The sequence below is a fragment of the Aquitalea aquatica genome (assembly GCF_013911085.1).
GTDB classification, from domain to species: Bacteria; Pseudomonadota; Gammaproteobacteria; order Burkholderiales; family Chromobacteriaceae; genus Aquitalea; species Aquitalea aquatica.
Map to the genome: position 1 here is coordinate 1 of NZ_JACERN010000047.1, position 57,671 is coordinate 57,671.

The window sequence follows — 57,671 nt, forward strand, 5'->3', positions numbered from 1 at the left end:
GGAGCCTGAATAACCGGCCGCGCAAATCACTCGGGTTTAAGAAGCCAAGCGAAGCATTCTGGGAATGTTGCTTCAATCTGGATATCAGAATTCCAAGCACCGTTGCACTTGGCCCTTGAAACCGCCGGTACTTTCTTTTGGCGAAGCAAAAGTAAAGTACCTCGACGGCGGGGCGAGACCCGCGAAGTTGTATTTGCCTTTGATGTTTAAGGGCTGCTGTTGATACACAAAGGGCAAGAATCCGCTCACACGGATGATGGTTTTGATGCCGCTTCCGCGCGGCGAACGGGAAGGAGCGCTTACCTAGCCAAGCCCTAACAGCCTCAGCCCAACCCCATTCCCTCAACAAAAAAGGCCCCTTCCGGAGCCTTTGCATGCTGAACCGCACCAACACTACTGCGTCTGGAATGGCAGGCTGTAAGCCTTGTCGCCCAGATGCAGGGTAGCCGTCCAGTGACGGCTACCGGTGGCGCACACCGGCAGGGTGATGCGCGCCTGCCAGTTCGAGCCATCGGCCACAAAGCGATAGCGGTTGAAACCCATGTCCATGTCGGCCATGGCAAACTCCACCGCAGGCTGCTCGACCTGTACCCCTTCCAATCGCAGCGTAAAGGGCTTGCCGTTTTCCGGCGTGCTGACAAAGTACAAGCTGCCGCCATCCGGTAGCGCGCAGCGCCCCTGGCCAATATTGCAGGCCAGCAGTTGCGGCAGCACCGGCTGATTCTTGTGCTGCAGATACCACCACACCAGCCCGCCCTTGATCGCCGCCAGCAGCAGCAAGGCGCTACCGATCAGCAGCAGTTTTTTCTGTTGGGCATTCATCGTCATTGCCAGGCTCCACGCATCAGTGCCACACCATGCGCGCCATGCTGGCGCGCGGTTTCCAGATCCTGAGCCTGCAACCCGCCCAGCGCATACACCGGCAGCGGAATGCCGCCGGCCAACACTGCCGCAAAGCCTTCCCAGCCCAATGGCGTGACACCGGGGTGGCTGGCCGTAGGCTGGACATGGCCGAGCAAGGCGTAATCCAGCGCCAGCTCACCAGCCAGTTGCAGCTCGGCAGCGCTATGCACCGATGCCCCGACCCAGGCAACATCCGGCCGCTGCTGCAAATGCCGCAAACGCGGACCACTCAGATGCACGCCGTCCACCGGCCAGCCCTGCAGCCAGTCCGGGTCGGCATTCACTACCACCTTGCCACCACGCTCATGCACGATGGCAGCAACTTCAGTGACGAATGCCTGTAGCTGCTGCTGGTTCATGTCCGGTTCGCGCACTTGCACCAGCCCGTATGCCGGGCCGTCGGCCAATGCTTGCAACTGGGCGGCCACGCCGATTTCGTGGGCGCAGGTGATGGCGTACACCGCGGGTAATTGTAGTGATTTCAGTATCGGGCCATTGGCCGGCAGCATGGGCTCGACACTGGTCTGGCCCGGCTGCTGCCAGGCAAACTGCTGGCTCTCTTGCGGCTGCGGCTGGCCCTGCCAGTCCCACACGCGGAAAAAGCGCAAATGAACCGAGGCATGCTCGTAGTGATGCACTCGAGTCAGCCAGGGTGTGGCCTGGGTCACAGTGATGGCCATTTCCTCCTGCAACTCGCGCGCCAGCGCCTGTAGCGCGCTTTCGCCCGGCTCCACCTTGCCGCCGGGAAACTCCCAATAACCGGCATAGGGCTTGCCCTGCGGCCGGCTGCCCAGCATGAAACTGCCATCCGGGCGCATCAGCACGCCGGCCACCACTTCGATGATCTTGTTGTCAGAATGCATGATTTGTCTTGTCAGCCCATGTCCTGGTCCGCGGTTAATGCTTCGCCCTGGCCACCACCACGCCGCTGGCGATAATCAAGGCCCCGCCCAGCCAGGTGCTCATACCCGGCATTTCGGCAAAGAAAAAATACCCCAGCGCCGCCGCCCACAGCAGGATGCTGTACTCCAGCGGTGCCACGGCCGATAGCGGCACATCGCGCAGCGACAGGGCATTGACGAAGTTGGCCAGACCGCCGCTCAAGCCCAGCAACAGCAGCACCAGCCAGTCGGTCAGCCCCGGCCACTGCCAGTCGCCGCCCATGCTGATAGCGCTGAACAGCAGCATGATCAGCGTACCCAGCATGGCAATGGTGGCCGGGCTGTCATGGGCCGACAGCTGACGGGTCAGCAGTGTGGCCAGGGCATAGGACAAGGCCGAGGCCACCGCCAGCAGGCTGTAGGCATTGAACTGCAGGCCGGACAGGCCGCACACCACCATGACCCCGATCAGCCCCAGGCCTACCGCCAGCCATTGCCGCCGCCCCACCTGCTCGCCCAGCCAGAACAGGCCCAGCAGCAGCATGAATATCGGGTTGGCCAGGGTGATCACCGTCACCGTGGCCAGCGGCAAATGCCGCAGCGCCATGAAGAAAGTCACGATGGTGACCATCACCACCACCCCGCGTAACAAATGCCGCCAGGGGTGGGCGGTAGCCAGCAGGCGCACTGGCGCACTGCTGTGGCGCAGCCCCAGCACCAGCAAAATGGGCAGGGCAAACAGCGAGCGGAAGAAGATGATCTCCCCCACCGGATAGCCATGGGTCAGCCATTTGGCGCTGGCATCCATCACGGCCAGCAGAAAAATGGCCAGGCTGTACAACAGGATGCCGCGTGTCCGGTGTGGCGACGAGGCCGCCACGCTGGCTACACTCACTTGCCCAGCTCCGCCTTGCGCTCGCGCGCGCTGCGGCCGGCCCAGTCATTGGCAAACTGCCAGGCCACGCGGCCGGAACGGCTGGCGCGCAGCTGGCTCCATTGCAGGGCGGCGCGCTCGGCCTCTTTATCCATGGGCAGGGCAAAATGCTCCAGCCAGGTTTTCACCGCAGCCAGATAGGCATCCTGATCGAAGGGATAAAACGATAGCCACAGGCCGAAACGGTCGGACAGCGACACCTTTTCCTCGATGGCTTCACCCGGATGAATTTCACCATCGCTCACCCAGCCCTCGCGGTTTTCGCTGTGTTTTTCCGGCATCAGGTGGCGGCGGTTGGAGGTGGCATACACCAGCATGTTTTCCGCCCGGCGGGCCAGGCCACCATCCAGCGCCGTCTTCAGTGCCTTGTAGGCATCATCGCCATCTTCGAAGGACAGATCATCGCAAAACAGGATATAGCGCTCCTTGCGCTCGGCCACCAGCGCCATGATCTCGGCCAGATCGGACAGATGATCCTTGTCCACCTCGATGATGCGCAGGCCCTTGTCGGCAAACTCCGGCAGCAAGGCCTTCACCAGCGAGGACTTGCCGGTGCCGCGCGCACCGGTCAGCAGCACATTGTTGGCAGGCTTGCCCTTGACGAACTGGCGGGTATTGCGCACCAGCAGCTTGAGCTGGTTGTCGATATGGGTCAGCCGTGCCAGCGGCAGGGTGTGCGGCTCGTTGACGCCCTCCAGCCAGCCGGCCATGCCCTGCCGCCGCCAGCGATAGGCTGGTGCGCTCCAGTCAGGCTCGGGCCGGGCCGGTGGCAACAAGGGTTCGAGACGGGCCAGCAGGGCTTCGGCGCGGGCCAGAAAGGCTTCAAGTTGCTGCATGTCGTTCTCCGGGCAAAAAAACAGGCTGGCACTGCGGCCAACCTGTGCGGACGGGATGATGGCAGGCTCAGCCGCGCAGGCTGATGATGGGCCAGCCCTGCTCCTTGGCATGCAGGCGCAGGGTATCGTCCGGGTCTACCGCTACCGGGTTGCTGACAATGGACAGCAGCGGCAGGTCGTTGTGCGAATCGCTGTAGAAGAAGCTGCGGCCATAGCTGGCCAGGGTCTGGCCACGCTCGGCCAGCCACATTTCCAGCCGGGTGATCTTGCCGGCCTGGAAGCTGGGCACGCCGGTGTGCTTGCCGGTGTAGCGGCCATCCGCGGTCTGTTCCAGCTCAATGGCAATCAGGTGTTCTGCATCCACGCCCAGCTCGGCCGCGATGGGGCCGGTAATGAAGCGGTTGGTGGCGGTGATGATCAGCACTTCATCGCCCTGCTGGCGGTGCAGATTGAGCAGATCGCGCGCGGCTTGCGGAATGATGGGGCGGATGTGCTCGTCCATATAAGCGGCATGCAGCGCGGCCAGCTCGGCATTGTCGTAACGGGTGAGCGGCTCCAGCGCGAATTCCAGGTACTCGCCGATATTCAGCGTGCCGGACTTGTACTGCTCGTAGAAATGATTGTTGCGGTGGTCGTAGTAGGCCTGGTCGACAATGCCGCGCTTGATCAGGAAACGCGGCCATTCGAAATCGGAGTCGCCGATCAGCAGGGTATTGTCCAGATCAAACAGGGCCAGATTGCGTGCTTGGGTCATGTGTCGGAAGAACTCGCGGTTTGCAAAACGTTTTTCACCAGCGGCACGGTGATGGGGCGGCGCAGCGCCAGCGAATAGCGGTCCAGCATGTCCAGCATGCCGATCAGGCTGGACAGGTCGCGCCGCCAGTGGGTAAGCAGGTAACGGAAGACATCGTCGGCAATCGCCAGCTGGCGGTTGGCCGCATGGGTACGCAGCGCGGCCAGCTTGTCGTCGTCCGACAGCGCTTTTACCTCCAGCACCAGTCCCCAGCCCAGCCGGGTGCGCAGGTCGTCACGCACGGCAGCGGCCATCGGCGGCTTGCGCCCGGCCATCAGCAGCCGGCCCTCGCCACTTTCCTTCAGCGAGTTATAAAAGGAGAACAGGGTGATCTGGTCGTCCGGGGCCAGGTCGTCAACATGGTCCACGGCGATGAAGCTGGCTTCGCGGGCGAAATCGGGCAGATGCTCGTTCTGGCCATCCAGATAGATGGAGGCGCGCCCCAGCCGCTCGGCGTGGGCAATCCAGGCTTGCAACAGGTGGGTTTTGCCGCTGCCCGGCTCGCCCCACAGATAGATGAAGCGCTCGCCATCCTCCGCCGTGAGGGCGGTAATCACCTCGCGGTTGCGCTGGGCCAGAAAATTATCGAAAGCCGGCAGCGGAGTGGGGGTCAGGTCTAGTACTAGCTGGTCCAAGAGTAAGGTCGTGTGGGCCGATTGAAGTCAGACGGTGATTTTACGCCGAGATGGCCTGTTGGCGAAACCGCTGCATGCCATTAGTTTGCCGATTCCAGGCGGATAAAAGCCTGTCACAGCAGCCCGGCACGGCATGGCAGGCCCTGCACAGGGGCGGGCCTGGGCAGCGGCGATGGCGCTTTCTGCGGTGCCATTGCAAATTAAGCGCGGCTTTCTGACAGAAATTCAGTTAAAATACAGTGCTTTCGCATCAGCGAAAGCTTGACGTGAAAATACTTCAAGTTAGCAGAAAGCGAGTTTACCTTGAGCACCCAGTCCCTCAGTTACCGTGATGCAGGCGTGGATATCGACGCCGGCGACGCGCTCGTCGAAAACATCAAGCCCTATGCCAAGCGCACCATGCGCCCGGAAGTTCTCGGTGGTATCGGCGGTTTCGGCGCACTGGTGGAAATTTCCAAAAAGTACAAAGAGCCCGTCCTGGTATCCGGCACCGATGGCGTGGGCACCAAGCTGAAACTCGCCTTTGACTGGAATCGCCACGACACCGTCGGTATCGATCTGGTGGCCATGAGCGTGAACGACATCCTGGTTCAGGGTGCCGAGCCGCTGTTCTTTCTGGATTACTTCGCCTGCGGCAAGCTGGACGTACCGCAAGCCACCGACGTCATCAAGGGCATTGCGGCTGGCTGCGAACAAGCCGGTTGTGCGCTGATCGGCGGCGAAACCGCCGAAATGCCGGGCATGTACCCGGTAGGCGAATACGATCTGGCCGGCTTTGCCGTCGGTGTGGTGGAAAAGAGCCAGGTGATCACCGGCCGTACCATTGTCCCGGGCGACGTGGTGCTGGGTCTGGGTTCCAACGGCGTGCATTCCAATGGCTACAGCCTGGTGCGCAAGATCATCGACCGCGCCCAGCCGGACCTGGACGCCGCCTTTGATGGCGACAAGAGCCTGCGCGATGCGGTGATTGCCCCCACCCGCATCTATGTGAAGCCCCTGCTCAAGCTGATGCAGACCCTGCCGGTTAAAGGCATGGCCCACATCACCGGCGGCGGCATCACCGAAAACACCCCGCGCGTACTGCCGGACAATGTTGTCGCCCAACTGGATGCAGGCAGCTGGGAGCTGCCCAAGCTGTTCCAGTGGCTGCAAAAGGAAGGCAATGTCGACAGCCAGGAAATGTACCGTACCTTCAACTGCGGCATCGGCATGGTGGTGATCGTGGCCGAAGAGCATGTGGCCGCCGCCACCGCCCTGCTGCAGCAGGAAGGCGAAACCGTACACCGCCTGGGCAGCGTACGCGCCCGCAACGGTGACGAACACCAGACCCAGATTTCCTGAGCCTGGCAGTGACAGCAAACGGCGCCGCTAGCACTGCTGGCGGCGCCTGTTTTTTTACCGGCAAGCAGCATCGCACCTGCTGTAAACATATGTACCCATGAAGAATATCGTCATCCTGATTTCCGGCCGTGGCTCCAATATGCAGGCCATCGTCGAGGCCAATATCCCGGCGGCACACATCGCAGCCGTGGTGTCCAATCGCCCCGACGCCGCTGGCCTCGCCTGGGCAGCAGAGCGGGGTATCGCCACCGCCGTGGTGGACCACAAGCAGTTTGCCAGCCGCGAAGCATTTGATGCACAGCTGGCGCAAGTGATAGACGGCTATCAGCCCGATCTGGTGGTGCTGGCCGGCTTCATGCGCATCCTGACGGCCGACTTCACCCGCCGCTACGAAGGCCGCATGCTGAATATCCATCCTTCGCTCTTGCCCGCCTTTCCCGGTTTGCATACCCATGCACGGGCGCTGGAGATGGGCTGCAAGGTAGCCGGCTGCACCGTGCACTTTGTCACCGCAGAACTGGACCACGGCCCCATCGTGGCGCAAGGCGTGGTGACACTACAGGACAACGACACTCCGGACAGCGTGGCCGGCCGGGTCTTGCAGCTGGAACACCAGCTCTACCCGGATGCCGTACGCCGCTTTGTGGCTGGCGAGCTGAAGATTGTCGATGGCAAGGTGGCCTCACCCGCCCAGCCGGCCGCCAGCCTGCTGGCACCTGCGCCCTGAGTTGTCGGTCACGGCATGAAATCATCGCTGTGGCTATTCGTCCTGGCCCTGCTGGCTTCCCTGCTACTGCATGTGGCCATGCTGGGTTCCGGCCTGCTGCCGGAAACCGCGATAGAATTGCCGCCCGATCAGGCCCTGCGCAAGATCGATGTAAAAATGCAGGCGCTGCAACTGGAGCAGCCCGCACCAGCAGCCACACCGACTGCCAGACTGCTATCCGGCGGGCCGGCAACGGCGGCAGCAAGGCACAAGACAAAGCGCAAACGCGATGCCTCGGCAGCTCACGTCAAAGCGGAGCAAGCACCACCCGCAGAGCAAGCGGCCGAGACGGAAGACGCCAGCCAGCCGCTGGCCGAACAGGCCAATAGCCACCAACAGGAAACAGCCAGTGCACCGGCTGCTGCTCATGCCGAGAAGACCGACAAGGCAGACCAGCATGAGCGTGTAGTGGAGGCCAGTGCCCCGGCTACCACCGTGGCGGAAAGGCCGGCCGGTTATCTGACACCGGCAAGCGCGCTGCATCGTTTCCCGACGCAAGCCCAGCTGGGCTACCAGACCTTCTATAACGGAGCGATGGTCGGCACCGGAAGCCTGAACTGGCAACATGGTCCGAACAGTTATACGCTGGAGATTCGCTTCAACCCGGTTATCGGCGGGAATCGGCGCTATCTTTCACAAGGGCAGTTAAACCAGCACGGCCTGCAGCCCGATAGCCTGCAAGCCTGGGTAGGTCATGAAGCCAAGGAGTCCGCCCGCTTTGACTGGGCAGGCGGCACACTGCACTTTGGTGATCAGGGCGACAAGGAAATCGCCCTGCGCACCGGTGCACAAGATGTATTCAGCCTGGCTTTCCAGCTGGGGCTGAAGGGCGGCCAGCTTGGCTCCGCCCCGTTACAGATCACCACCGGGAAAAAGGTCTACGACTATCCGATGACCCCCAGTGGAGAAACCGATTACGACACCGGCTCCGGCAAGATCCGGGTGATAGTGTTCCGCGCCAAGGGCGAGGATGACATCACCGAATTCTGGCTGGCTCCGGATTTCGCCAACCTGCCGGTGCGCATTTCGCGCACCGACAAGAGCAAGCGGGTAGAACTGCGCGCCGTGCTGATCAATATTGACGGCACCGAGCAATGGCGCCTGCCCGCTCGCCCCATGACCCGGAATAATCATTAATGAATATCAGCCATAGCCAACTGAAACATATCGAAAACGTCATCGGCCAGATGATCCGCTTTGACCGCCCGGCCGACGCCGTACTGTCGGCCTACTTCCGTGAAAACGTGAAGCTGGGTTCCAACGACCGCCACCTGATCGCCGAAACCGCCTTTGGCTGCCTGCGCCGCCTGATCCAGTTCCGCGCGCTGATCGCCCCGGAAAAAGCCAGCCCGCGCCGGCTGGCCATGGTGGCACTGATGCGCCTGCAAAAACTCAATATCAAGGAACTGGCCGACGCCACCAGCGCTGGCGAGCGTGAATGGCTGGGCAGCGTCAAGGGCAAGCAACTGGAAGACAACCTGTCCATCGCTGCCGAACTGCCGGAGTGGGTGATCGAACGCCTGGCAGAACAAGACCCCAAGGAAGTGCTGGCACTGGGCCTGGGCCTGATGGAACCGGCACCGCTGGATCTGCGCGTCAACACCATGAAGATGAAGCGCGACGAAGTGATGGACCGCCTGCGCGCCGACGGCATGCCGTGTGAGCCCACGCCCTACTCGCCCATCGGCATCCGCCTGCAAGACAAGCCGGCGCTGTCCAAGTACGAGCTGTTCAAGTCCGGGGTCATCGAAGTGCAGGATGAAGGCAGCCAGCTGCTGGGCCTGATCACCGGTGCCCGCCGTGGCGAAATGGTGGTGGATTTCTGTGCCGGTGCTGGTGGTAAGACCCTGCTGCTGGGTAACCAGATGGCCTCCAGCGGCCGTCTGTACGCCTTTGATGTATCGGAAAAGCGCTTGGCCAACCTCAAGCCGCGCCTGGCCCGCTCCGGCCTGTCCAATGTGCACCCGCAACTGCTGGCACATGAAAACGACAGCAAGGTAAAACGTCTGGCCGGCAAGGCCGACCGCGTACTGGTGGATGCACCGTGTTCCGGCCTGGGCACCTTGCGCCGCAACCCGGACCTGAAATTCCGCCAAAGTCCGGAAAGCGTGGCCGAGCTGAATGTGAAGCAGACTGCCATCCTCGCTTCCGCTGCCCGTCTGGTCAAAGTGGGCGGCCGTCTGGTGTACGCCACCTGCAGCCTGCTGCCGCAGGAAAACCGCGACATCGTCGAAGCCTTCCTGGCTGCCCACCCGGATTTTGTCCTGCTGCCGATGGATGAAGCGCTAGCCGAACAGAAGATCCCGCTGCAAATTGGCGACTATCTGGAATTGAAGCCGCACCTGCATAATTCCGATGGTTTCTTCGCTGCGGTTCTGGTCAGGAAAGGTAATTGACCTTATCATCGAGTATTAGCAAAGTCGAAAATACCGTTTCATCTCGAATGATTCGCAACACGGCTTTGCTGCTCTCTCGATAAACCGCCACGGAGTTCCCTCCCCCATGTCCGACACCAGAGTCGCCCGGCGCCTGGGCCAGCACGGCCTGCGCGCCAGCCGCCGCCTGAGATATCTGTACTTGTCCATGGCACTGTGGCGACGGCGGGCTCCGATCTGGATTGCCGCCATTCTGATCGGCCTGGTGGCGGCGGTGTTTGCCAATGGCAGCCATCTGTCGCACGAGCTGTTTTACCAAATATACGACCAGTCGCCCTTCTGGGCCCTGCTGATCACCCCGGCCGGGCTAGGCTTGTCGGTATGGCTGCTGCGCACCTTTTTCGATGGAGCCGGCGGCGGCGGCATCCCGCAAACCATCATCGCCATGCAGCCAGGCATGCACGCCTTGCGCGCGCGCATTCTCACCATGCGCGCCGCCGTGGGCAAGATGGTATTGACGCTGATCGGCGTGGGCTGCGGTTCCACCATGGGCTACGAAGGCCCTATCGTACAGGTGGGGGCGGCCATCAAGTATTCACTCAATCGCGAAGCCGCCTTGCGCCATGAGGGCGTGGCGCGCAGCTTTATCCTGGCGGGCGCGGCAGCCGGTGTGGCGGCGGCCTTCAATACTCCGCTGGCCGGTATCGTGTTCGCCATCGAGGAAATGGGCCGCACCTTCGACCAACGCGCCAGCTCCACCATCCTGCTGTCGGTGATTCTGGCCGGTATTACCGCCATTGCGGTACTGGGCGACTACAACTACTTCGGCGTGGTATCCGTAGCGCTGGATCTGCGCTCGGGCTGGATGGCCATTCCGGTGTGCGGCATCATCGGCGGCATCATTGGCGGACTGACCTCGCGCGCCATTCTGGCACTGGCGCATCACCTGCCCGGCCCACTGCACGGCTGGCGTATCAACTATCCCATTCTGTTTGCCATCGCCTGCGGCTTGCTGCTGGCCGTTATCGGCATCGCCAGCGATGGCATCACCTTTGGTACCGGCTATTTCCGCGCCAAAGAGATCATCGAGGGGGGCGGCAGCAGCATGCAGGAATACGGCATTCTCAAGCTGGTTTCGCTGATCATCACCTATATCAGCGGTGCCCCCGGCGGCATGTTCGCCCCCTCGCTGGCAGTGGGAGCCGGCTTTGGCCTGAACATCTCGTTGCTGCTGCCTTTCTTGCCGCAGGCGGCCATGGTGCTACTTGGCATGGTGGCCTTTTTCTCTGGCATGACACGTGCACCGATGACCGGCTTTGTCATCGTGATGGAAATGACGTCTTCTTCATCCACCATGATCATTCCGCTGATGGCTACCGCACTGATGGCGGCCAATGTGTCGCGCTTCATGAACCGCCATGCCTTGTACGACGGGCAGGCCGAAATATTCTTGCGTCAGCTACGCGCACGCAATCAGGCAAATTGACCGGCGCAGCCGGCTTACGTACAATAACCCATCATTTCAGTCAAGTATTGAGGGCAAACCCGCTGTTTGCCCGTTCACCGCAAGGAATTCCTCATGGATACCCAGGACATCATCAAGCAGACCGTTACCGAAAACCCGGTTGTGCTGTTCATGAAAGGCTCGGCCCAGTTCCCGCAGTGCGGCTTCTCCTCGCGCGCGGTCCAGATTCTGAAAGCCTGTGGCGTAGAAACCATCAAGACCGTCGACGTGCTGCAAGACGCCGAAATCCGTCAGGGCATCAAGGAATTCTCCAACTGGCCGACCATTCCGCAGCTCTACGTAAAAGGCGAGTTCATCGGTGGCTCGGACATCATGTACGAAATGTATCAGTCCGGCGAATTGCAGGAAGTACTGCAAGGGCTGTAAGCCTCGCCAGCCATGATAAAGAGAGTAAACCCGGCTCCAGCCGGGTTTTTCTTTGCCAACATAGTCAATCCCTACACGCATGAGCAGGTGTGATACCCGGAGTGGCTTACCGGCATGAAATCACTTGCCCAGCCGCCCCTTGCCCCGCCTTCGCCACAAACCCATACATGATCGGGTCGCGCAGGCCACATCGGCCAGGCCATCCACCCTGTTTTTTTAATGACACCACGACAAGTTGATACCCACTGTCGTCAGCCTGTCTTACAATTCAGCAATCAGCGCACTACTGGCAGCCCTCTGCCCTATCCCCACCGGATACCGCCATGACACCTTCGCAAGCTGCGGGCTTTCTTGCCCAAACAGAGCACCTCACCAGCCCTGCCACGGCCGACAACGGCGGCGCCATGCCCATCGATGAAATCTGGAAAGCGCTGGTAAACGACCAGCTGGTGCCGTATTTCCAGCCCATCGTCGACATTCGCAACCGCCGCGTCATCGGTGCCGAGGCACTGGCGCGCTGGCGCCATCCGGCACTGGGTGTGTTATCGCCCATTACTTTTGTGCCGGTGATGGAAGAGCGCGGCATGATGCGCGAGCTGACCGAGCTGATTCTGGAAAAATCGCTGTATGCCTGCCGCGACTGGCTGGACCAGGGGCAGGAATTGCAAGTATCGATCAACCTGTCCGCCCAGCTGCTGGCCGACCCGCAACTGGCGGCGCACCTGGCCCAGAAAACCAGGCTGGCCGGCCTGAGCCCGGCAAACCTCAGCCTGGAGTTTGCCGAAAGCACCCTGCGCCAGCACTGGGCTATGGCAGACACCCAGCTTCAGGCCTTGCGCCAGGCAGGTTTTGGCGTGATGGTGGATGAATTCGGTATTGGCACCGGCCTCACCGACAAACTGCTGACCAGCCATTTCAGCGGCCTGAAAATAGACCGCGCCTTTGTGCATGGCGCTGGCGACAACCAGCACCTGCGGGCGATTCTGGCCGAAGCGCTGGCACTGGCCCAGGCCGGCGGCCTGAGCACGGTAGGCATGGGGGTGGAGGATGCTGCCGATCTGTCGGTACTGAGCGAACTCGGTTGCCATGCGGTGCAAGGCTATATCTGTGCCGCACCATTGCCGGCCTCAGGGTTAATCCCGTGGATTTCCCAGTGGGAAAAGCGGTAGAATATCGCCCCATACCTCATTCAAAGACCGGCCATGGCAACAAGGCCGGTTTCGCATATCTGAAACAAGCTGCCTGTGCGCTCCACAAGATCGCCATCGGCAGCTTTTTCGCAAGGTTTGGGACCAAGCATGAACATCCACGTAGTCAACCATCCGCTGGTACAGCACAAACTCGGCCTGCTGCGCGAGGGCGATATCAGCACCATGAAATTCCGCCAGCTCACCCAGGAACTGGCGCGTCTCTTGGCTTATGAAGCCACCCGCGATTTCGAACTGGAAGCCACTACCATCGACGGCTGGTGCGGCCAGATCGACATCCAGCAGATCAAGGGTAAAAAAGTCACCGTGGTTCCCATTCTGCGCGCCGGCATCGGCATGCTGGACGGCGTGCTCGACCTGGTTCCGTCCGCCAAGATCAGCGTAGTGGGCCTGGCCCGCAACGAAGAAACGCTGGAGCCGGTGTCCTATTTCGAAAAATTTGTCGATAGCCTGGACGAGCGCATCGCCATCATCATCGACCCGATGCTGGCAACTGGTGGCTCAATGGTGGCCACCATCGAACTGCTCAAGCGCAAGGGCTGCAAGCAGATCAAGGCCGTGGTCATGGTAGCGGCACCAGAAGGCGTGAAAGTGGTGAACGATGCCCACCCGGACGTGCAGCTGTATGCTGCCTCGCTGGACAGCCACCTGAACGAAAATGGCTACATCATTCCGGGTCTGGGTGATGCCGGTGACAAGATCTTCGGCACCAAGCACGCCTGAGTTTGCCGGTGATACTTAGCACGCCGCTCATCCGTACCGGAAGGGCGGCGTTTTTGCAGCCAGCCGCCAAGGAAAAGCAGGGAAAAAGATGAATGCCCATCAACAGATCGATAACGACTTTCTGCTGCGCTTTCCCGATGGCCTGCAGGATGCCGCATGGCAGGCACTGGCCAAAAAACACCGCAGCGTGGATAGCGTCATCCAGTTGTGCCAGCAGGGCCTGACTGCCGAGCGGCTGCAACAGGCCATCACCAGTCAGCGCTATGCCGATATCACCGAAACCTGCCGCCAGATCATTGGCCGCAGCACCACGGTGAGCACCTTCGAAAAGATGGCCTTTCGCAATTACCTGGGCTTTCGCGATGTGCATGCGGCTTTTGTGCAGGCGCTCTATCGCTTGCTACACCAGTTTGGCCCGGACAGTTTTGCCGATTTTGTCGAAGTGCTGCAGCTGTGTCGCAACGATGGCAATGCCAATCCGGCCAAGTGGCCGGTGGTGACCTGCTTTCTGGCCTATAGCCGGCCGGATGAGCATGTGTGCATCAAGCCCACCACCATCAAGAAGGTGGCGGCGCGGCTAAACGTCGATATTGCCTACCGGCCGCTGCCCAATTACGACACCTATCAGCGGGTGCAGGCCATGGTGCAGGACTTCCGCCAGCACAGCCAGCTGGCACTGCAGCAGAACAACATCATTGCCCAGGCCATCATGTATTGCACGGTCTGAGTCAGCGTCAGGCCGTATTTGCTTTTAACAAAAACAGGGAAACCCCATTATGTTCCAACACGTGAAGGTGGCCATCTCCGGCGCCCAGATCCTGTTCGTCGCTTTCGGCGCACTGGTACTGGTACCGCTGTTGACCGGCCTCAACCCCGCCATGGCCCTGCTCGGTGCCGGCATCGGCACCCTGCTGTTCCAGCTGTGTACCGGCCGCCAGGTGCCCATTTTCCTGGGCAGCTCCTTTGCCTTTATCGGCCCCATCATTTACTCCATGCATACCTGGGGTCAGGCAGCCACCATGTTTGGCCTGTTTGCCGCCGGCTTCATGTACTTCGTGTTTGCCGCTATCGTGCGCTGGCGTGGCATGGCGCTGGTCAACAAGCTGCTGCCGCCGGTGGTGATCGGCCCGGTGATCATGATCATCGGCCTGTCCGTCGCCACCGCAGCGTCCGGCATGGCCATGGGCCAGGCCGGTGGCAAGCAGATCATGCCCTATGAAACCTCGATGCTGCTGGCGGCCATTTCACTGGCCACCACCGTCATCGTCTCCATCTACGCCCGTGGCATGTTCAAGCTGGTGCCGATTCTGGCCGGGGTGACTGTTGGTTACATCGCGGCAGCGTTCCTGGGCGTGGTGGACTTTGCCAAGCTGGCCAATGCACCGTGGTTTGCCGCGCCGGTATTCCACAGTCCGGAAGTGAACTGGTCTGCAGCCTTGTTCATGCTGCCGGTGGCTATTGCCCCGTCCATTGAGCATATCGGTGGCGTAATGGCTATCGGTGGCGTGACCGGCAAGGACTTCACCAAGACCCCAGGCCTGCACCGCACCCTGATGGGTGATGGCCTGGGCGTGTGCGTGGCTGGCCTGATTGGCGGCCCGCCGGTCACCACCTATGCCGAAGTGACCGGCGCGGTGATGATCACCCGCAACTTCAACCCGGTCACCATGACCTGGGCTGCCGTATTTGCCATCTGCATGGCCTTCTTTGGCAAGTTCAACGCGCTGCTGCAATCCATCCCGATGCCGGTGATGGGCGGCATCATGGTGCTGCTGTTTGGCACCATTGCCTCCATCGGTCTGAAAACCCTGATTGAAGCCAAGGTTGACCTGATGCAGCCGCGCAATCTGGTGATCATTTCGGTAGTACTGACCGCCGGTATTGGTGGCCTGACCCTGAAGCTGGGCGGCCTGGAACTGGCCGGCGTGGGCCTGTGTTCCATTCTGGCCATGGCACTGAACCTGATCCTGCCGAAATCCGCAGCGCATCACGATGGTATTGTCGAAGGCCAGGACATCTAAACACCTGACCAGGCTGCAATACAGACAAAAGCGCGGGCTTCCCGCGCTTTTTCTTTATATAAATCAGATACGTCGCAATATTACCGCTTCATGTCCGGATAATGAACGACCGCTGGCCGGCCATATTGGATAATGGCGACACTTTGTTGAAGTTTTTTCAGGGCTTGTTGTGCATCATCAGGCCTCTGCCGTCAGGGCAGACAGCAAACTCCTTTGTTGTGTTGTGATTGAAAACGCCATCTTGCGATGGCGTTATTTTTTTGCCCTCCATTCAAGCCGCACCGGCTGGTGGACAGGTGCGTAGTCTGGCCATCTTCAACACGTCCTCATAGCGGCCAGCGCGCAGCGCATAAGCGCGCAGGCGGGCTTCTTCGACAAAACCGTATTTGCGGTAGAGCGCCAGCGCCGCCGCATTATCGTCAAACACCGTCAACTCCACCCGATGCAGGCCCAGCCAGTTGTCGGCCAGATCCAGCATGGCCTGCAGCAAAGCCGAGCCCACGCCCTGCCCCTGCCATTCGCGCTGCACCGCCATGCCCAGGCTGGCACCATGCGCCAGTCTGGGTACACTTTCCCGCCATAGCGAACCATGGGCAATCACTTGTCCATCCGCGCTTTCCAGCAACAGGGCGTGATGCAGCGGATCGTTGCTGGCAAGACGTTGCTGCCACAGTTGCAGCGAGGGATAGGGTAACTGCAAGGTATTGCCATAGCAGAGTGGATCGCTCATCAGCGCCTGCAGTGCCGCTGCGTCAGCTGGCTCGGGCTTGCGAATGTGATACTTGCTCATGCCTGTCTTCCCTCCGGCCAATGCAGCCGTGCCATCACCACGCTGTCCACATAGCAGCCATCCTGCAGGATATCCTGGCGCACCACGCCCTCATGCCGAAAGCCAAAGCGCTCGTACAGCGCAATGGCGCGCTGGTTGTCCTGCTGCGCCATCAGCTCCAGTCGGATCAGCCCCAGCCAGTTATCGGATAGATCGAGCAGTGCTTGCAGCAGTGCCCGCCCCACGCCCTTGCCTTGCCATTCGTCACGCACCACCAGGAAAATGTCCGCCACATGGCGACAGCGCACCTGCGGCAGAATATTGAGCCCGGCGCTGGCCATGACCTCGCCGTCGGCCGTACAGGCCACCAGCCAGTGATTGTCCGCCGGCAGGTGCTGTAGCCGGTGCTGCCAGTCGGCAACCGACTGGTAAGGCTGTTGCGAGGTATGGCGCACCACGCCTGGAGCGGACTGCAGCTGTGCCATGGCAGCAGCGTCGTCCGGCTCGATACGGCGGATATGAAATGACATGCGGCAATGCTCCTGTAAGCAAGTCCTGACCAGATAGCATGACATCATTACAAATAGCACGACTGTTTAACAAGCAGATTCGCCAGACAACAGCCCCGTTTCATCGCTGAAAACGGCGCTGTCGCTGCTAGTGGCACCTAGCGCAACTAGCGGCTGCGGCAGGCGCGGTCCACCAGGTACATCAGGTTCTGGTAAGGAATGCCGGAGTTGGCCGACAGGCCGATCTCACAGGTAACGCTATTGGAGAAGCCGCTGCCGCAGTCCTTCACCTGGGCTTTCAAGCCGGTCAGGGCGCTGGTATTTAGCTCGGGATGGCTGAAGCCCTTGTCACCGGCAAAGCCGCAACAGGTAATGCCTTGCGGCTCGATTACCGTGCTGGCGCAGCGCTTGGCCAGGGCATTGAGCATGGCGGCCTGACCGGTCTTGCGCATCGAGCACACCACGTGCAAGGCCACCGACTCTGGCTGCGGGGTGAAGGCCAGATGCTCGGCGGCCACCTCCTGCACGAAGCGGGTGACGTCATACACTTGCAGCTGCTTGCCCTGCAGCCCTTCCAGCATGCTGGCGGTACACACGCCATTGTCGACAATCACCGGCCAGCGGCCATTGTCACTGGCCTGCATCAAGGCAGCTTCCAGTTCGGCCAGCTTACTGGCGGCCGCGTCCACTGCGCCCTTGGACTTGAACGGTGTGCCGCAGCACAGGCCATCCATTTGCTGCGGGTAAATCAGCTGGTAACCCGCCTTGCTCAGCACCGAGGCTACCACTTCATTCAGCGGGCGCTGGTCGGGCAGCGCGGCTGCCGGGGCAAAGGTGCGGGTGAGGCAGGATGGCAAATACACCACCTTGCGCTCGCCCTGTTTGCCACTATCCAGCCGCAGCTTGCTGGCTGCGCGCGGAAAGTATGGTGTCCAGTAGGGAATACGCCGCCCCACTACCTGGCGCAGGCTGCGCATCAGCACCCCGGTGGCGGCATTGCCGGCCACACTTTGCACGGTTTGCAGCGCACGCAAGCCCAGGCGCGCACCCGCAGTTGCTGCACCGTAATGGCCAGCCAGGGTATTGGCCAGTGCCTGGCCGCTATCACTCAGGTTTTGCTGGCGCAGCTGGCTGGTGAGTGCACCGGTATTGATACCCACCGGGCAGGCGCTCTCGCACAGACCACAGGTGGTACAGGTTTCATCACCGGCAAACTGGTAGCGCTCACGCAGCTCATCCAGCCGTGATTTGTCGCTGCCGCTGTGCTCCAGTGCTGCCATTTCGCGGTTGGCAACAATACGCTGGCGCGGGGTCAAGGTAATCGCGCGGCTGGGGCACATCACTTCGCAGAAACCACATTCAATGCACTTGTCGATCAGGCTATTGGCACTGGGAATCGGCTTCAGGTTGCGAATGTGCAGCAGCTTGTCGTGGGTGATGATCACATCCGGATTGAGAATGCCGGCCGGATCAAACAGCGCCTTGATCTCCTGCATGATGCGATAAGCCGCCGGGCCCCACTCCATTTCGACGAACGGTGCCATATTGCGGCCAGTACCGTGTTCGGCCTTGACCGCGCCTTCATACTCCACCGCCACCAGCTTGCACACGTCCTCGATAAAGGCTTCGTAGCGCTTGATTTCGGCCTCGCCAGAAAAATTGGGCGTGAATACAAAGTGCAGATTGCCCTCCAGCGCATGGCCGAAGATGATGGCTTCGTCGTAATGGTATTGGCGGAACAAGGCCTGCAGCTTGAGCGTGCCTTCAGCCAGGTGCTCGATAGGGAATACCACGTCTTCGATGATGACGGTGGTCTCCGCCGCCCGCATCGCGCCCACACTAGGGAACATGCCTTTGCGGATATTCCACAAGCGGGTGTACTGCTCGGCCACATCGGTGAAATGAATGCCGGACAGATTGGAAATGGCCGCGATATAGCCGCAGATGGCATTGATCTGCCCGGTCAGCGCCACCGCATCGCGGGCACGGGTTTCGATCAGGATGGCGGCCGCTTCATCGCCTAGCGTCTTGAGTTCGGCCGGCACCCCAGCCTTGTTTTCCACCGAGCGCAGGCTGGCGCGGTCCAGCAGCTCGGCCGAGGACACCACGTCCTTGTGCTGAGCCAGCAGCTGGATGGCATCGCAGGCATCCTTGATGGTGGGAAACAGCACCAATGCCGATGCCTTGTGCGGCAGCTCTTCCACCGTGTGGTAAGTCACTTCCGATACAAAAGCCAGCGTACCCTCGCTGCCCACGATCAGGTGCAACAGCATGTCCAGCGGGTCGGCAAAATCCACCAGCGCATTCAGGCTGTAGCCGGTGGTGTTTTTCATCTTGTACTTGCGGCGGATGCGCGCTTCCAGCTCGCCATCGGCGCGAATACGCGCCGCCAGCGCGGCGATGCCGTCCAGCAAGCCGGCATGCGATTGGCGGAAGGCCGCCACACTGCCCGCATCGCCGGTATCCAGCACCGCGCCATCAGCCAGCACCAGCCGCAGGCTCTTGATGGTCTGGTAGGTATTCTGCGCGGTTCCGCAGCACATGCCGCTGGAGTTGTTGCTGACAATGCCACCTATCATGGCGGAGTTGATGGTGGCCGGATCGGGACCGATCTTGCGTCCGAACGGCAGCAGGGCCGCATTGGCGGCGGCACCGATCACCCCCGGCTGCAAGCGGATGGCACGGCCATCATCCAGCACTTGCAGGGCTTTCCAGCCGTGGCTGGCCACCACCAGGATGGAATCGCTCACTGCCTGGCCGGATAGCGAAGTGCCGGCGGCACGGAAGGTCACCGGCAGCCTGTGTGCTGCAGCCTGGGCCAGTACGGCTTGCACCTCGGCTTCGTCATGGGTCTGGATGACGATCTTCGGCACCAGCCGGTAACAGGAAGCATCTGTCCCGTAAGCCAGGGTGGACAGCGGATCAGTGAACACCCGCTTGGGGTCGATCACTTCGACAATGGCTTGATGAAACAGCCGATAAGCACCTTGCAGCATGAAGTCTCTCCACGGCGCAGGCAGCGATTCTGTGTCGGCTTGCCACGCCAGTTTGCACCATCCCGGCCTGCGCTGAACTGCCGCCCCGCACGGGTGGTCCCAAGAATGTTGAAGCGGCATAGTGCCACATCTGGCTTTTTCGCCCATCAAGGGATTACCCTGTCAGCCAAAGAGCTTATGCCTTGTAAATAACAGAAAGGGAGACACAGACATGCTGATGCAGATCGATCAGGCCACCCTGCTGGTGGTGGATATCCAGGACAAGCTACTACCAGCGGTAGACCAGGCCGATGCCATGCTGGCGGCCAGCCTGTGGCTGGTGGGGGTGGCCCATGATACCGGCCTGCCGGTGGTGTTTTCCGAGCAGTACCCACGCGGACTGGGTCATACCGAAGCCAGCCTGCTGGCCACTGCGCCTCAGGCCACCGTGGTAGAGAAGCTGCACTTTTCCTGCGTGGCGGCAGAATGCCTGCCCGATAGCCTGCTGGCGCGCAAACAGGTGATTGTCTGCGGTATGGAAACCCATGTCTGCGTGTTGCAGACCGTGCTGCAACTGCTGGCCCTGGGCAAACAGGTATTCGTGGTAGCCGATGCGGTAGCCAGCCGCCGCAACAGCGACAAGAAGCTGGGGCTGCAGCGCATGCAGACTGCAGGCGCGGTATTGGTCAGCAGGGAAATGGTACTGTTCGAAATGCTGGGAGTGGCCGGCAGCGAACTGTTCAAGGCCATGAGCAAGAAATACTTGATGGGGGTGCAGCCAGCCTGATCACTGGTGACAACGAGATTGGTGGTCTGACCGCAGGGTGGTCCCAGCGGCCAGACCGGCCGGTGGCGGCTATGCCGCTCTGTTTTCTCCTTTGCAGACTGGCGCAGGACGGTGATGGTGGGTCGAAACAGCCATCACCCGTCGCCAGCTACTGCCATAGATATAGCAAACTGCGTGCCAGATATCCTAAGCAATTGATACAAAAGATATTACCCCATCTCCATCGTGCATAGACTCCGTCAGCAATGACCGGCAGCAGGAAAAACGCACCAATACAGTGCATTGCTGCACCAGCAGCAACCCACTGCAGGCAATGCGCGCCAACAGGCCGTGGCATCACTCCTGTGCTAGCATCTGCGGCTATCCTCCACCTTTTGCCAGTCCCATGCAGGAACACCAAACCATGACCACACCCACCTTCAAGGACATTCTGGACACCCTCCCCGCCGCCACCGGCATTGCCGCCATCGTGCTATTGGACGCTGCGGGTGAGCCTGTCACCCGCCTGGAAAACCAGCCGGGAACCGCCGGCTCGGTACGGGTCTATCACGCCCTGATCAAGCAGCATGGTCATCTGGACCGTGCTGCTGCAGTGGAAGGCCTGGCGCTCTATGCCGAACATACGGCGGATGCCCGCCAGCATCCGGGCAAACACCCCAATATCGACCGTCTGCTGGCCATTGCCGAAGCCGATGCTCCAGGCTTGCGCGCCCGCATCGTGTTGCAAGACTGAACCATCCCCACCGGATGGCAGACAGCCCGGCTCCGGGCTGCCTGCCACCCCTGCCTTACCAGCTTTCCGGCAACACACCAAACAGCGATACCACCGCATACACCCCACTCAGGAAGAAAGTGGCCATGATCAGCCACTGCACACCGCGGTGAGCATACCAGCCACAGACAAACTCGCTATTGGCATCACCGCGACGACGTGCCGCATTCAGCAGCAAGACCGGGATAATACCCATCAACACCCCACCGAAAGTACCGGCGAAATACAGTGCATTGACGAAGCTGGCAATGCCCGAGTAGGCCAGCAGAAAAGGCGGCAGCGCCACCACCACCAATACCAGTAACCGCTTTGATTTCTGGGTTTCGCTACCCAGACGGAAGTGATCGAAGATATTGGTGAACAGACAGCCACCCAGCCCCCAGTAAGAAGTCAGCATGGCCAGCAGGGCAAAGATATTGGCGGTGTAATAAGCCCACTGCCCCAACGCCCTGCCCCAGCTCAGTGTGGCCACCTGGGTGAGATTGTCCGTGCCTACCAGCGCAATCACCGAAGCGGGAATCAGCGCGACGAAGACAAAGGTCAGCGCCATGCCACACATGATCAACCGTGGCAGCTTGCGCGGGGCAGACAGATTGCCACGCACCAGTTCGGGTACCAGGAACTGCGCACCAAACACGAATACCGCCAGATTGAACACCGGCACCACATACTGCCAGCGACTGAGCCACAGATTGCTCAGGCGCGCATCCTGACTGACGATGGAAGCCATGATCAGCGCCAGAATGATGACAATCATGCTCATGCTGATGACCTTGTTACCCGCCCCCAGCACCTTCAGGCCCAGATACAACACCGCCACCGACGGCACGATGAACAGGATGCTACCCAGCTCCTTGCTCATGCCATACCCGCCCAGCAAATCCAGCAAGATACTGCCACTACCCGCCATATAGGCGGTCAGCGCGCCAAAACTATTCGCCGCAACCGCCAGAAACAACAGCCAGCCCCCCAGGCCGCCCAGATAGCGGCTGGCCAGGCCGCTGAGTTGGCGGTTGCCACGGGTACGCAGCGCCACCTCGGTCAGGTAGAGCATGGTGATGGTGCACAGCACACAGGTAATGGCCAGACACAGCAAGAGCGGGACATAGCCGGTCTTGCGCGCGGCAAAGGCCATGCCCAGTACACCGGCTCCGATATTGGTACCGAAAATGATGCCGATGGTTTCCAGCCCGCTGATGGGCTGGACCAGCAGGCCGGAATCTTCATGAGACGGCGCCGCTGGCGCAACTTCGCTTGAATGCATTGGCGTACTCCGGAAATTGGACAACAACGCTGTAGCAGCCGGCCGCCATGGCGGCACGGATGGCTAGAGATTTCACTGCGGATGTGAGTACAACTTGAAAGCGATGCGCCAACGGCCCTGACGCTTGAACAGCGAGACGTAATCGGTGAATACCCGACCGGCCAGTGGCGTTTGCAGCTCCGCCATGGCGGCATTGCCGCAGCAGCGGATTTCACTGATCTGCAGCCCATAGGGCGCACCCTGTGCATGTGGCGAGGGCCGGCTTTGCAGCAGGCTGCGGTATTGCGCCTGATCCAGCCGTGACTCGGCCCCTTCGACATCTCCCAGCAGCAGGGCATCGGGGCGGAAAGCCTCTTCCAGTTTCTCCGGTCGGCCGTAATACAGGGCCTCGTAATAGGCGGTTAGCGCCTGGCGGATCTGTTCCAGATCGGATGAGCAGGACATGCGGTTCTCCTGATGGGGTCTAGCGGGAATGGGGGGCAGCCGCCTTGGTGGGCGACAGGCCGGAAGGGGCCAGCTTGCACAGCTGCTGCATCAGCCAGGATGGCTGGCGGTTTTCATCGGCAGCCAGATCGACCTGCCCTACCGCATGGCGGACCAGCCGGCCACCCAGATAGCGGAAGGGCTCGGGTGGAAAATCGCGCTGCAGGCCATGTACCAGACCGCAGCGCGACCATTCGTTGTCCAGCTGCAGCGCCAGTGCGGCGAGAATCTTGCCTCCCAGCATGGAGGGGCCGACGCCATTGCCCGAATAGCCAATGGCATAGAAGACATTCGGCTGCTGTGGCAGCGCACCAAAATGCGGCAGGCCATTACGGGTACGGTCGATGGGTCCGGTCCAGTTACCGGCGATGTCTGCTGTCTGCACCCCTGGATAAGCACGGCGCAAATGGGCGGCCACCGTGGCGGCGATACCAGATGCGCCATCCAGCTTGCCGGCCAGCTTCGCGCCATATACCAGTTGCTCATTGCCACCGCCCTTGCCGAACACGATGCGGCCATCCGGCGTGGTGCGGTAGTAGTGCACCAGCATGCGGCTATCGGAAATGGTCATGCCATTGGTCCAGCCACTGGACTGCAGCAGCTCGGGCAGCGGGCGGGTAATGACGACATCGCTGGACACCACGACAAAGGCCTTGCGAATGTCGGCAAACTGCGCAGCCCAGGCATTCATCGCCAGAATCACCCTGTCGGCGCGTACGCTGCCATGAGTGCATTGCACCCGTGCTGGAGTACCACTTTCCAGCCTTTCCATCGGCGAAGACTCGTACACTTTGACCCCGAGCTTACGGGCGTGGCGCAACAGACCACGTGCCAGCATGGCCGGCTGAATGGAGGCCGATACCGGCTCGAACACCCCGTCCAGATGCAGGCTGGAACCACTCAGCTGCGCCGCCTGCCCTGCGGCCAGCCGTTGGTATGGCTGCTGGCCCAACAGTTCCAGCCGGCTGACCGTACTGTCCCAGGTGCCAAGCTGGGCAGTCGTCGTTGCCGCCCACAGCCAGCCATCCAGCCGCAACTGGGCATCGATGTCGTGTTGCTGGCAGAAGGCCTGCAAATCGACGATGGCTTGCGATGACTCCCGGCACAGGCGCAACGCTTCGGCCTCGCCGCACATTTTGGCCAGCGACTGAAACTTGGCCCACAGGCTGAGTACAAAGCCGCCATTGCGGCCACTGGCCCCGCTACCGCACAGTCTGGCCTCGACCATGACCACCTCGGCCTCCGGCTTGGCCCGCTTGATTTCGATGGCACTCCACAAACCGGTAAATCCGCCGCCCACAATGCAGACATCGGCGCGGATATCCTGCCGCAATGGCTCGGGGGAAGCGGGCCCCTCCGCCACCAGCGCTTCGGAAAGCCAGCTACTGAAAGCACTACAGCGGGATGCAGCGGAGGACATGCGGTAATACTCCTTGTATCAGGACAGGCGACTGCCATTGAAAGATGGCCAAGACGGTAGGGCCAACCTTCGGTGCAGGGCGGAGCTGTTGGAAAGATCAGCAGGGAGCTTATTTCAATTAGCCAGGCAGATTGATGGGAAAGGACTGAAACAGCAGCGGAAAGGAGTTGAGCCTTGCCGGTAAAATCTGCGGCAGGCACAAGCAGGAAAGTGCAGTGGACTACAGGAGGAGCGAGACATGAAAAAAGCCCGCCGAAGCGGGCTTTTTTCTTGAAGCAGGATTCCGGATCAGGAAATCAGGCTTGAGCGACCACAACAACCTTGATCGGGGATACTACGTCGTGGTGCAGAGCGATTTCGATGTCGTACTCACCGATGGCCTTGAACGGGCCGTTCGGCAGGCGAACTTCGAAACGCTTGATTTCCACGCCGAATGCGGTCACGGCTTCAGCCACGTCCACATTGGTCACGGAACCGAACAGACGGCCATCAACACCAGCTTTTTGAGCGATGGTGATTACAGCGTCAACCAGCTTTTCAGCACGAACCTTGGCATCGGCCAGGATCTCAGCTTGCTTGGCTTCCAGTTCGGCGCGACGAGCTTCGAACTCTTTCAGGTTGACTTCGGTAGCACGCTTGGCTTTGCCTTGCGGGATCAGGAAGTTACGGGCGTAGCCGTTCTTAACCTTTACCACGTCACCCAGTTGACCCAGGTTGGCAACTTTTTCGAGCAGAATGATTTGCATCTTAAGTCCTTTCCCGGCTTAGTGTTGATCGGTGTAAGGCAGGAAAGCCAGGAAGCGAGCACGCTTGATAGCAGTGGTCAGCTGACGCTGGTAGCGAGCCTTGGTACCGGTAATGCGAGCCGGGATGATTTTGCCGTTTTCGGCGATGAAGTCTTTCAGCAGATCAACGGATTTGTAATCGATATCCTTGATGCCTTCTGCCGTGAAGCGGCAGAACTTCTTGCGCTTGAAGAGTTGACGAGCCATTTTGACTAACCTTTTACAAATTCAACATATTCGATATTGAGTACCAACCGCGGATTTTTCAGACTGCGCTGGGACAGAAATCCGGTGAATGTCACCGCGTTTCCTGCCAGTTTCCCGGCATGTTTCCGGGCGTCTTCTCCAATCAGCACGGCCTGGATTTCACAGGCCACATCGCGTTCGAACCCGCCGGCAGTCTGTCTAGACTGGTGCCTGATCCACATTTCCACCACCGGAATACCGGCAGGGGTGTAACGCAGGGCTTCTTCGCGTTCGACCGTCGCGGTCAATACCAGACGGTTCTGCAAGTCCTTGTCTCCTGCCAATTAGGCAGCAGCTTCGGCCTCGGCTGCCGGCTGCTGGGAATCCAGCAGGTTCTTGGCCTTTTCGTCCTTCATCATCGGGGACGCTTCGGTAACGGCGCGATCCAGCTTGATGGTGAGGTGACGCAGAACAGCGTCGTTGAACTTGAAGGCGTGCTCGATCTCGGCCAGGGTTTCGGACTGGCACTCAACGTTCATCAGAACGTAGTGGGCTTTGTGCAGCTTCTGGATCGGGTAAGCCAGTTGACGACGGCCCCAATCTTCCAGACGGTGAATCTTGCCTTCAGCGGCCAGAACCATGCCCTTGTAGCGCTCGATCATGGCCGGAACCTGTTCGCTCTGGTCCGGATGGACGATGAACACGATTTCGTAATGACGCATGTTAACTCCTTATGGCTATTTAGCTTTTTGCCATGCGGTTGCAAAAAGCAAGGTAGTGAAACCGCAGCATTCTACGCACTTAATCCTGCTGCGGCAAACAAAATCGGCCAGAGGCTGCGGCACAATGCGGCAAGCGTGGCAAAAGCAGCAAGGCTGCTGGGGGCTTACAGCCGTTTTTCGCGCCGGACATCGCTGACCAGGCCGTTGTGCAGAATCACCAGCGTGGTGTAGGGCAGATCGGCATCGCCCAGCCAAAACAGCTGGCGATCGCCGCTGGCGGCGGGATCGGCACGCACGTAATCCGGCTTGCCGGCCGCTTGCAGCAGCTCGGCTTCACTCATGTCGCGGTGCAGGTGCATGAATTGTTCGAAAGGCAGCGGATCGGCCAGCGACCACGACGACAGCAGCAGGCCTGCCAGCACGGACAATACGGTTTTCATCTCGGTGATTTCCTGAAAAGGGCGGGAAACGGAATGCGGCAACGCCGAATGAAAGACTAAAGCAAGTGTTGCGCCTGCGCGCGACCGCTATTGTTAATAGCCGTTAACAGACCTCGCCCCCGCCTTGCGCCACCTGACCGTACAACGAGTACTGTCAGCGTCGGGGGGGGCTTGGCATCGGTGGGCTGCGAGCTGTAATTAGCGGTTCTAAAGCGTGATTAACGGTTAACGGACTTTCTTCACCACTTCGATCAGTTCGGTCACCATGCCGGTGGCGTCGCCCTCCTGCAAGGCCTTGCTGACACAACCTTTCATGTGGTTTTCCAGCAACTGCATCGATACTGCATCCAGCGCCGACTTCACCGCGGCCACCTGAGTCAGCACATCCACGCAATAGCGGTCGGCTTCCACCATGCCACTGATGCCGCGCACCTGCCCCTCGATGCGCGCCAGGCGCTTGAGCAGGGCCGACTTGTTCGGCTGCACCACGCTCTTGCCAGCGACCTCGGGCGGCGTATGGCAGCAGGCATCGGTTTTGGGGCTAAGGCTCATGCATACTCCGCTATCGGATAAAAACCAGGGCTGCCAGTGTAACACCGGCAGCCCCTGTCTTGCGTTGCAGTACCGCTCAGGCTTGTACATCCAGCGTAGCCATCATACCGGCGTCTTCATGCTCCAGAATGTGGCAGTGGAACATGCGCAAGCCGGGCAAGTGCTGGACAAAGCGCAGCCGCACCGTTTCGCCCGCCGGAATGTTGACGACATCGCGCCAGGCCAGGAAGGGTTCGTCCTGCCACACCCCGTCATCGGTACGGGCCAGCACCTGGAACTGGGTGCCGTGAATATGGAAGGGATGATCCATATGCGCCTGGCTGACGATATCCCACTCTTCGACCTGGCCCACCTTGCCGCTGAAATCCACCCGGTTCATGTCGAACTTCTTGCCATTGATCAGGAACATGGCGCTTGGGTCGGCCATGTTTTCGCTGAACTCGACTACCCGCTTGACGGCAGGCGCGCCCAGCCCCGCAATCGGGCGCAGCGTTGTTGGCAGCTCGGCCGTTGCCTTGCTACCAGTACGACTGATTGTGGCCAGGGTGAGGGTGGTGCTTTGTTCCGGGCCCATGGCCTTGCCGCGGTGGTAGGGCAAGGCCTGCAAGGCAGATGCTTTACCAGCGGCAAAACGTCCGGTGATGACGATTTCTGCCCGCTCACCAGGCGACAGCAGCAGCGTATCAATGCCACGTGGCGTCGCGATCAGCCCGCCATCTGTCCCCACCAGCTGCACGTCGTGTGCGGGCAAGGCCAGCTTGAGGATGCGCGCGCTGCAGGCATTCCAGATGCGCCAACGTTGCCGTTCTCCCTCAGCCAGCCCGATGACCGGTTGCCAGCCGCCATTGATCAGTACGAACTGGCCTTCACGCCCATCGTGTTGGTCAGCCGCGCCGTTCGCGGCGATCTGACCCTGCGCATCCAGCTTCAAATCAGACAACACCAGCCATTGCTCCGGCAAATGCGCCAACGGATCGTGACGGCTTTTCACCACGAATACCCCAGCCAGCCCCATGTAAGCCTGCTGACCGGTATAGCCGTGCGGGTGCGGGTGATACCAGTAGCTGGCGGCGCTATCTGCCGGTAGCCGGAACTGGTAGTCACGTGTCTGGCCGGGCAGGACCGGATCATGCGGATTGCCATCCTGCGTCGCAGGCACCGGCATGCCATGCCAGTGGATGGTGCTGGGCTGGCTTAGCTGATTGGTAAACTGCAAGCTGACGGCATCTCCCTCCCAGGCGACGATAGCCGGGCCGGGAATCTGGCCGTTATAGGCCCAGAAGGTGGTAGCCGGCTTGCCCGGCAGCAGCGGAAGCTTGACCGGTGCGGCGGCAAGCTGGCCTACCAAGCGGCCGGCACCGCCATGATTTTGCAGCCGGGACAGCGATGACAATGGCAGGCCACGCGGCAGGCCCAGACTGTCGGCAGCAGGCATGCTGGCTACGTCGCCAGCGCCATGCCCCATGGCAGCGTGATCCATGCCCGGCATGTCCGCCATGCCTTCGGCCCAGCTCTTGCGTACCAGCAGTGGTGTCAGCGCCAGTGCGCTGCTCCATTGCAGAAAATGTCTTCTGTCCATGCGTTGACTCCGTCGGTGGGGGGGCTGAGCCGATGACACGCATGACCCGGCAAGGTCACCGCAAATCATCCATACCCCCTAAGGGTATAAAACCAGTAGAGCAGAGTATAGCCAGCAAGGTTCCACCTGTGATCTGCGCAATGACAAAAAACTGTCCTGCATCAAAAAACCCCATGCCGGGGCATGGGGTTTTGTGTGGCGCGGCGGCGCTGATTCAACTGGTCTTTTCGGCTGCCAGCACCCGCTGACGGCGGCTTTCGGCCAGCACCATGCCGGAAGATACCGACACGTTCAGGCTTTCCACCGTGCCGAACATGGGAATGGACACCAGCACATCGCAGTGTTCGCGGGTCAGGCGGCGCATGCCCTCACCTTCCGAGCCCATCACCCAGGCCAGCGGGCCGGCGGCATCGACATGGAACAGATCGGTGTCGGCTTCCATGGTGGTACCGGCGATCCACACCCCGGCGTCTTTCAGGTCACGCAGGGTACGGGCCAGATTGGTGACGGTGATGTAGGGAATCACTTCCGCTGCGCCGCAAGCTACCTTGGATACGGTGGCATTCAGGCCGGCCGAGCGATCTTTGGGGGCGATGACCGCATGTGCGCCCATGGCATCGGCCACCCGCAGGCAGGCACCCAGATTATGCGGATCGGTGACACCGTCCAGAATCAGCAGCAGCGGCGGTTCGGCCAGATTTTCCAGCACGTCGTCCAGATCGACATGGTTACGGCTGGCATCGATCATGGCCACCACACCCTGGTGGCGGGCGTTGCCGCTCATGCTGTCCAGCCGCGCCTTGTCGACGATGTGCAGCTTGATGTTTTCTTCGCCAGCCTTTTCCAGCACCGCTTTGGCCCGTTCGTCGTGGCGGCCGCCGGCCAGCCAGATTTCGAGCAGGCTCTTCGGGTTCTGCCACAAGCGGGCGTTGATGGCATGAAAGCCGTGAATGAGTCGCTTGTTGCTCATGCGCTTGAAGCCTTGTAAACGGGGAATGGGCGCTATTGTAGCCGCAAAGCCGGCCAGGCTGCTGCCAAACTACGCGCCGCCCCGCTACAGACCACCCTGCCAGTCGGCCATGATCGCCAGCCGCGCCGACTGGCTGAGCTGTGCCGCCAGCGCCGGAAATTCGGTCGCAGGTACCGGCTTGCCAAAGTGATAGCCCTGCAACAGCGTGCAGCCTTTGAGTTCGAGAAAATCTGCCTGGGCGGCGTTTTCCACCCCTTCGGCCACCACGCTGAACTTGAGCTTCCTGGACATGGCGAGAATGGCTTCGGCAATGGCCACGCTGTCTTCATCATCGGGCAGGCCATCGACAAAGGAACGGTCGATTTTCAGCGTATCCAGTGGGAAGCGCTTCAGATGCGACAGCGAGGAATAGCCGGTGCCGAAGTCATCAATGGATAGCCAGACGCCCAACGCTTTCAGTTCGCCCAACTGGTGCACCGTTTCCACCGGGTTTTGCATGATCATGCTTTCGGTGATTTCCAGCTCCAACCGGCCAGCCTCCAACCCTGTGGTTTGCAAGGCGCGTGCCACATTGTCTACCAGCGTGCTCTGCTCGAACTGGCGGGCCGACAGATTGACCGCCACCCGTGGCACATACAGGCCGGCCTGTTCCCAGGCTTTCAGCTGGCGGCAGGCTTCCTGCAGCACCCAGTCGCCAATCGGCTTGATCAGACCGGTTTCTTCGGCCAGCGGAATGAAGCGCAAAGGCTGAATCAAGCCCAGCTGCGGGTGACGCCAGCGTATCAACACCTCGACTCCGGACATTTCGCGGCTGGCGGCATTGAGCTGCGGCTGGTAATGCAATTCGAACTCGCCCCGCTCCAGCGCCTGGCGCATGCCGTTTTCCAGCAGCAGCCGCTCGAAGGTCTGGGTATTCATCTCGGCATCAAAAAACTGATAAGTGTTCTTGCCGGCATCCTTGGCGCGGTACATGGCGACATCGGCATTTTTCAGCAGGCTGCGGGCATCTGTGCCGTCATTGGGAAATACGCTGATACCGATGCTGCCGGTGACACACACCTCGTGCTCTTCCAGCCGCAGGCCACGGCCGAGCACCGCCAGAATATCTTCGGCCAGCGCGGCCAGTTCGGCCTGGTCGGCAAATTCGGTCAGCAGCAGGGTGAACTCATCGCCGCCCTGGCGTGCCAAGAGGCCACGTTCTCCCACCGAATTGGACAGGCGGATGGCGATTTCGCGCAGCAGTTCATCACCGGATTGATGACCAAAGGAGTCGTTGATCAGCTTGAAACGATCCAGATCGATAAACATCACCGCCAGCGGGCCGGGTTCGCCGCTCATCTCGACAATGGCCTGTTCGAGTCGGCTGATCAGGCTGCTGCGGTTGGGCAGGCGGGTGAGCGGGTCGTGATTGGCCAAAAACTGCAGGCGCTCTTCGGCCTGCTTGCGCACGGTAATATCGGAAAACACCGCGACGTAATTGCTGTGACAACCGGCATCATCGCGCACCAGCGAGATCGACAGCTCGGCCGGATACCAGTCGCCATTCTTGCGCCGGTCGCGCATTTCACCCTGCCACTGGCCGTGCAGGGCCAGCGCCTGCTGCATCTGCTGGCTGGTCGCATCGCCGTTATCGGCAAAAATGCGCGACAGCTTGCCCAGCGCCTCGCCCTGCTCGTAGCCGGTAATGCGGGTAAAGGCATGATTGACGGCGATGATGTGGGCGTCCGCATCGAGGATCAGGATGCCCTCGGCCGAATTCTCGAATACCTTGGCGGCCAGCTTGAGGTTGGTATCTGCCGCAATGCGGTCCGAAATATCCACCACCACACCGATCAAGGCCGGTTTGCCTTCGTACTCCACCAGGCGGCTGTGCACTTCCAGATCGACCAGATGACCATCACTGCTGATGGCGCGGGTGGTGTAGTGCATGATCTGGATATTCTCGCGCAGCCGGCGCTTGATCTGCAGCCGGATACGGCCCGCTTCGCTGGCCGGGAGCAGCCGCTCCAGCGCCATGTTCTGCATTTCCTGCGGCGGATAGCCGACAATGTCGGCCAGCTTGGGATTCACATACACCAGCTTTTCATCCTGCATGATGTAAATGCCCACCAGGGTCTGCTCCACCAGCGCCCAGTACTTGTCTTCGGCCTCTTTCTTGGCTTGCTGTTCTTCGCGGCTGCGGGTGATGTCAGTGTCCACGCTGCCCACCCCGGCCGGCCGGCCCTGGCTGTCGAACAGCGGAAACTTGCTGACCAGCATGGTGAAGTTGCTGCCCCCCACGCTGAAGCTTTCCTCGAACTGGCGCGGCTCCAGGCAACTCAGCACCACGGCGTCCTGTTGCTTGATGCGGCTGGCGTCGTCCTCGGTGAAGTAGTCTTCCAGTGCTGTCCCCACCATGGCGTGCTCGCTCACCCCCAGCATGCGGCTGTACGCACGATTGGCCAGCAGGAAGCGGCCATCCAGCCCCTTGAGCGACATCATGTTGGGGCTGTTGTTGACCAGCGACTCCACCCGCGAACGGAATTCGTTGAGTTCGTCTTCCTTGCGCCGCTGCACATCACTGAGCGTGGCCACCAGCAAGGCCGCCACGATAAAGGTAAGGCAGAGCACCGTGTCGTTCATCAGCTCGGCCACGCCAACATGCAGATACAACCCCGGCAGGAAACAGGGCAGCGACAACAGCAGGCACAGCAGCGAACCGGACAGACAGGCGCCCAAGAGCCGGCCACGGAAGGCAGCCCAGATCAGCAGCGGGAAGAATAATACCGGGCGGGGAAAAGGCAGGCTTTGCACATTGCTGACCATCGACGCCCATATCACCAGCATCACCAGCAGAATCACCAGCAATTCCAGCAGACGGCGCTGGTCCGGCCAGCCGGTCATGCGCAACAGTGGCAGCCAGCAGGTCATGGCCAGCATGGCACAGCCGGCAGCCAGGGCAGTCCATTGCAGTACCTGTGGCAATGCGCCATACCACAGCGCAAAGACACCCAATAAAGCGATCGGAGGAGCGAGCAGATAGGCGGAAACTTCCAGCAGTCGCCACAGCAACTGGGCAATGGCCGAGCCATCCTCCGCGCCGGTGTCCCCCTGCAGCAAGCGTGCACCTGGCAGCATCAGCAGCAGCGACGCAGACAGCGCTAGCGCCCATGGCCATGCCAGCCACTGCATGCTGATCAGTAGCGCTGCCACCGGCCAGCGCCAGGCCACGCCGGCACCACGCCATAGCAGCCAGCCGGCGAACAGGCCGTGTGGCAGGAAACCATATAAAGGAATTTCACCCAGCACCTGTCTGGGCCATAACAACAAGCTGGCGGCAAACAGCGCAAAGGCCGCCCAGCTTGCAAACATCCCCTTTGTATTCACTCTCCCAGTCCTTTGCAGCCATGCATTGACCCTGCCCGCTCATGCTCGGGGGCAGTGATTATTTGAAGTGTGGTTCAGATGCCTGGCGGATTGCGGGCCTTGTGGCCTCTTGTAAATGGATGGCAAACACACCTTTGGTATGAAATGCCCGCTGGTATAATACCCGCAGATCCACGAATGTGAAGAAGAATGTTGGACACTCTGCCCCGCATTGCCCCGGCCGGTCAAAAGACCCGCTGCCCCGCCCTGCCGGATGGTCTGGACGCGGCCGTACTGGCTGGTCTGGCCCAGGCTGGCCACACCCTGCTCATCCTCACTGCCGATGCCCAGGCCGCCCAGCGGCTGAAGGCCGAGCTGCCGTGGTTTGCGCCCGACATCAAGGCCGCCTTGCTGCCGGACTGGGAAACCCTGCCCTACGACCATTTTTCGCCACACGGCGAACTGGTGAGCGAGCGGCTGGCCACGCTGTGGCAAATCCATCGCGGCGAATGCCAGGTGGTGATTGCCCCGGTCAGCACCGCCATGACGCGGCTGGCCCCGGTCAGCTATCTGCTGGGTCGCACCTTCTTGTTGCAAAGCAAACAGCAACTGGATGTGGAGCAATTGCGCGCCGACATGGTGATGGCAGGCTACAACCACGTCACCCAGGTGATGGCACCGGGCGAGTTTTCCATTCGTGGCGGGCTGGTGGACCTGTTCCCCATGGGCAGCACCCTGCCCTACCGCATCGATCTGTTCGACAAGGAAATCGACAGCCTGCGCACCTTCGATCCGGACAGCCAGCGCACGCTGTACCCGGTGCCGGAAATCCGCATGCTGCCGGCACGGGAATACCCGGCCGACGAAAGCGGCGTCACCGCCTTCCGCCAGCATTACCGCGAACGGGTCGAGGGCGATCCGTCCAAAAGCCGTATTTATAAAGAGGTATCGGCCAATCTGTTCCCGGCCGGCATCGAGTACTACCTGCCGCTGTTCTTCGACGAAACCGCGACCCTGTTTGACTACGTGGGCGAATCCGCGCTGGTGGTGTTGCACCGCGATGTGGCCGGGGCTGCCGACACCTTCTGGAAAGATGTGCAGAACCGCTACCACATGGCGCAGGGCGATCCGGAACGTCCGGTACTGCCGCCGGCCGATGTGTTTTTGCGCCAGGACGAGTTCCTCGGCCGCATCAAGCCCTATTCGCGCATTGAAATTCCCGCCAGTGGCGAGCCGGATGACCTCAGCCTGGCCCTGCCCGACCTGGCGGTGGAACGCCGCGCCGACAACCCGCTGCACAAGCTGGCGCACTATCTGCAAAGCAGCGGCCAGCGCGTGCTGCTGACAGCAGAAAGCCTGGGCCGGCGCGAAACCATGGTGCAGTTCCTGCAGGAACACGGCATCAAGCCGCAACTGATCGACCACTGGCAGGAATTTGCCAGCGGCAGCATGCCGCTGGCGCTGGTGGTGGCCCCGCTATATTCCGGCTTTGCCCAGCAGCAACCGCCGCTGTCCATCATTACCGAGAGCGAGCTGTACCAGCACATCGCACGCAGCCATACCCGCCGCCGCCATGTGAAGATGAGTTCTGACTCCATGCTGCGCGACCTGGCCGAGGTGAAATCCGGCGACCCGGTGGTGCACGAGCAGCACGGTATTGGCCGCTATATCGGTCTGGTATCGATGGACCTGGGCGAAGGTGAAACCGAGCTGATGCAGCTGGAGTACGCCGACAATGCCACCCTGTATGTGCCGGTGAGCCAGTTGCACCTGATTTCGCGCTATGCCGGCGGCCCCTCAGAACAAGCCCCACTGCACAAGCTGGGCAACCCTGCCTGGGAAAAGGCCAAGAAGCGCGCCGCCGAAAAAGCCCGCGACACCGCCGCGGAGCTGCTTAATCTATACGCCCAGCGCGCCGCGCGCGAAGGCCACAGCTTTACCCTGTCCCACCATGATTACGACGCCTTTGCCGCCGGCTTCGGTTTCGAGGAAACCATCGACCAGGCCAATGCCATCGAAGCCGTCATCCACGATATGTGCAGCGGCAAGCCGATGGACCGTCTGGTGTGTGGCGATGTGGGTTTTGGCAAGACCGAAGTCGCACTGCGCGCGGCTTTTGTCGCGGTGATGGGTGGCAAGCAGGTGGCGCTGCTGGTGCCCACCACCTTGCTGGCCGAGCAGCATTTCCAGAATTTCTCCGACCGCTTCAACGACTGGCCGATCAAGATTGCCGAGCTGTCGCGCTTTCGCAGCGCCAAGGAAAGCAAGGCCGCGCTGGCTGGCCTTGCCGAAGGCACGGTGGATATCGTCATCGGCACCCACAAGCTGGTGCAGCCGGACATACAGTTCAAGAACCTGGGGCTGGTGATCATCGACGAAGAACACCGCTTTGGCGTGCGCCAGAAGGAACAGCTCAAGCGCCTGCGCGCCAATGTCGACGTGCTCACCCTCACCGCCACGCCGATTCCGCGCACGCTGTCGATGGCACTGGAAGGGCTGCGTGACTTCTCGGTCATCGCCACCGCGCCCAACCGCCGGCTGGCGGTGAAAACCTTCATCAGCCCGGCCAGCAATGGGGTGATCCGCGAAGCGGTGCTGCGCGAACTCAAGCGCGGCGGCCAGGTATTCTTCCTGCACAATGAAGTCGACACCATCGAAAACATGCGGGAAAAACTGGCCGAACTGGTGCCGGAAGCGCGCATCGGCGTGGCCCACGGCCAGTTGCGCGAACGCGAGCTGGAACAGGTGATGCGCGACTTCCTGCAGCAGCGCTTCAATGTGCTGCTGTGCTCCACCATCATCGAAACCGGCATCGACATTCCCAATGCCAACACCATCCTGATCAACCGCGCCGACAAGTTCGGCCTGGCCCAGCTGCACCAGCTGCGTGGCCGGGTGGGCCGCAGCCATCACCAGGCTTATGCCTATCTGCTGACGCCGGATGGCATGACCAAGGACGCCGGCAAGCGGCTGGAAGCCATCCAGCTATCCGGCGAGCTGGGCGCCGGTTTCTATCTGGCCATGCACGATATGGAAATCCGCGGTGCCGGCGAAGTGCTGGGCGAGGGCCAGTCGGGCGAGATGCAGGAAGTGGGCTTCTCCTTGTTTACCGAGATGCTGAAACAGGCGGTGCGCGACCTGAAAAAAGGCCGTGAACCCGACCTGGACGCGCCGCTGGGCGTCACCACCGAAATCAATATGCACAGCCCGGCGCTGCTGCCGGACGCCTACTGCCCGGACGTGCATGAACGGCTGGTGCTGTACAAGCGCCTGGCCACCTGCGACAGCGAGCAGGAGATCGACGCCATCCACGAGGAGCTGATCGACCGCTTCGGCCTGCCGCCGCAAACAGTGAAAACGCTGATCGAAAGCCACCGCCTGCGCCTGCTGGCCAAGCCGCTGGGCGTGGCCAAGCTGGACGCCAGCGAAGTGGCCATCCAGCTGCAGTTCATCAAGAATCCGCCGATCGACCCGATGAAGATCATCCAGCTGATCCAGAGCAAGAAGAACTACAAGTTGGCCGGCCAGGACAAGCTGCGGGTGGAAACCCACATCGAAGAAGTCGGCCTGCGCCTGGTACGGGTGAAAGAGCTGCTGAAAGAATTGAGCTGAGTCTGCGCTCCTGACTTAGCCACAACGCCTGCCGCCCAGTGCCGCAGGCGTTTTTTCTGACAGCCGGTTTGTCATTTGCCATTTGCCAAAGCGCAAAACGCAGCAGAAACACGCTGGCCGCCACCGCGCTGGCGGGACTACACTGCAAGGGCAAGACCGCAGAATTCCCATCCAGAAAGCAAAAAGGAAACGCGATGTCCCAGCCCCGCTACCCAGCCCCGCTACATGGTGGCAGTGACGATGACGACGATGATGCAGTCAAACTGCCCGCCTTTCGCCGCTACGAATCACAAGGCGTGATCCGGCAGATTTCCTACTATCTGTCCGGCGAAATTGTCGAGCCCATCCAGTACACCGACTTGCTGTACACCCTGCGCACCGCCAGCGCCACCGACCTGATCTTCCTGCACCTGAACACGCCGGGCGGCAATTTCGATACCGGCCTGCAGATCATCAACAATATCGCCGCCAGCGACGCCCACGTCATCACCATTCTGGAAGCCCGCGCCTATTCCATGGGCGCGCTGATCTTCCTGGCTGGGGACGAGCTGATCGTGCACGACACCTGCCAGCTGATGTTCCACAACTACTCCTCTGCCTCCATCGGCAAAGGGAACGAGCAGGCGGCGCAGGTGATGGCCAGCCGCAAGTGGTTCGACAAGGTGATGCGCAATGTCTGCCGCCCCTTCCTCAGCGATCAGGAGCTGGAGCGCATCAGCAAGGGCGAGGATATCTGGCTGGATACCGACGACATCCGCCGCCGCCTGCTGCATATCCAGAAAGGCGAGCCAGCGGTCAAACCCAAAGCAGCCAGCGCCAAGGTCAAACCGGTAGCCGTGAGCGAAGGCGAAGCCGACAGCGTCGCCAAGCCAGCCAGCAAGCCGCGCAAGGGCAAACCGGCCTGAGTCCGTACTGAGAGTGGCTAACAACATAGCGTAGTGCCCCTAGGGCAAGGCGCTACGCCGCAGCAGGGATTTTGTGAGCTGCTCTCAATCCACGATGAACAGCCGCGCCCCCGTCTTGGTAGACGAGCGGTGCGGCTCACTGTCATCGGCTACCTGATAGCTCAGGCCCGGCGTCAGCATGAAGCGGCGGCCATCGGCCAGCTCGGTCAGCAATTCGCCTTCCAGACACAGCAGGATATGGCCTTTGCGACACCAGTGATCCGCCAGATAACCCGGGCTGTACTCCACCATGCGCACGCGGATGCTGCCGAACTGGCAGGTGCGCCACAGCGCCATGCCGCTTTCACCAGGATGCTCGGTAGGGGCAATGGCCGACCAGTCGGTCACGCCAAAGGGAAAGTCGCTCAGCTGCATGATCTGCTCCAGTGCTTGAAGTGGTCACCATTTATGACAGAATCTTTGACCTGTTAGCAAGCATGGTCGGCATGCGCGGCTTGCCGCTTACTCCGCTTGCCCTGCACCTGTGGCAGCTGGCGGCACGGAACGCCGCATTGCAGGCAAGAACTGCAATAACAAGGCCGCCAGCACGCAGGCCATGCCGGCCAGCTGGGCGCGACGGATTTCCTCCTGCAATAGCGCAGCGGCAAACACGAGCGCCGACACCGGCAACACCCCCGTAAACAATGCCGCCTCGCTTGCCGCCACCCGCGCAGCCCCGGCATACCACAGCACAAAACCCAGCACGGTTGGCACCGCCGCATAATAGGCCAGGCCCAGCAGCGCAGCCGCAGACACCTGCCAGTTGCCCTGCCACTCCAGCGCGGCGGCCGGCAAGGCCAGCAACAAGCCCAGCGCGCACAGATAGCAAGACAAGGCCAGCGGCGGCAATGGCTGACGCAAACGCCGGTTCAGCAAAATAAACAGCGCTTCGCAGGCCACCGCCAGCAGGATCAGCCCATTGCCGGCCAGCTCGCCGGCACTGCCGAAAGACAGTGCAGCACCGCTGCGCAAGGACACCATTACCGCCCCCACACTGCACAGCAGCAGGGCCAGCCCTTGCCGCCACTGCATGCTTTCGCGAAACAGCAGCCACGCCAGCAGACTGGACACGGCCGGCAGTGTGCCCATCATCACGCTGGCACTGGCGGCGGTGCTCAAGCGCACGCCCGCCAGCAGCAACACGGTATAGCCGACACTGCCGGCCCCCGCCTGCAGGATCAGCATGATCCAGTCGTGCCGGCAGAGCCTAGGCCAGTCAGCACGCCACCAGCCCATCAGCAGCACAAACAAGGGCAAGGCCATGCCAAAACGGATGGCGGTGGCGGTAAAGGGCGGCAGGCTGGCGGACACCAGCTTGCTGACCACCACGGTACTGCCGGCCCCCAGCATGGCCAGCAACAGATAGAGATAGGCAATCCAGCGGGAGGACATCGGCGGCTCCAGTCACAGCTGATGAAACCGTTAGCTAAACCGATGCCGGCCTGTTCCGGCTTGGACGTTATTGCAGCAGGGAATGAACAGCTTCTTAGCACAGCGCCCGGGCATAGCGACCTGGCGTAATACCCAGCCGCTGCAGGAATACCCGGTTCATATGGCTTTGATCGGCAAAACCAACAGCCGCCGCCACATCGGCCAGCGGCCTGCCCTGCGCCATCAGGCCACGCGCCAGGCTCAGCCGCCGCTGTTGCAGGTAGTCATGCGGGCTGCAACCCAGCTGCTGGCTAAAGCTGCGCAGCAGGCGAAAACGGCTGATGCCAGCCAGCTCCGCCAGCGCGGACAGGCTGTGTGGCTGAGTGGGTGCATCATCCAGCAGCGCCCGCACCCGGGCGATGGCGGCGGAGCAGGCCGATGCTGCCTGGCGATAGCCATGCGTGGGCAACAGTCGCGACAACAGCTGCAGCATGGCCTGTTCTGCCTGCAGCCCGGCCACCGCCTCCCCACCCAACAAGGCAAACACCTGGACAAACTGCTGCCGCAGGCCGGCATCACTCAGCTGCGGCAACAGCAGGGGTTGCGGGCTGGCTTCTTGCTCGGCCAGTTCCTCAGCCAGTTGCTGCCACAGTGCTGGTTGGATATACAGCATGCGCCAGGCGCGGCCGTCCTCCTGCAAGGGCTGGCCATCGTGCACTTCGCCGGGATTGACCATGATGATGTCCCCCGGCCCGGCATCCACCATGCCGCGACCACTGAAAGAACGCTGCGCCCCGCGCACGATCAGCCCGATGCCGTATTCCTCGTGGCAATGGCGGGCAAAGGTCCGGCTACTGTCCGCCTGCATGGTGTGAATGCCATGCAGGGCGCTACGGTGATATGCGATGCGTTCGGCCATCCGCCCTCCTCCTGATGCGGCAAAGCAGTCTGCATGCTACTGCGCCAGCCAGCACGGCGACCAGCATCCGCAGCGGTGCAGGACACAAAAAAGCCCGGAGCGTGCTCCGGGACTCAGATGATTGACAACCTCTCTCGCTTTCTGAAAAGAAAGCGAGGCTCCCTTACAGGGTAAGGGCGGGGGGATGGGGAATAGATGGCAAGGCTGCGAAAGCAATCTGTAAGTCGAAAGGCCCGGCTTTGCCGGGTCCGGTGCCATCGCAGCAAATCACTTTGTCAGCAGCCTGCAGCCCGGAGCATGCTCCGGGCCTGTGCTGTGCCAAGGTTTATACCGCTTTGAGCTTGCCCTTGGCCTTGACGCTCACGGCAGGAACGACAGGGGCAGTGGCGGCTTCGCGCAGATGGGCTTCGCACCAGGCATGGCCATAGTAGCTGTCCAGCAGCAATTGCTTCAGCTCGCTGATCAGCGGGTAACGCGGGTTGGCCCCGGTGCACTGGTCGTCAAATGCATCCTCGGCCAGCTGGTCCACCTTGGCCAGGAAGTCCGCCTCGCCCACCCCGGCAGCCTGAATCGACATGGGGATGTTCAGCGTCTGCTTCAGTTCGTCCACCCACTGCACCAGCTTCTCCACCCGCTCGTGATCGCGGCTGGCTTCCAGCCCCAGGTAACGGGCGATTTCGGCATAGCGGGCCACGCTCTTGGGCCGGTCGTACTGGCTGAACGCGGTTTGCTTGGTGGGAATATCAGCCGCGTTGTAGCGGATGACATTGCTGATCAGCAAGGCATTGGCCAGGCCGTGTGCCAGGCCGAACTCTGCCCCCAGCTTGTGCGCCATGGAGTGGCAGACGCCGAGGAAGGCATTGGCAAAGGCGATGCCAGCGATGGTGGCGGCGTTATGCACCTGTTCGCGCGCCTTGGGGTCGCCAGCGCCCTTGGCATAGGCCGAAGGCAGGTAGTCCTTCAGCAGCTTCAGCGCCTGCAAGGCTTGCGGGTCGGAATACTCGTTGGCCATCACCGAGACATAGGCTTCCAGCGCGTGCGTCACCGCGTCGATGCCGCCAAAGGCGGTGAGCGACTTGGGCATGTCCATCACCAGATTGGCATCGATGATGGCCATATGCGGAGTCAGCTCGTAGTCGGCAATCGGGTATTTCACCCCGGTCACTTCGTCGGTCACCACGGCAAACGGCGTCACTTCCGAGCCGGTGCCGGATGTGGTGGGCACGGCCACCAGCATGGCTTTGCCACCCAGCTTGGGGAATTGGTAAATGCGTTTGCGAATGTCCATGAAGCGCAATGCCAGGTCGGCGAAATGCACTTCCGGGTGTTCGTACATCACCCACATGATCTTGGCGGCATCCATCGGCGAGCCACCCCCCAGCGCCATGATCACATCGGGCTGGAAGGCATGGGCCAGATCAGCCCCCTTGCGCACGATGGCCAGTGTGGGGTCGGCCGGCACTTCGAAGAACACTTCCACTTCCAGCCCCATTTTCTTCAGCAGGCGGATTGGCTCGTCGACAAAGCCGTGTTCCAGCAGATATTGCCCGGTCACGATCAGGCAGCGCTTTTTGCCGGCCAGGTCTTCCAGTGCCACCGGCAGGCAGCCACGGCGGAAGTAAATGGACTTGGGCAGTTTGTGCCACAGCATGTTTTCCGCCCTCTTGGCCACGGTTTTCTTGTTGATCAGATGCTTGGGGCCAACGTTTTCCGAGATGGAGTTGCCGCCCCAGGAACCGCAGCCCAGTGTCAGCGACGGTGCCAAGCTGAAGTTGTACAAGTCGCCAATGCCGCCATGCGAGGACGGGGTGTTGATCAGGATGCGCGCGGTTTTCATCTTGTCGCCAAAGTAGCGGATGCGCTCGCCCTGCAAGTCCTGATCGGTATACAGCGCCGAGGTATGACCAATACCGCCCAGCGCCACCAGCGCCGCAGCCTTGTCGCAGGCATCGACAAAATCGCGGGCGCGGTACATGGCCAGGGTGGGCGACAGCTTTTCGTGGGCGAAGGCTTCGTCATTGGTCAGATCGCTCACCTCACCAATCAGCACCTTGGTATCGGCCGGCACGCTGATGCCGGCCATGGCGGCAATCTTCACCGCGCTCTGGCCGACAATCGCAGCATTCAGATTACCGCGATTGAGGATGACAGCAGCCACGGCGGCGGTTTCCTGTGCACTGAGAAGGTAACCGCCATGACGCGAAAAGCGTTCGCGTACGGCGTCGTAAATGCTGTCCACCACGATGACCGATTGCTCGGAGGCGCACACCACGCCGTTGTCGAAGGTCTTGGACATCAGGATGGAGGCCACGGCGCGCTTGATGTCGGCGGTTTCGTCGATCACCGCCGGGGTATTGCCCGCGCCCACGCCAATGGCCGGTTTGCCGGAGGAATACGCGGCCTTCACCATGCCGGGGCCGCCGGTGGCCAGGATCAGATTGATGTCCGGGTGCTGCATCAGCGCGTTGGACAATTCCACGCTCGGTTCATCGATCCAGCCGATGATGTCCTTGGGAGCACCGGCAGCCACAGCGGCGTCCAGCACCAGTCGTGCGGCTTCGCAGGTGGAGCGGCGGGCACGCGGATGCGGCGAGAAGATGATGGCATTACGGGTTTTCAGGGCGATCAGCGCCTTGAAAATGGCCGTGGAGGTAGGGTTGGTAGTGGGCACGATGCCGCACAGGATGCCGATGGGCTCGGCAATGGTGATGGTGCCGAAGCTGTCGTCTTCCGACAGCACACCGCAGGTCTTTTCATCCTTGTACTTGTTGTAAATGTACTCGGAGGCAAAGTGGTTCTTGATCACCTTGTCTTCCATCACCCCCATGCCAGTTTCTTCCACCGCCATGCGTGCCAGCGGGATACGCGCATCGGCCGCGGCCAGCGCGGCACTTCGGAAGATGGCATCGACTTGCTGCTGGGAAAACTCGGCAAAAACTGCCTGGGCCTGTTTGACACGCGCTACCAGCGCATCGAGTTGTTCAAGAGTGGAAACCGACATGATGCTACTCCAATAAGGAAAGAAATCTGTCAGAGCGGATAAATGGCCATCCGACTATTCCATTTACATGGGAAAATAATCACGGCATCTGTTTATCTGGCTCACCGCGCCATTTTTGTAATTAAGCCACTACAAAAATGTCAATTAATCTGTACGGTAAAATTGTCAGACAGCCTTTGTTTTCAAGGCATCGTCTTAATTAAGGCCAGATTACTCTCTTTATTTAGCCAGCGTTTTGCGCCAGGCCAAACCTGCACAGTAATTTCATCGCTCAATTGAATAAACCGAGCGCCCGCATGAAACAGCAATAGCAACGGTTTGTAGCGGCTGGCTTACAGCAAGGCTCAGCGACCTGCCGCAAAAACAAAAACCGCCACGGCGCAATGGCGCGGTGGCGGTGGATGGGACAAAGCCGCAGGCGGGTGTTCAGGGCATGAAGCTGTACTTGAAATACTGGCCTTGCTTCATCAGCTCGCGGATCCGGGCTGGTGCGGTTTCGCCGTTCAGATTGGTGATGATCAACTTGCCAGCCCCCTGGTGCAGATCGTTGCGGAAGTCGTAGAACGCCCCCAGCACTGCCAGATGTCCTTGTTCCACCTCACCGGAAAACTTGAGAATGGCGCTTTCCACCTGGTTGTTGATATTGAGCAGCGCGCCATCGGTAGGGTCGATGCCCTGCGGGATATTGATGGTGGCCAGTTCCTTGCGGATGGCCGGCTCCAGCTTGCTGTAATCCGCCGAAGCGGCCTTGATGGCACCGCAGGCGGCATGGCCAACAAAAATCAGCAGCGGGGTATGCAAATGGCGTACCCCATACTCCACCGAGCCTTCTGCGGTGGCCAACTGGTTGCCGATATCGCGCACCATGAACAGGTCATTGACCGCACCCTTGTCCATCACCTCGCTTTGTACCCGCGAATCCGAGCAGGTGACCACGGTGGCGCGCGGTGTCTGCTTGTCGGCAAAGGTCTTGAAGTAGGCGGCCTTGTGCTGTGCCATGTAATCGCTGTTGTCATGCAGGATGGTAGCCACCGCAGTACGCACCTGCAGCACCTCGGAGCCATGTCCATGTTCGTCGTGGCTGCTGCTTTCCTCCGGTTTGCGCGGTGCAGCCTTTGGTTTGGCAACACGGCGTGGCTTGGCCGTACGTTTTGCCTCATGCGCGGCCATGCCCGGTGCATGTACTTCAGGGCTGGGGCCTAGCGGGGTTTTGATCTGCGGCGGAGCAGACTGTTTCACTTCCGGCTGCAGGGCTTCCGGCTCCTTGGGTTTGGCGCGCGCTGCCGCCATGGATGCCGCCAGCTTGCCAGGCAGGATGATGGTTTTTCCAGCGACGGCACCCGCCGCTGGTGACGAAGCAGCCTGCTTGCCGGGCAAAACGATGGGCTTGCCTTGTGCCGCTGGTTCGGCGGCCTTTTCCTCGGCCACCACGCTGCTGGCCAGTACGCCCAAACCCAAGCACATCATGACTGCCTTGTAGACCGTGGTGGTCTGCCACATCTTGTTCATCACGCCTTGCATCCTGTTGTTAGTAAGAGATACCGACAGCCGCAGGCCCTGCCCGAGCCTGGATGCCGGAAGACTTGCCAGCCGCGCGGGTAGACAAGCCTGTACTCTTTTTATGCTGATCTGATCGGCAATGCTGCTATTTCTGCAGACTACCGTCGATACGGTCGACTACCGCTACTCGTCGATATCGGCCAGTTTTTTCCAAACTTAACCCTTCCACTACGCGCTGCGCGGCTTGTTCTGCCCCAGCACCACCCCGCCCAGCACCAGCAGGCAGGCCAGCCACTGGCTGCCCACCAGCGTTTCACCCAGCAACAGCCAGGCCAGCAGCACGGTAAACAAGGGAATCAGATTGATGAAGGCCGAGGCGTGCGCCACCGGCATCTTGCTGACGGCCCAGGTATACAGGCCGTAAGCCCCCAGGGTGACGCAGGCACCCAGATACAGCACAAGCAGGCTGGGCAGCAATGGAAAGTGCGTGGGCCACTGTGCCCACGGCGTCAGCAAGGCCGCGCCGAACCAGATGCTGCCCAGCACGGTCTGCATGCCGGTGATGGCCAGGGCCGAATAGCGGCGCGACAGCCGTTTGGCAATCAGCACATAGCAGGTGGCGCACAGCATGGCGCAGAACTCCAGCAGATTGCCCAGCGCCGGGTGCGGCGCCTGCGCCGAAGCCTGGCCGTCCAGCGTCAGCCACAGCACGCCGACAAACGATACCGCCAGCCCCAGCCAGCTGCGTGGGGTCATTTTTTCGCGCAGGAACAACATGGCCCCCACACCGCTGAGCAAGGGCAAGGTGGCGGTAATCACCGAGGCCTGCGAGGCCGAGGTATTCACCAAGGCCTGCGCTTCGAACAAAAAATACAGACAAGGCTCGGCCAGGCCCATGGCCAGCATCCAGCGCCAGTCACCGCGCTGATAACGCCAGCGCTCGCCACGCTGCCACAGCATGGGCAACAGGCAGCAACTGGCGATGATCATGCGGGCAAACAGCACCGCCAGCGGGTCGAATACGGCAAACACGATCTTCAGCGCAATAAAGGCGCTGGCCCACAACAACATGGCAGTACTAAGCGCAAAGGCGGGCAACATGGGGCAATCCATTGCAAATGATTGACAACCCCCTTCCCGCTTTCTGAAAGGAAAGCGGGAAGGGGGTTGGGAATAGACGGGAAGGCTGCCGAAGCAATAAGGTAGTCGAAAGGCCCGGCTTTGCCGGGTCCAGTGCCATCGCACCCAATCACTTTGTCAGCAGCCTTAACCGCCGGCGGCCATCGCCAGCGGCGGTCATTCTCCCATATCCCGTCCTAGCGCGTGACTTCGGCAAAGACTTCCAGCACCTTGCCGCTCAAGGGCTGGCTCAGGGCACGCAGATAACTCTCGGCAATCTGTTCGCTGCTGATCGACATGAAACCGGCAAAAGCCTCGGCACCGCGTTCATCCCCCGCCACCGGGCCGGGGCTGACCAGATTCACCCGCGCCTGGCCCCACAGCTCCTGCGCGGCCGAGCGAACAAAGGCAGCCAGGCCGGCATTGACCAGGCTGGCGCAACTGCCGCCGTTGATATGTTCACGCTCCAGCAGGCCGGAAGTCAGCACGAACACCGCACCGGCTTTAAGATGACGTGCACCACTCTGCACCAGCCGCACCTGCCCCATCAATTTGTGGTTCAGCCCGTCCTGCCAGTCGGCCTCACTCAATTGCGACAGCGGCTTGAACGGCACATGGCCGGCCGTCACCACCACGGCATCCAGATCAGGATGCGCCTGATACATCGCCTCGATGCTGGCCGGGTCGGTCATGTCCACCTGTACATCCCCGCCCTTGCGACCGCCCACCAGCACCTGATGCTGTGCCGACAGCAGCGCCACCACGGCGCTACCGATCACGCCGCGTCCACCAATGACCAGTACTTTCATTGTCTTGCCTTTCATGATTTGACTATCGTTCTAAAAAACATGCCAATCAATCATACACAGGACAAATTTACAGATTAACCCCTATAAAAAATCTTCAATGTTCAACATAAAGAACAATAAACCAGTAAGCTGCCATGCGAGCGATGCAGGCATCGCCTTCGGAAAATTCTTACTACTGTTCAAAAAACGGGGCTACTCCTATGCTAATATCCTGACAAAAACACTAAAATCCGCTGGCTCACCCACGCACTGTTCTGCCATGAAAACAAGCTCCACGCCCTCGCCCGATGCCTTGCTGGCCTTTGATGCCCTGGCCCGCAAAGGCAGTTTTACCGCCGCAGCCGATGACATCGGCTGCGCCAAAAGCCGCATCAGCCAGCTGGTAAAAGAGCTGGAGCAAGGACTGGGTACGGTGCTGGTACTGCGTAACACCCGGCGGGTGGCGCTGACCGAAACCGGCCGGCGGCTGGCCGAGCATGCCCGCCAGCTGCGCGAAATGCTGGAGCAGGTGGGGCCGGATATCGAACAGGCCCAGGGCTTGATCGAAGGGCCGCTGCGCATCAGCGCCACCGCCTCCTTTGCCCAGTACCTGCTAGCCCCCATGCTGTCCGAGCTGGCGGCCTGTCATCCGGATCTGGAACTGGAACTGCGCGCGGAAAACCGCCTGCAAGACCCGATCAACGACGGTGTGGACTTTTGCATCCGCTCGCGCAATGTGCACGACGACCGGCTGGTGGCCAAGCCGCTGGGCTTTGTCTGGGAAGCGCCCTACGCCTCACCCGACTACCTGGCCAAGGCCCCACCGCTCAACAGCCCGGACGATCTGTGCCGCCACCGCATCCTGCTCAACAGCCACCATGTCTACGGACGGGAATGGCGGCTGGAAAAAGATGGCGAGCTTAAATCCATCACCACTCGCCCCATGCTGGTATGCGACCAGTACGCCTCGCTGATTTCCGGGCTGATCGCCGGCCACGGCGTGGCCCTGCTGCCGCACTATGTGGCCAGCCATTATCTGGAGAGCGGCCATCTGGTGCGCGTATTGCCCGGCTGGCAGGGTGGCAGCTGGCCGGTGTACCTGGTGTTTCCCTATCGCCAGCCCTTGCCGAAAAAATACGAGGCTTTCATCCAGCATGTCACCCCGCGCCTGCGCGCCGTACTGGAAGAGCGCCCGCTGTATTCGGGCGAAAAACCCTGAAACAGCCCCCGCTGGCTGGCGCAGCCTTGATCCAGACCAAAGCGGCCGGCGACGGGCTTTGCCACAATCGCGCGTCATCAGTGCAACGAGAATCAGGCGCAAATGCGCCCAATGAGGCTGGCAATGGAATACGTGGATATTTTGATCGTGGGTGGTGGCATGGTGGGCAGCGCCCTGGCCACGGCCCTTAGCGGCAAGGGTTTGAGCATTACCGTGCTGGAACAGGCTGCACCGCAGCCCTTCGATCCGGCGCAAGCCCCGGACCTGCGGGTTTCGGCCATCAGCCCGGCTTCGGCCAGCCTGCTGGACGGGCTGGGAGCCTGGCAGCACATCCTCGCCATGCGCGCCGCCCCCTACCGCCGCATGCAGGTGTGGGAAGACCAGGAAAGCAACGGCACGCTGTTCGATGCCGCCGAAGCCGGCGTGGAGGCTCTGGGCCACATCGTGGAAAACCGCATCGTGCAGTTGGCCACCACCGCCTGCCTGCAGCAAAAAAGCGATATCCGTTACCTGTGCCCGGCGCGCATCACCGCTATTGTTTACGAACCCAAGGCCTCGCGCGTCACCCTGGAAGATGGCACCATACTGGTCGCCCGCCTGCTGGTTGCCGCCGACGGTGCCCGCTCGCAGGTACGCGATGCAGCCGGCATCGGCATCACCAGCTGGGACTACCCCATGCATGCGCTGGTGGCCAGTTGCGAAATGGATTACGGCCAGCAGGACATCACCTGGCAGCGTTTCACCGCCACCGGCCCGCAGGCCTTCCTGCCGCTCACCGGCAGCCACGCCTCACTGGTGTGGTACAACACGCCAACCGAGGTCAAGCGACTGCTGGCGCTGTCGGATGAAGCACTGGTGTCGGCCTTTTGCGCCAACTTCCCGCAGAAGCTGGGTGGCATCCGCCAGTTGCTGGCACGCGGCTCCTTCGCCCTTACCCGCCGCCATGCCGCCTGCTATGTAAAGGACGGCGTGGTCCTGGCCGGTGATGCCGCCCACACCATCCATCCCTTGGCGGGCCAGGGTGTGAACCTGGGCTTTCAGGATGTGGCGGTACTGGCCGAGGTCATCGGCCGTGCCGTCAGTGAAGGCCGCGACTTTGCCGATGCCAGCGTACTCAAGCGTTACGAGCGCCGCCGCAAACCGGCCAATCTGGCGATGCAGACCAGCATGGATGCCTTCTGCTATGGCTTTTCCAACAATATCGGCCCGCTCAAGGCCGCTCGCAAGCTGGGGCTGAAACTGGCAGACAAGGCTGGTCCGCTCAAGCGCGAAGTCATCCGCTACGCGCTGGGGCTGCCACGCTGAATACGGTGGTGGCCACATGGCCACCATCCTTGCCTTCTCCTGTGGCTAGACCTCGTACAGCTCGATCAGTGTCGGCTGCCGGCGTTCACATGCGGCCTGCACCAACGGGGCCAGTGCCTCGCCCACTGACAGTCGCTGCGCCTGCCAGCCATAGCTGCGCGCCAGTGTGACAAAGTCGGGATTGTGCAGATCCACTCCCAGCGTAGCCACTTCAACGGCCTGCATGGCGGCCTTGATTTCGCCGTAGCCGCCATTGTTCAACAACACCAGCACCACGCAGGCCCCGCACTCCAGCACGCTGCCCAGTTCGGCCAGGGTGAACTGGACGCCACCATCACCCGCCAGGCAGATGACCGGCTCACCGCTGGCCAACGCCGCACCAAGCGCTGCCGGCAGACCATAACCCAGCGCGCCAAAACCCACCGAGGCATTGAACCAGCGCTGCACCGCCGGTGCGGCATAGCCCATATTGCCGGCATACACCTGGCGGGTAGAGTCACCCACTATCAGCGCCTGTGGCACAGCATCACGCAGCTGCTGCAGCAAGGCGATATCCTGCCGCATGCCGGCGGGCAGCTCTTTCCATGCGGCCTGTGCAGTCTGCTGCACCCGCCCCGCCTCCCAGCGGGAGGCCACCGCACCGGCCGGCCACTGCTCCAGCAACTGCCGCAAGCTGGCTGCGCAGTCGCCCAGCAGGGGCAGGTCGGCCGTACGGTTGCGGAACAGTTGCTGAGCATCGATATCCAGCCGGATCAACACCCCCGGAATGGCAAAGCCACCATCGACATAGGCGTCGTAATCGGTCTGCCCCAGTTCGGTGCCCAGTGCCAGTACCACATCGCTGTCGCGCATCAGCTGCCGCGCCGCTTGGCTGGAGGCGCTGCAGGACAAGCCCAGCGGATGCTCCGGCGGCAGCACGCCACGGGCATTGATGGTCATCAACGTTGGCGCTTGCAGGCGCTCGGCCAGTTGACGGATTTCCGCTGCCGCCGCCACCGCCCCGCCGCCGACCAGCAACAGCGGACGGCGCGCGCCATGCAATAGCCGGGCCGCCTGCGCCAGCGCCGCCGCCTCGGCCACACTGCGCCGCAGCCGTGGCAGCCGGGCAGGCACCGCTGGCAGCCCATCGGCCGCCGCCGACATCAGGTCGAGCGGAATCTCGATATGCACCGGCCGGGGCCGCGCACCATCGAACACAGCAAAGGCCCGTGCCAACACCTGTGGCAATTCTTGCGGGCGGGTAATGGTGTGGCTGAAGGCGCTGACCTGACTGGCCAGTGCCTGCTGATTCGGTAGCTCATGCAAATGGCCGTTGCCCGAGCCCAGCTTGCCCAGTGCGTTGACGCCGGAAATCACCAGTATGGGAATGGAGTCGGCATAGGCCTGCCCCATGGCGGTCAGGATATTGGTCAGGCCGGGGCCGGTAATCACCAGACACACCCCCGGCTTGCCACTGACTCGCGCATAGCCATCCGCCATGAAGCCCAGGCTCTGCTCGTGTCGCGCCGTCACATGACGGATGGGGCTGTCCGCCAGCCCGCGATACAGCTCCACCGTGTGCACGCCAGGAATGCCGAATACCGTGTCCACGCCATAGCCGGCCAATAATTCGGTCAGATAAACACCTACTGTTTTCATGCTTGCATGCTCCGCACTCGCTAAAGTTCAGGCCGGCTGCACCTGCAGGCTGGCAACAAAGCTGGCAATCCGGCGGCAGGCTTCCGCCAGCCGGGCCTCGTCCAGCACAAAGCCCAGCCGCAGAAAGCCACTGGCGATATCACCGAAAGCGCTGGCATCCAGCACCGCCACGCCGGTCTGGCGGAACAAGCGCCAGGCAAAATCCTCGGCAGCCAGGCCGCTGTCACGTACGTCGATCAGCATGAACATGCCGGCCTCGGGCAACTGGCAGCGCAGGCCGGGAATATTGCTCAGCAGCCGATAGCAGACATCGCGGCGGCGGCGATAGGTTTCGCGCATGGCCGGCACGATGCTGTCCCGCTGCAGTACCGCCAGCAGCGCAGCCTCCTGGATAAAGCCTGGCAGGCCATACAACATGCACAGCGCCAGCCGGCCCAGATGCCCCACCAACTCGGCCGGGGCCACCACCCAGCCCATGCGCCAGCCAGCCATTGCATGGGATTTGGACAAGCTGCCGATAGTGACGGTGCGCTCGGCCATGCCGGGCAAGCTGACCATGCTCAGATGCGGCTGCTCGAAAGTCAGACCGGCATACACCTCGTCCGACACCACCCACAAGTCGTGCTGCTGCGCCAGCGCGGCGACCTCTTCCAGCTCGGCCCGGCTCATCACCGCCCCGCTGGGATTGTTGGGCGTGGCGAGGAAAATGGCACGGGTACGCGGGGTGATGGCCGCCGCCAGCGCACCGGGGCGCAGATGAAAGCCGCGCTCCACATCCACCGCTACCGGCACCAGTGTTGCACCGCTGGCGCGGATGCTGGCCTCATACGTCAGGTACATCGGCTCGGGCACCAGCACCTCGTCGCCGGGCTGGCACAGGCAGAGTGCCACGGCGAAAAGGCCGTTCTGCGCGCCGGCCACCACGATGACCTGTTCCTCGCTCACCATCTGCCCGGTTTGCTCGCTGTGCATGGCCGCCAATGCCTGGCGCAGGGCCGGCCTGCCACTGACATCGCTGTAGTGGGTGTCTCCCGCCAGCAAGGCGCTGACGGCCCGTTCGCTGATGCTGGCCGGGGTGGCAAAGTCCGGGTCGCCTACGCTGAGGATGAATACCTCCTCGCCACGCGCCTGGGCCTGCTGCGCGGCATAGTGGATTTGCCAGGCGTCGGTGCGTTTGCCGGCCAGCCGGTCTACCAGACTGGAATAATGCATGCTGCACTCCTTGAACTAGAGGGGCTAGAAAGCGTTCCGGACTGGCAGGCGCATCTCCAGCCGCTTGAACAGTCGCTCGATCAGCATGGCCAGCAGCAGATAAATCAATGCCATGACCAGCAGGGGTTCATACGTGAGGAAGGTCTGATTGCGGATCAGGTTGGCCACGCCCAGCGCATCCATCACCGCCACGGTGGAAGCCAGCGCAGTGGACTTGAGCAGCATCACCGACTCGCCCGCCAGCGTGGGCAGCAGGATGAAGATGGCCCGTGGCAGCCAGATGCGGCGGATCATCAGCAGCCGCGGCATGCCCAGCGCCCGCGCGGCTTCCAGCTCACCCTTGGGCACGCCACGCAAACCACCCTTGATCACCTCGCCGACATAGCCGGCCACGCTCAGCGTGAGTGCCAGCGCCACATACCAGAAACCTTCGCGCAGATAAGGCCACAGCCAGCTGTCACGCAGCAGCGGAAAACTGACAAACAGGCTGCCCACGCCGTAATACATCACGTAAATCTGCACCAGCAGGGGCGTGCCACGGATCAGATTGGTAAAGGACAGACTGAGCCAGGCAATGAAAGGCTGGCGCGACAGCCGGCCAAACCCTACCAGCACCGCCAGCGCAAAACCCAGCGTCCCGGCAATCAGCAATAGCTGCAGGGTGGTCATCACCCCCAGCACCATCATCCGGCCATACTCTCCCAGCCATTCGAAATTCATGGTGTGCTCCCCGTTCAGTGCGCTGGCATCCAGCGGCTGATACGCCGGTCAAACCGGCTGAACAGCAGGTTGGACAACAGGGTGATCAGCAGATACACCGCAGCCACCGCCAGATAAAACAGCAAATATTCGCGAGTGGAACCGGCCGCCTGCTTGGTGGTGAACAGCAGCTCGTTGTAACCCACCACGCTGATCAGGGCGCTATCCTTGATCAGGATCAGCCACAGATTGGACAGCCCACCCAGCGCGTAGGGCAGCATTTCCGGCAGGATGATGCGCTGCACGATCATGTGGCGCGGGCAGCCAAAGGCGCGGGCAGCTTCCAGATGGCCGGTGGGGATGGACTGCACCGCGCCCCGGATGATCTCCGCGGCGTAGGCACCCTGCACAATGCCCAGCACCACCACGGCGGCCATGAAGCCGTTGATGGGGGCCGGTCCCTGATCCAGCTGCGCCAGCACCCAGTTGATCAGGTCGCCGCCGGCGTAATACAGCAGCAGGATCAGCAGCAGCTCCGGCACTGCCCGGCACACCGTGGTGTAGGCATTGGCCAGCCGCAACAGCAGCCCGTGGCGGGTCATCTTGATCATGGCCACCAGCAGGCCGATACACAGCCCTACTGAAAATGCGCCCAGTGAAATCTGCAGCGTCACCAGCGCGCCCTGCAGCAAGGCGCAGCCCCAGTCCAGCACCACGGCATCGAATGCCTTGGTCAACCATTCCATGCCATTTCCTTTCGCATAAGACCTGCTCGTCCTGACCACGAGGCAGGGCAGCCCAGGCAGCCCCTGCCCTGCGCCGGCTTATTTGACGGAAATGTCCACCTTGAAATATTTCTTCTGGATGGCGTTGAAGCTGCCGTCCTGGCGCAGCTTGAGGATGGCATCGTCAAACTTGCGCTTGAGCACGACATCGCTCTTGCGCAAACCCGCCCCTACGCCGGGACCGAAAATGGGATCGCGCGGTGCCATGCCCTTGGACTCCAGCGCGGCACCATCCTTGCTCTTGAGGAAATCGCTGGCAGCCAGCGCGTCCAGCAGCATCACATCCACCCGGCCGGCGGCCATGTCGGCATTCAGCTCGTCCTGGGTGTTGTAATACTTGATACTGGCTACCTGCCCATAACGCTTCTTGATGTAGTCGGCATTGACGGTGGACGACTGCACCCCGATCACCTTGCCCTTCAGCCCTTCAGGCGTCAGTGTCAGCTTGCTGGCCTTGGGGGCCACGTATTCGGCATCGGTGTAGTAATAAGGCTTGCTGAAGGCAATGACCTTTTCCCGCTCCGGGGTAATCGACATGGAATTGAAGATGACGTCGATCTTCTTGCTGTTGAGCGAGGGGATGATGCCGTCCCAGGCCACCTCGGTGATCTGGCACTTTTCCTTGATTTCCTGGCAGATGCGCTGCACCAGCTCGACTTCAAAGCCGCTCCACTGGCCGGAGCTTTGCTTGATGGAAAATGGCGGATAAGGCTCGGCGGCAATACCCACCTTCAGCGGGCCGGCCAGTGTGGCGGCAGCCGGCAGGCTACAGGACAAGGCAAGGCAAATACGCAGCATTGTGGTTTTCATGTCTATCTCTCCATAGGGTGGGTGAAGCGATGCGGACGGGTACGGCCAACAACAGAAATGCGTGATCACTACAGCGCAGCTGGCCCCGTGCCGCCTTGTACCAGCGGCTGAAGTGGCCACAGCGCGTGCCATGCGCAGTCAGGCACGGCAGAACTGCGCATTGACGAACTGGCGGCAGCGCTCACTGCCGGGGTTTTCAAATACCTGCCGTGCCGTGCCGGCTTCTTCGATACAGCCCTGGTGCAGAAACATCACCTTGCTGGACACATCGCGGGCAAAGGCCATCTCATGGGTTACCAACACCATGGTGCAGCCATCCTGTGCCAGATCGCGGATCACCTTGAGCACCTCACCCACCAGTTCCGGGTCCAGCGCCGAGGTCGGCTCGTCAAACAGCATCACCGAAGGCCGCGTCGCCAGGGCACGGGCAATAGCTACCCGCTGCTGCTGACCACCGGACAGAAAAGCCGGATAGCTGTGGCGCTTCTCCGCCATGCCCACCTTGGCCAGCAGCGCTTCGGCCAGGGCGATGGCTTCGCCGCGTGGCTGGCGCAGCACGCGAATCGGCACCTCGATCAGGTTTTCCAGCACGGTCATGTGTGGCCACAGATTGAAGCTCTGGAACACCATGCCCAGCCGGGTGCGCATGCGGTCCACCTGGGGCGGATCGGCCAGCACGGTCTGGCCATGGCGGTTGGTCTTCAGAGCGACCTCTTCGCCGGCGATCAGTACCTGGCCGCTGTCGGGAACCTCCAGCATGTTCATGCAGCGCAGCAAGGTACTCTTGCCAGAACCGCTGGCACCGATCAGCGACACTACGTCGCCGGTCTGCGCGGTAAAGGACACGCCCTTGAGTACTTCCTGCGCGCCAAATCGCTTGCGCAGATTGCGGATGTCGATGATCGGCGCGACAGCAGCCGCGCCTTGGGGCATGAAGGTATCGGACAAGCTGGCTCTCCCCTGAGTGAACAGCAGCACGGGACAGATCGTGGTGCTGCATGGTGGCATGCACTGCCTTCAGCACGTTTCATGCCACCTGCCATCCCAGATAAAAACTATTAAAAACAAGGCACTACAATAATCAACTATTGCTGATTTCCTGCATTTGCGTGAATAGTTGCGAAACTGCCAGAAATTCAGCAGCCCGCCATGGTCAGCATCGCGCCCCGGCTCACCCACTAGGCGTACAGATTGTCCCCAAGCAGGAGAAGACGTGGTATCAATAGGCAAAACAAGAAGAAGTCACATCGGAGGAGGAGTTCATGGACAGCCAACTGGCGTCTGCCATTTCCATTTTCATGGAATTTCTGGACGCACTGCCCCAGCCGGTCGCTATCGTCGATGCTGCGGGTAACTATGTGTATTACAACGAAGAAAGCGCCCACATCGACGATTACCAGGCCGCCCATGCCCTGGGTAATCCGGTGCTGCAGATCTATCCGCAACTGAACCAGCACAGCAGCACCCTGTTGCAGGCCGCGTTCAAGGGCAAGCGCTATCACAACCAGTACCAGCTGTACTACAACCCCGGCGGCAATCCGGTACACCAGGTGCATACCACCCTGCCCTTGCAGAACAGCGGCGGAGACATCATTGGTGCCATCGAGATTTCCCGCGACCTGTCAGTCATCAACCACCTGCATGAGCAGTTCATCGACCTGCAGCAAAAGCTGCACGGCCAGCAGCCACCGGGAGATGATGGCATCGTCACCTGCGAGCCGGAAATGCAGAAGCTGATTCATCAGGCACAACGGCTGGCCAAGACCGATGTACAAGTGCTGATCTACGGTGAAACCGGCACCGGCAAGGAGCTGTTCGCCCGGCTGCTGCACACCCACAGCGAACGGGCACGCCAGCCCTTCCTGGTGCTCAACTGCGCCGCCATGCCCGAGCCGCTGTTTGAAAGTGCCCTATTCGGCACCGTGAAGGGCGCCTTTACCGGCGCCGAAGACCGCAAGGGCCTGCTGGAAAGCGCCCATGGCGGCACGCTGTTTCTGGACGAACTCAATTCGATGCCGATGGCGGTGCAGGGCAAGCTGCTACGCGCGCTGCAGGAACAGACCTTCCGCCGCGTCGGCTCCAGCCAGGAGTGCCGGGTGGATGTGCGCATCATCGCCGCCACCAACGAGTCGCCGCAAACCATGCTGGACAAGCAGCGCATTCGCCCCGACCTGCTCTACCGGCTGAATGTGGGCTATCTCACCATTCCGCCGCTGCGCGAACGCAAGCGCGACATCCCGCTGCTGGCCCAAGCCTTTCTGGAAAAAAACGGCAAGATCACCGGCAACCGCGTCAAACGCATCAGCCCAGCCGTACTGGAGCGGCTACAGCGGCACCGCTGGCCGGGCAATGTGCGCATGCTGGAAAACATCATCCTGCGCAGCCTGATCTTCTGTGAAAATGGCGACGAGCTGGATTTCATCCTGCTGGAAGAAGACGAGCAACAGCTGGAGCCCCTGCCCCCCTGCACCACCACGACGGCGCTCCCGTCTCCACCGGCTGTGGACAACGAAGCCTCAGCCTCGCTGGAAGCCCAGGTAGCCGCTTACGAACGCACCCTGTTGCTGCACTACCTCAAGCGCTATCCGAATCTGTCCGAAGCCGCGCGCCAGTGCGGTCTGCCACGCGCCACCCTGCAATACAAGATGAAAAAGTACGGCATCCGGCTGGCCCAGCAGGTTATCGACGGTTGAATGCAACAAGCCGGTGCCTCCCCGCAAGGGAAGACACCGGCCGCACACCGCGAACCTTGCCAGATCGGGTGGATTTACAGATCCAGCACCAGCCGCTCACAGGCAGCACGTGACACACAGAGCATGACCCGGTCCTGCGCCGCCTGCTCCGCCGCACTCAGATACTGGTCGCGATGCAGGGCCGTCCCTGCCAGCAAGCGGGTCTCGCAAGTGCCGCAATAGCCTTCACGGCACAGGCTTTCGACCTGGATGCTGGTTTGCCGCTGAATGGCGTCCAGCATGCTTTCGTCAGCAGCCACCCGCACTTCGCAGCCGGAACGCGCCAGTTGCACAACAAACTCCGCTCCGCCCGGACTATCCGGCAGGCTAAAGCGCTCGATGTGCAAGCGTCCCTGCTGCGCCACATCTCCTCCGGCTGCTTCCACCGCAGCAATCAGACGCTGCGGCCCGCAGGCATACACATGGCTTGTGGCGCCCACACCGGCCAGCAGCGCCGCCACATCCAGCCTTGCCCCCTGGCTGGCATCATACAGCCGCACCGATGCATGCCCGGCCAGCTCCTCGACAAAGGCTGCCTCAGCCGGCGAGCGGTAAGCGTAGTGCAGCTGGAAATCCTGCTCCCGGCCGCGCATGGCCGCCATATGGGCGATAAAGGGGGTAATGCCGATACCGGCGGCAATGAACAGCAAGGATTCCGCTCCCGGCTGCAGGGCAAACAGGTTGGCCGGGGTGGTGAGTTCCAGCCCGGCACCCGGCTGCAGGCCATGCAGCCAGGCCGATCCGCCACGCCCACTTGCCTCAAGCTTTACCGCAATATGCAGGCTGCTGCCGTCATAGCTGGCATCCAGCAGCGAATAGGCATTGACCGGACTATCCGCGCTGCTGCCGGCCCGCAGCAGCAAGTGGCTGCCAGAGCTAAATGCAGGATAGCTCGCGTCAGCCGGCTGCAGGGTCAGCGCCCTGATATCCCGTGCCAGCCACTGCGTCGCCAGCAGGTGGCCTTTCATCCAGCGAATCTGGCTCATGCTGCCTCCTTGTTCCGCATGGTTTTACTGACGGTAGCATTGCGCCACCATGCGGTGGAAATAGGCGATGCCGTGCTCGCTGATGCCACTGAGGCTATCGTCCACCATGATGCGCCCCTGGCCGCGGTAACCGCGCGATTGCAGACCGCGCTGCACGCTTTCCACC

General features: G+C 61.2%; 53 protein-coding genes (1 of these 53 running past the window's edge). 17 read left to right on the forward strand and 36 right to left on the reverse strand.

Annotated elements, in window-relative coordinates:
- Positions 1–393 precede the first annotated feature (393 nt).
- The 6 genes from H2Z84_RS20595 to hda all read right to left on the reverse strand — a co-directional run bounded on the left by H2Z84_RS20595 (position 394) and on the right by hda (position 4,982).
- Positions 394–828: a hypothetical protein gene (locus H2Z84_RS20595; protein WP_181837646.1), complete on the reverse strand. Its 435-nt coding sequence runs from the start codon at positions 826–828 to the stop codon at positions 394–396.
- Positions 825–1,766 carry a Nudix family hydrolase gene (locus tag H2Z84_RS20600; protein ID WP_181837647.1) on the reverse strand — a complete coding sequence of 314 codons (942 nt, stop codon included), beginning with the start codon at positions 1,764–1,766 and terminating at the stop codon, positions 825–827. Before H2Z84_RS20600 ends, H2Z84_RS20595 begins: the two co-directional genes overlap by 4 nt.
- 34 nt (positions 1,767–1,800) lie before the next feature.
- Positions 1,801–2,679 (reverse strand): DMT family transporter, encoded by an 879-nt coding sequence (locus H2Z84_RS20605; protein ID WP_181837648.1) that lies wholly within the window; start codon positions 2,677–2,679, stop codon positions 1,801–1,803.
- The gene (locus H2Z84_RS20610) at positions 2,676–3,554 is read right to left on the reverse strand and encodes an ATP-binding protein (RefSeq protein ID WP_181837649.1); all 879 of its coding nucleotides are present in this window, start codon (positions 3,552–3,554) and stop codon (positions 2,676–2,678) included. The genes H2Z84_RS20605 and H2Z84_RS20610 overlap by 4 nt, the downstream gene beginning before the upstream one ends.
- Positions 3,555–3,621: 67 nt before the next feature.
- A complete protein-coding gene (locus H2Z84_RS20615; RefSeq protein ID WP_181837650.1) occupies positions 3,622–4,308 on the reverse strand; it encodes a histidinol-phosphatase in 687 nt (228 codons plus the stop codon).
- Entirely contained in the window at positions 4,305–4,982 is a 678-nt protein-coding gene (hda, locus tag H2Z84_RS20620) for a DnaA regulatory inactivator Hda (protein WP_103524711.1), read from the reverse strand. The genes H2Z84_RS20615 and hda overlap by 4 nt, the downstream gene beginning before the upstream one ends.
- A 303-nt stretch (positions 4,983–5,285) precedes the next feature.
- On the opposite strand from hda, the gene purM reads away from it, so the two are divergent.
- The 10 genes from purM (at position 5,286) to H2Z84_RS20670 (ending at position 15,307) form a co-directional block, all read left to right on the forward strand.
- Entirely contained in the window at positions 5,286–6,323 is a 1,038-nt protein-coding gene (gene purM / locus H2Z84_RS20625; RefSeq protein WP_124644703.1) for a phosphoribosylformylglycinamidine cyclo-ligase, read from the forward strand.
- A 97-nt stretch (positions 6,324–6,420) separates the two neighbouring features.
- Positions 6,421–7,050 (forward strand): phosphoribosylglycinamide formyltransferase, encoded by a 630-nt coding sequence (purN, locus tag H2Z84_RS20630; RefSeq protein ID WP_103524713.1) that lies wholly within the window; start codon positions 6,421–6,423, stop codon positions 7,048–7,050.
- 15 nt (positions 7,051–7,065) lie between these two features.
- Positions 7,066–8,226, forward strand: a complete 1,161-nt coding sequence (locus tag H2Z84_RS20635) for a DUF3108 domain-containing protein (protein ID WP_181837651.1) — start codon at positions 7,066–7,068, stop codon at positions 8,224–8,226.
- 5 nt (positions 8,227–8,231) lie between these two features.
- Complete coding sequence (locus tag H2Z84_RS20640; RefSeq protein ID WP_309545504.1) at positions 8,232–9,485, forward strand: RsmB/NOP family class I SAM-dependent RNA methyltransferase; 1,254 nt, start codon at positions 8,232–8,234, stop codon at positions 9,483–9,485.
- Positions 9,486–9,591: 106 nt separating this feature from the next.
- Positions 9,592–10,950, forward strand: a complete 1,359-nt coding sequence (locus H2Z84_RS20645; RefSeq protein WP_181837653.1) for a chloride channel protein — start codon at positions 9,592–9,594, stop codon at positions 10,948–10,950.
- Between the two features lie 93 nt (positions 10,951–11,043).
- The gene (gene grxD, locus H2Z84_RS20650) at positions 11,044–11,355 is read left to right on the forward strand and encodes a Grx4 family monothiol glutaredoxin (protein WP_103524717.1); all 312 of its coding nucleotides are present in this window, start codon (positions 11,044–11,046) and stop codon (positions 11,353–11,355) included.
- Positions 11,356–11,678: 323 nt separating this feature from the next.
- Positions 11,679–12,524: an EAL domain-containing protein gene (locus tag H2Z84_RS20655; RefSeq protein ID WP_181837654.1), complete on the forward strand. Its 846-nt coding sequence runs from the start codon at positions 11,679–11,681 to the stop codon at positions 12,522–12,524.
- A gap of 129 nt (positions 12,525–12,653) precedes the next feature.
- Positions 12,654–13,286 carry a uracil phosphoribosyltransferase gene (upp, locus tag H2Z84_RS20660; protein WP_181837655.1) on the forward strand — a complete coding sequence of 211 codons (633 nt, stop codon included), beginning with the start codon at positions 12,654–12,656 and terminating at the stop codon, positions 13,284–13,286.
- Positions 13,287–13,374: 88 nt separating this feature from the next.
- Positions 13,375–14,013, forward strand: a complete 639-nt coding sequence (locus tag H2Z84_RS20665; protein ID WP_181837656.1) for a hypothetical protein — start codon at positions 13,375–13,377, stop codon at positions 14,011–14,013.
- Positions 14,014–14,062: 49 nt separating this feature from the next.
- Positions 14,063–15,307, forward strand: a complete 1,245-nt coding sequence (locus H2Z84_RS20670) for a uracil-xanthine permease family protein (protein WP_181837657.1) — start codon at positions 14,063–14,065, stop codon at positions 15,305–15,307.
- 271 nt (positions 15,308–15,578) lie between these two features.
- On the opposite strand, the gene H2Z84_RS20675 is transcribed toward H2Z84_RS20670, so the two are convergent.
- From H2Z84_RS20675 to H2Z84_RS20685, 3 genes are all read right to left on the reverse strand, one after another.
- The gene (locus H2Z84_RS20675) at positions 15,579–16,097 is read right to left on the reverse strand and encodes a GNAT family N-acetyltransferase (RefSeq protein WP_181837658.1); all 519 of its coding nucleotides are present in this window, start codon (positions 16,095–16,097) and stop codon (positions 15,579–15,581) included.
- A complete protein-coding gene (locus tag H2Z84_RS20680) occupies positions 16,094–16,606 on the reverse strand; it encodes a GNAT family N-acetyltransferase (protein WP_181837659.1) in 513 nt (170 codons plus the stop codon). The genes H2Z84_RS20675 and H2Z84_RS20680 overlap by 4 nt, the downstream gene beginning before the upstream one ends.
- A gap of 146 nt (positions 16,607–16,752) precedes the next feature.
- Positions 16,753–19,581, reverse strand: coding sequence for an FAD-binding and (Fe-S)-binding domain-containing protein (locus tag H2Z84_RS20685; protein WP_181837660.1), 2,829 nt, complete (start codon positions 19,579–19,581; stop codon positions 16,753–16,755).
- A 211-nt stretch (positions 19,582–19,792) separates the two neighbouring features.
- Here H2Z84_RS20685 and H2Z84_RS20690 point away from each other — a divergent pair, with 211 nt between their 5' ends.
- Positions 19,793–20,347, forward strand: a complete 555-nt coding sequence (locus H2Z84_RS20690; RefSeq protein WP_181837661.1) for a hydrolase — start codon at positions 19,793–19,795, stop codon at positions 20,345–20,347.
- 403 nt (positions 20,348–20,750) lie between these two features.
- Entirely contained in the window at positions 20,751–21,080 is a 330-nt protein-coding gene (locus H2Z84_RS20695; RefSeq protein ID WP_181837662.1) for a DUF2322 family protein, read from the forward strand.
- A gap of 55 nt (positions 21,081–21,135) precedes the next feature.
- Here H2Z84_RS20695 and H2Z84_RS20700 read toward each other — a convergent pair whose 3' ends face one another.
- The 12 genes from H2Z84_RS20700 to H2Z84_RS20755 all read right to left on the reverse strand — a co-directional run bounded on the left by H2Z84_RS20700 (position 21,136) and on the right by H2Z84_RS20755 (position 32,871).
- Positions 21,136–22,383, reverse strand: a complete 1,248-nt coding sequence (locus H2Z84_RS20700) for an aromatic amino acid transport family protein (protein ID WP_181837663.1) — start codon at positions 22,381–22,383, stop codon at positions 21,136–21,138.
- Positions 22,384–22,455: 72 nt separating this feature from the next.
- Positions 22,456–22,827 carry a nuclear transport factor 2 family protein gene (locus H2Z84_RS20705; protein ID WP_181837664.1) on the reverse strand — a complete coding sequence of 124 codons (372 nt, stop codon included), beginning with the start codon at positions 22,825–22,827 and terminating at the stop codon, positions 22,456–22,458.
- Between the two features lie 19 nt (positions 22,828–22,846).
- The gene (locus tag H2Z84_RS20710) at positions 22,847–24,286 is read right to left on the reverse strand and encodes an FAD-dependent oxidoreductase (RefSeq protein WP_181837665.1); all 1,440 of its coding nucleotides are present in this window, start codon (positions 24,284–24,286) and stop codon (positions 22,847–22,849) included.
- 296 nt (positions 24,287–24,582) lie between these two features.
- Positions 24,583–25,032 (reverse strand): 50S ribosomal protein L9, encoded by a 450-nt coding sequence (gene rplI / locus H2Z84_RS20715; protein ID WP_159875098.1) that lies wholly within the window; start codon positions 25,030–25,032, stop codon positions 24,583–24,585.
- An 18-nt stretch (positions 25,033–25,050) separates the two neighbouring features.
- Positions 25,051–25,278: a 30S ribosomal protein S18 gene (gene rpsR / locus H2Z84_RS20720; protein ID WP_028535202.1), complete on the reverse strand. Its 228-nt coding sequence runs from the start codon at positions 25,276–25,278 to the stop codon at positions 25,051–25,053.
- 5 nt (positions 25,279–25,283) lie between these two features.
- Entirely contained in the window at positions 25,284–25,583 is a 300-nt protein-coding gene (gene priB, locus H2Z84_RS20725; protein ID WP_059287688.1) for a primosomal replication protein N, read from the reverse strand.
- 18 nt (positions 25,584–25,601) lie between these two features.
- On the reverse strand, positions 25,602–25,979 hold the full coding sequence (gene rpsF / locus H2Z84_RS20730) for a 30S ribosomal protein S6 (protein ID WP_103524040.1): 378 nt from the start codon (positions 25,977–25,979) through the stop codon (positions 25,602–25,604).
- A 164-nt stretch (positions 25,980–26,143) separates the two neighbouring features.
- Entirely contained in the window at positions 26,144–26,419 is a 276-nt protein-coding gene (locus H2Z84_RS20735) for a hypothetical protein (RefSeq protein WP_181837666.1), read from the reverse strand.
- Positions 26,420–26,644: 225 nt separating this feature from the next.
- Entirely contained in the window at positions 26,645–26,971 is a 327-nt protein-coding gene (locus tag H2Z84_RS20740; RefSeq protein ID WP_181837667.1) for a metal-sensitive transcriptional regulator, read from the reverse strand.
- Positions 26,972–27,047: 76 nt separating this feature from the next.
- Entirely contained in the window at positions 27,048–28,550 is a 1,503-nt protein-coding gene (locus tag H2Z84_RS20745) for a multicopper oxidase family protein (RefSeq protein WP_181837668.1), read from the reverse strand.
- Between the two features lie 214 nt (positions 28,551–28,764).
- A complete protein-coding gene (gene rlmB / locus H2Z84_RS20750; protein WP_181837669.1) occupies positions 28,765–29,520 on the reverse strand; it encodes a 23S rRNA (guanosine(2251)-2'-O)-methyltransferase RlmB in 756 nt (251 codons plus the stop codon).
- Positions 29,521–29,604: 84 nt separating this feature from the next.
- Complete coding sequence (locus H2Z84_RS20755) at positions 29,605–32,871, reverse strand: sensor domain-containing protein (protein ID WP_258869515.1); 3,267 nt, start codon at positions 32,869–32,871, stop codon at positions 29,605–29,607.
- A 204-nt stretch (positions 32,872–33,075) separates the two neighbouring features.
- On the opposite strand from H2Z84_RS20755, the gene mfd reads away from it, so the two are divergent.
- Complete coding sequence (gene mfd / locus H2Z84_RS20760; protein WP_181837670.1) at positions 33,076–36,477, forward strand: transcription-repair coupling factor; 3,402 nt, start codon at positions 33,076–33,078, stop codon at positions 36,475–36,477.
- Positions 36,478–36,671: 194 nt separating this feature from the next.
- Entirely contained in the window at positions 36,672–37,382 is a 711-nt protein-coding gene (locus tag H2Z84_RS20765) for a Clp protease ClpP (protein WP_181837672.1), read from the forward strand.
- An 84-nt stretch (positions 37,383–37,466) separates the two neighbouring features.
- On the opposite strand, the gene H2Z84_RS20770 is transcribed toward H2Z84_RS20765, so the two are convergent.
- The 7 genes from H2Z84_RS20770 to H2Z84_RS20800 form a co-directional block, all read right to left on the reverse strand.
- Positions 37,467–37,796 carry a DHCW motif cupin fold protein gene (locus H2Z84_RS20770; protein ID WP_181837673.1) on the reverse strand — a complete coding sequence of 110 codons (330 nt, stop codon included), beginning with the start codon at positions 37,794–37,796 and terminating at the stop codon, positions 37,467–37,469.
- Between the two features lie 87 nt (positions 37,797–37,883).
- The gene (locus H2Z84_RS20775) at positions 37,884–38,813 is read right to left on the reverse strand and encodes a DMT family transporter (protein ID WP_181837675.1); all 930 of its coding nucleotides are present in this window, start codon (positions 38,811–38,813) and stop codon (positions 37,884–37,886) included.
- 94 nt (positions 38,814–38,907) lie between these two features.
- Entirely contained in the window at positions 38,908–39,711 is an 804-nt protein-coding gene (locus H2Z84_RS20780) for an AraC family transcriptional regulator (RefSeq protein WP_181837677.1), read from the reverse strand.
- A 325-nt stretch (positions 39,712–40,036) separates the two neighbouring features.
- The gene (gene adhE, locus H2Z84_RS20785) at positions 40,037–42,712 is read right to left on the reverse strand and encodes a bifunctional acetaldehyde-CoA/alcohol dehydrogenase (RefSeq protein WP_181837679.1); all 2,676 of its coding nucleotides are present in this window, start codon (positions 42,710–42,712) and stop codon (positions 40,037–40,039) included.
- Between the two features lie 426 nt (positions 42,713–43,138).
- Positions 43,139–44,221 carry a carbonic anhydrase gene (locus tag H2Z84_RS20790; protein WP_258869516.1) on the reverse strand — a complete coding sequence of 361 codons (1,083 nt, stop codon included), beginning with the start codon at positions 44,219–44,221 and terminating at the stop codon, positions 43,139–43,141.
- 219 nt (positions 44,222–44,440) lie between these two features.
- Positions 44,441–45,313 (reverse strand): DMT family transporter, encoded by an 873-nt coding sequence (locus H2Z84_RS20795; protein WP_181837681.1) that lies wholly within the window; start codon positions 45,311–45,313, stop codon positions 44,441–44,443.
- Between the two features lie 215 nt (positions 45,314–45,528).
- Positions 45,529–46,155, reverse strand: a complete 627-nt coding sequence (locus tag H2Z84_RS20800) for a short chain dehydrogenase (protein ID WP_181837683.1) — start codon at positions 46,153–46,155, stop codon at positions 45,529–45,531.
- Between the two features lie 244 nt (positions 46,156–46,399).
- Between H2Z84_RS20800 and H2Z84_RS20805 the strand changes: the two genes are divergently transcribed.
- On the forward strand, positions 46,400–47,338 hold the full coding sequence (locus tag H2Z84_RS20805; RefSeq protein WP_181837685.1) for a LysR family transcriptional regulator: 939 nt from the start codon (positions 46,400–46,402) through the stop codon (positions 47,336–47,338).
- A gap of 123 nt (positions 47,339–47,461) precedes the next feature.
- The gene (locus H2Z84_RS20810; protein WP_181837687.1) at positions 47,462–48,643 is read left to right on the forward strand and encodes an FAD-dependent monooxygenase; all 1,182 of its coding nucleotides are present in this window, start codon (positions 47,462–47,464) and stop codon (positions 48,641–48,643) included.
- A 45-nt stretch (positions 48,644–48,688) separates the two neighbouring features.
- Here H2Z84_RS20810 and H2Z84_RS20815 read toward each other — a convergent pair whose 3' ends face one another.
- From H2Z84_RS20815 to H2Z84_RS20840, 6 genes are all read right to left on the reverse strand, one after another.
- On the reverse strand, positions 48,689–50,281 hold the full coding sequence (locus H2Z84_RS20815) for a 5-guanidino-2-oxopentanoate decarboxylase (protein WP_181837689.1): 1,593 nt from the start codon (positions 50,279–50,281) through the stop codon (positions 48,689–48,691).
- Between the two features lie 27 nt (positions 50,282–50,308).
- Positions 50,309–51,493: a pyridoxal phosphate-dependent aminotransferase gene (locus H2Z84_RS20820; RefSeq protein ID WP_181837690.1), complete on the reverse strand. Its 1,185-nt coding sequence runs from the start codon at positions 51,491–51,493 to the stop codon at positions 50,309–50,311.
- 24 nt (positions 51,494–51,517) lie between these two features.
- Entirely contained in the window at positions 51,518–52,213 is a 696-nt protein-coding gene (locus H2Z84_RS20825; RefSeq protein WP_181837691.1) for an ABC transporter permease, read from the reverse strand.
- Positions 52,214–52,227: 14 nt separating this feature from the next.
- Entirely contained in the window at positions 52,228–52,938 is a 711-nt protein-coding gene (locus H2Z84_RS20830) for an ABC transporter permease (protein ID WP_181837692.1), read from the reverse strand.
- A 78-nt stretch (positions 52,939–53,016) separates the two neighbouring features.
- Positions 53,017–53,787 carry a transporter substrate-binding domain-containing protein gene (locus H2Z84_RS20835; RefSeq protein WP_181837693.1) on the reverse strand — a complete coding sequence of 257 codons (771 nt, stop codon included), beginning with the start codon at positions 53,785–53,787 and terminating at the stop codon, positions 53,017–53,019.
- Positions 53,788–53,925: 138 nt separating this feature from the next.
- Positions 53,926–54,720: an ABC transporter ATP-binding protein gene (locus H2Z84_RS20840; protein ID WP_220272935.1), complete on the reverse strand. Its 795-nt coding sequence runs from the start codon at positions 54,718–54,720 to the stop codon at positions 53,926–53,928.
- A gap of 329 nt (positions 54,721–55,049) precedes the next feature.
- On the opposite strand from H2Z84_RS20840, the gene H2Z84_RS20845 reads away from it, so the two are divergent.
- Positions 55,050–56,480, forward strand: a complete 1,431-nt coding sequence (locus tag H2Z84_RS20845) for a sigma-54 interaction domain-containing protein (RefSeq protein WP_181837694.1) — start codon at positions 55,050–55,052, stop codon at positions 56,478–56,480.
- A 74-nt stretch (positions 56,481–56,554) separates the two neighbouring features.
- Here H2Z84_RS20845 and H2Z84_RS20850 read toward each other — a convergent pair whose 3' ends face one another.
- Both H2Z84_RS20850 and H2Z84_RS20855 read right to left on the reverse strand, forming a co-directional pair.
- Positions 56,555–57,505, reverse strand: coding sequence for a PDR/VanB family oxidoreductase (locus H2Z84_RS20850; protein WP_181837695.1), 951 nt, complete (start codon positions 57,503–57,505; stop codon positions 56,555–56,557).
- A 24-nt stretch (positions 57,506–57,529) separates the two neighbouring features.
- Positions 57,530–57,671: the 3' portion of an aromatic ring-hydroxylating oxygenase subunit alpha gene (locus H2Z84_RS20855; protein WP_181837696.1), read on the reverse strand. Its footprint extends 983 nt past the window's final position; the window shows 142 of its 1,125 coding nt (coding positions 984–1,125); its start codon lies beyond the right edge, outside the window; its stop codon occupies positions 57,530–57,532.

Coding starts and splice junctions, on each gene's coding strand:
- H2Z84_RS20595 (WP_181837646.1), bottom strand. CDS start 828: ATGACGATGAATGCCCAACAGAAAAAACTGCTGCTGATCGGTAGCGCC.
- H2Z84_RS20600 (WP_181837647.1), bottom strand. CDS start 1,766: ATGCATTCTGACAACAAGATCATCGAAGTGGTGGCCGGCGTGCTGATG.
- H2Z84_RS20610 (WP_181837649.1), bottom strand. CDS start 3,554: ATGCAGCAACTTGAAGCCTTTCTGGCCCGCGCCGAAGCCCTGCTGGCC.
- H2Z84_RS20615 (WP_181837650.1), bottom strand. CDS start 4,308: ATGACCCAAGCACGCAATCTGGCCCTGTTTGATCTGGACAATACCCTG.
- purN (WP_103524713.1), top strand. CDS start 6,421: ATGAAGAATATCGTCATCCTGATTTCCGGCCGTGGCTCCAATATGCAG.
- H2Z84_RS20635 (WP_181837651.1), top strand. CDS start 7,066: ATGAAATCATCGCTGTGGCTATTCGTCCTGGCCCTGCTGGCTTCCCTG.
- H2Z84_RS20645 (WP_181837653.1), top strand. CDS start 9,592: ATGTCCGACACCAGAGTCGCCCGGCGCCTGGGCCAGCACGGCCTGCGC.
- grxD (WP_103524717.1), top strand. CDS start 11,044: ATGGATACCCAGGACATCATCAAGCAGACCGTTACCGAAAACCCGGTT.
- H2Z84_RS20655 (WP_181837654.1), top strand. CDS start 11,679: ATGACACCTTCGCAAGCTGCGGGCTTTCTTGCCCAAACAGAGCACCTC.
- upp (WP_181837655.1), top strand. CDS start 12,654: ATGAACATCCACGTAGTCAACCATCCGCTGGTACAGCACAAACTCGGC.
- H2Z84_RS20665 (WP_181837656.1), top strand. CDS start 13,375: ATGAATGCCCATCAACAGATCGATAACGACTTTCTGCTGCGCTTTCCC.
- H2Z84_RS20670 (WP_181837657.1), top strand. CDS start 14,063: ATGTTCCAACACGTGAAGGTGGCCATCTCCGGCGCCCAGATCCTGTTC.
- H2Z84_RS20675 (WP_181837658.1), bottom strand. CDS start 16,097: ATGAGCAAGTATCACATTCGCAAGCCCGAGCCAGCTGACGCAGCGGCA.
- H2Z84_RS20680 (WP_181837659.1), bottom strand. CDS start 16,606: ATGTCATTTCATATCCGCCGTATCGAGCCGGACGACGCTGCTGCCATG.
- H2Z84_RS20685 (WP_181837660.1), bottom strand. CDS start 19,581: ATGCTGCAAGGTGCTTATCGGCTGTTTCATCAAGCCATTGTCGAAGTG.
- H2Z84_RS20690 (WP_181837661.1), top strand. CDS start 19,793: ATGCTGATGCAGATCGATCAGGCCACCCTGCTGGTGGTGGATATCCAG.
- H2Z84_RS20695 (WP_181837662.1), top strand. CDS start 20,751: ATGACCACACCCACCTTCAAGGACATTCTGGACACCCTCCCCGCCGCC.
- H2Z84_RS20700 (WP_181837663.1), bottom strand. CDS start 22,383: ATGCATTCAAGCGAAGTTGCGCCAGCGGCGCCGTCTCATGAAGATTCC.
- H2Z84_RS20705 (WP_181837664.1), bottom strand. CDS start 22,827: ATGTCCTGCTCATCCGATCTGGAACAGATCCGCCAGGCGCTAACCGCC.
- H2Z84_RS20710 (WP_181837665.1), bottom strand. CDS start 24,286: ATGTCCTCCGCTGCATCCCGCTGTAGTGCTTTCAGTAGCTGGCTTTCC.
- rplI (WP_159875098.1), bottom strand. CDS start 25,032: ATGCAAATCATTCTGCTCGAAAAAGTTGCCAACCTGGGTCAACTGGGT.
- rpsR (WP_028535202.1), bottom strand. CDS start 25,278: ATGGCTCGTCAACTCTTCAAGCGCAAGAAGTTCTGCCGCTTCACGGCA.
- rpsF (WP_103524040.1), bottom strand. CDS start 25,979: ATGCGTCATTACGAAATCGTGTTCATCGTCCATCCGGACCAGAGCGAA.
- H2Z84_RS20735 (WP_181837666.1), bottom strand. CDS start 26,419: ATGAAAACCGTATTGTCCGTGCTGGCAGGCCTGCTGCTGTCGTCGTGG.
- H2Z84_RS20740 (WP_181837667.1), bottom strand. CDS start 26,971: ATGAGCCTTAGCCCCAAAACCGATGCCTGCTGCCATACGCCGCCCGAG.
- H2Z84_RS20745 (WP_181837668.1), bottom strand. CDS start 28,550: ATGGACAGAAGACATTTTCTGCAATGGAGCAGCGCACTGGCGCTGACA.
- rlmB (WP_181837669.1), bottom strand. CDS start 29,520: ATGAGCAACAAGCGACTCATTCACGGCTTTCATGCCATCAACGCCCGC.
- H2Z84_RS20755 (WP_258869515.1), bottom strand. CDS start 32,871: ATGTTTGCAAGCTGGGCGGCCTTTGCGCTGTTTGCCGCCAGCTTGTTG.
- mfd (WP_181837670.1), top strand. CDS start 33,076: ATGTTGGACACTCTGCCCCGCATTGCCCCGGCCGGTCAAAAGACCCGC.
- H2Z84_RS20765 (WP_181837672.1), top strand. CDS start 36,672: ATGTCCCAGCCCCGCTACCCAGCCCCGCTACATGGTGGCAGTGACGAT.
- H2Z84_RS20770 (WP_181837673.1), bottom strand. CDS start 37,796: ATGCAGCTGAGCGACTTTCCCTTTGGCGTGACCGACTGGTCGGCCATT.
- H2Z84_RS20775 (WP_181837675.1), bottom strand. CDS start 38,813: ATGTCCTCCCGCTGGATTGCCTATCTCTATCTGTTGCTGGCCATGCTG.
- H2Z84_RS20780 (WP_181837677.1), bottom strand. CDS start 39,711: ATGGCCGAACGCATCGCATATCACCGTAGCGCCCTGCATGGCATTCAC.
- adhE (WP_181837679.1), bottom strand. CDS start 42,712: ATGTCGGTTTCCACTCTTGAACAACTCGATGCGCTGGTAGCGCGTGTC.
- H2Z84_RS20790 (WP_258869516.1), bottom strand. CDS start 44,221: ATGAACAAGATGTGGCAGACCACCACGGTCTACAAGGCAGTCATGATG.
- H2Z84_RS20795 (WP_181837681.1), bottom strand. CDS start 45,313: ATGTTGCCCGCCTTTGCGCTTAGTACTGCCATGTTGTTGTGGGCCAGC.
- H2Z84_RS20800 (WP_181837683.1), bottom strand. CDS start 46,155: ATGAAAGGCAAGACAATGAAAGTACTGGTCATTGGTGGACGCGGCGTG.
- H2Z84_RS20805 (WP_181837685.1), top strand. CDS start 46,400: ATGAAAACAAGCTCCACGCCCTCGCCCGATGCCTTGCTGGCCTTTGAT.
- H2Z84_RS20810 (WP_181837687.1), top strand. CDS start 47,462: ATGGAATACGTGGATATTTTGATCGTGGGTGGTGGCATGGTGGGCAGC.
- H2Z84_RS20815 (WP_181837689.1), bottom strand. CDS start 50,281: ATGAAAACAGTAGGTGTTTATCTGACCGAATTATTGGCCGGCTATGGC.
- H2Z84_RS20820 (WP_181837690.1), bottom strand. CDS start 51,493: ATGCATTATTCCAGTCTGGTAGACCGGCTGGCCGGCAAACGCACCGAC.
- H2Z84_RS20825 (WP_181837691.1), bottom strand. CDS start 52,213: ATGAATTTCGAATGGCTGGGAGAGTATGGCCGGATGATGGTGCTGGGG.
- H2Z84_RS20830 (WP_181837692.1), bottom strand. CDS start 52,938: ATGGAATGGTTGACCAAGGCATTCGATGCCGTGGTGCTGGACTGGGGC.
- H2Z84_RS20835 (WP_181837693.1), bottom strand. CDS start 53,787: ATGAAAACCACAATGCTGCGTATTTGCCTTGCCTTGTCCTGTAGCCTG.
- H2Z84_RS20840 (WP_220272935.1), bottom strand. CDS start 54,720: ATGCCCCAAGGCGCGGCTGCTGTCGCGCCGATCATCGACATCCGCAAT.
- H2Z84_RS20845 (WP_181837694.1), top strand. CDS start 55,050: ATGGACAGCCAACTGGCGTCTGCCATTTCCATTTTCATGGAATTTCTG.
- H2Z84_RS20850 (WP_181837695.1), bottom strand. CDS start 57,505: ATGAGCCAGATTCGCTGGATGAAAGGCCACCTGCTGGCGACGCAGTGG.